Origin of the sequence: Clostridium sp. NSJ-49, from assembly GCF_014287725.1 — a bacterium.
In the GTDB taxonomy this organism is placed as follows: domain Bacteria; phylum Bacillota; class Clostridia; order Clostridiales; family Clostridiaceae; genus Clostridium; species Clostridium disporicum_B.
In genome coordinates this window covers 1-57,671 of record NZ_JACOOP010000020.1, presented here as the reverse complement: position 1 = coordinate 57,671, position 57,671 = coordinate 1, and the positions used below count along the sequence as shown (strand labels likewise).

Annotated in this window: 53 protein-coding genes, 1 tRNA gene and 1 riboswitch (1 of these 55 running past the window's edge); of the genes, 49 read left to right on the top strand and 5 right to left on the bottom strand. The window is 29.1% G+C overall.

Translation table 11 applies throughout. The features are described from left to right. Together H8S10_RS08960 and H8S10_RS08955 are read left to right on the top strand one after the other, a co-directional pair. Positions 1-519: the 3' portion of a nitroreductase family protein gene (locus H8S10_RS08960; RefSeq protein ID WP_186838626.1), read on the top strand. It extends 3 nt beyond the left edge of the window; 519 of the gene's 522 nt are visible here — the last part of the coding sequence; the start codon falls outside the window, past its left edge; the stop codon is at positions 517-519. Positions 520-713: 194 nt separating this feature from the next. After that, positions 714-788: transfer RNA gene (locus tag H8S10_RS08955), tRNA-Cys, on the top strand. Between the two features lie 218 nt (positions 789-1,006). Here the strand turns inward: H8S10_RS08955 and H8S10_RS08950 are convergent. Continuing rightward, positions 1,007-2,803, bottom strand: a complete 1,797-nt coding sequence (locus tag H8S10_RS08950; protein ID WP_186838625.1) for a peptidoglycan-binding protein — start codon at positions 2,801-2,803, stop codon at positions 1,007-1,009. A gap of 168 nt (positions 2,804-2,971) precedes the next feature. Here H8S10_RS08950 and fliB point away from each other — a divergent pair, with 168 nt between their 5' ends. The 4 genes from fliB (at position 2,972) to H8S10_RS08930 (ending at position 7,905) form a co-directional block, all read left to right on the top strand. Continuing rightward, positions 2,972-4,132 carry a flagellin lysine-N-methylase gene (gene fliB / locus H8S10_RS08945; protein ID WP_186838624.1) on the top strand — a complete coding sequence of 387 codons (1,161 nt, stop codon included), beginning with the start codon at positions 2,972-2,974 and terminating at the stop codon, positions 4,130-4,132. A gap of 378 nt (positions 4,133-4,510) precedes the next feature. Further along, entirely contained in the window at positions 4,511-6,073 is a 1,563-nt protein-coding gene (locus H8S10_RS08940; protein ID WP_186838623.1) for an AbgT family transporter, read from the top strand. A gap of 124 nt (positions 6,074-6,197) precedes the next feature. After that, the gene (locus H8S10_RS08935) at positions 6,198-6,806 is read left to right on the top strand and encodes a histidine phosphatase family protein (RefSeq protein WP_186838622.1); all 609 of its coding nucleotides are present in this window, start codon (positions 6,198-6,200) and stop codon (positions 6,804-6,806) included. Between the two features lie 109 nt (positions 6,807-6,915). Further along, positions 6,916-7,905 (top strand): aldo/keto reductase, encoded by a 990-nt coding sequence (locus H8S10_RS08930; protein ID WP_186838621.1) that lies wholly within the window; start codon positions 6,916-6,918, stop codon positions 7,903-7,905. A gap of 133 nt (positions 7,906-8,038) precedes the next feature. Here H8S10_RS08930 and H8S10_RS08925 read toward each other — a convergent pair whose 3' ends face one another. Next, the gene (locus tag H8S10_RS08925) at positions 8,039-8,260 is read right to left on the bottom strand and encodes a hypothetical protein (RefSeq protein WP_055263509.1); all 222 of its coding nucleotides are present in this window, start codon (positions 8,258-8,260) and stop codon (positions 8,039-8,041) included. 420 nt (positions 8,261-8,680) lie between these two features. On the opposite strand from H8S10_RS08925, the gene H8S10_RS08920 reads away from it, so the two are divergent. From H8S10_RS08920 to H8S10_RS08910, 3 genes are all read left to right on the top strand, one after another. Continuing rightward, positions 8,681-9,052 (top strand): metalloregulator ArsR/SmtB family transcription factor, encoded by a 372-nt coding sequence (locus H8S10_RS08920; RefSeq protein WP_055263511.1) that lies wholly within the window; start codon positions 8,681-8,683, stop codon positions 9,050-9,052. A gap of 47 nt (positions 9,053-9,099) precedes the next feature. Then, a complete protein-coding gene (locus tag H8S10_RS08915; RefSeq protein ID WP_186838620.1) occupies positions 9,100-9,768 on the top strand; it encodes a nitroreductase family protein in 669 nt (222 codons plus the stop codon). Positions 9,769-9,993: 225 nt separating this feature from the next. After that, complete coding sequence (locus H8S10_RS08910) at positions 9,994-10,866, top strand: LysR family transcriptional regulator (RefSeq protein WP_186838630.1); 873 nt, start codon at positions 9,994-9,996, stop codon at positions 10,864-10,866. Between the two features lie 165 nt (positions 10,867-11,031). Here the strand turns inward: H8S10_RS08910 and H8S10_RS08905 are convergent, their stop codons facing one another. Next, on the bottom strand, positions 11,032-11,631 hold the full coding sequence (locus tag H8S10_RS08905) for an ECF transporter S component (RefSeq protein WP_186838619.1): 600 nt from the start codon (positions 11,629-11,631) through the stop codon (positions 11,032-11,034). A 450-nt stretch (positions 11,632-12,081) separates the two neighbouring features. On the opposite strand from H8S10_RS08905, the gene H8S10_RS08900 reads away from it, so the two are divergent. The 13 genes from H8S10_RS08900 to H8S10_RS08840 all read left to right on the top strand — a co-directional run bounded on the left by H8S10_RS08900 (position 12,082) and on the right by H8S10_RS08840 (position 27,540). Next, a complete protein-coding gene (locus H8S10_RS08900; protein WP_186838618.1) occupies positions 12,082-13,080 on the top strand; it encodes a LacI family DNA-binding transcriptional regulator in 999 nt (332 codons plus the stop codon). A gap of 187 nt (positions 13,081-13,267) precedes the next feature. Then, positions 13,268-14,629 carry a sugar ABC transporter substrate-binding protein gene (locus H8S10_RS08895; RefSeq protein ID WP_186838617.1) on the top strand — a complete coding sequence of 454 codons (1,362 nt, stop codon included), beginning with the start codon at positions 13,268-13,270 and terminating at the stop codon, positions 14,627-14,629. Between the two features lie 60 nt (positions 14,630-14,689). Beyond that, positions 14,690-15,619 (top strand): sugar ABC transporter permease, encoded by a 930-nt coding sequence (locus H8S10_RS08890; protein WP_055263521.1) that lies wholly within the window; start codon positions 14,690-14,692, stop codon positions 15,617-15,619. Between the two features lie 11 nt (positions 15,620-15,630). Then, positions 15,631-16,503: a carbohydrate ABC transporter permease gene (locus H8S10_RS08885; RefSeq protein WP_186838616.1), complete on the top strand. Its 873-nt coding sequence runs from the start codon at positions 15,631-15,633 to the stop codon at positions 16,501-16,503. A gap of 103 nt (positions 16,504-16,606) precedes the next feature. Continuing rightward, the gene (locus H8S10_RS08880; protein ID WP_186838615.1) at positions 16,607-17,536 is read left to right on the top strand and encodes a dihydrodipicolinate synthase family protein; all 930 of its coding nucleotides are present in this window, start codon (positions 16,607-16,609) and stop codon (positions 17,534-17,536) included. Positions 17,537-17,572: 36 nt separating this feature from the next. Continuing rightward, a complete protein-coding gene (locus tag H8S10_RS08875) occupies positions 17,573-18,538 on the top strand; it encodes an alpha/beta fold hydrolase (protein ID WP_186838614.1) in 966 nt (321 codons plus the stop codon). Further along, positions 18,539-19,495 carry an acetylxylan esterase gene (locus H8S10_RS08870; protein ID WP_186838613.1) on the top strand — a complete coding sequence of 319 codons (957 nt, stop codon included), beginning with the start codon at positions 18,539-18,541 and terminating at the stop codon, positions 19,493-19,495. It begins immediately after the preceding gene. 46 nt (positions 19,496-19,541) lie between these two features. Further along, positions 19,542-20,234 (top strand): N-acetylmannosamine-6-phosphate 2-epimerase, encoded by a 693-nt coding sequence (locus H8S10_RS08865; protein ID WP_186838612.1) that lies wholly within the window; start codon positions 19,542-19,544, stop codon positions 20,232-20,234. A gap of 11 nt (positions 20,235-20,245) precedes the next feature. Beyond that, complete coding sequence (locus tag H8S10_RS08860; RefSeq protein WP_186838611.1) at positions 20,246-21,181, top strand: ROK family protein; 936 nt, start codon at positions 20,246-20,248, stop codon at positions 21,179-21,181. 428 nt (positions 21,182-21,609) lie between these two features. After that, on the top strand, positions 21,610-23,481 hold the full coding sequence (gene htpG / locus H8S10_RS08855; RefSeq protein ID WP_055263531.1) for a molecular chaperone HtpG: 1,872 nt from the start codon (positions 21,610-21,612) through the stop codon (positions 23,479-23,481). 157 nt (positions 23,482-23,638) lie between these two features. Beyond that, a complete protein-coding gene (locus H8S10_RS08850) occupies positions 23,639-24,193 on the top strand; it encodes a helix-turn-helix domain-containing protein (protein ID WP_186838610.1) in 555 nt (184 codons plus the stop codon). A gap of 404 nt (positions 24,194-24,597) precedes the next feature. Next, a complete protein-coding gene (locus tag H8S10_RS08845) occupies positions 24,598-25,941 on the top strand; it encodes a D-serine ammonia-lyase (protein WP_186838609.1) in 1,344 nt (447 codons plus the stop codon). 171 nt (positions 25,942-26,112) lie between these two features. Further along, positions 26,113-27,540 carry an amino acid permease gene (locus H8S10_RS08840; protein ID WP_186838608.1) on the top strand — a complete coding sequence of 476 codons (1,428 nt, stop codon included), beginning with the start codon at positions 26,113-26,115 and terminating at the stop codon, positions 27,538-27,540. Between the two features lie 251 nt (positions 27,541-27,791). On the opposite strand, the gene H8S10_RS08835 is transcribed toward H8S10_RS08840, so the two are convergent. Continuing rightward, positions 27,792-27,989: a hypothetical protein gene (locus H8S10_RS08835; protein WP_055263539.1), complete on the bottom strand. Its 198-nt coding sequence runs from the start codon at positions 27,987-27,989 to the stop codon at positions 27,792-27,794. A gap of 200 nt (positions 27,990-28,189) precedes the next feature. Between H8S10_RS08835 and H8S10_RS08830 the strand changes: the two genes are divergently transcribed. The 7 genes from H8S10_RS08830 (at position 28,190) to H8S10_RS08800 (ending at position 35,720) form a co-directional block, all read left to right on the top strand. Then, the gene (locus tag H8S10_RS08830) at positions 28,190-29,008 is read left to right on the top strand and encodes a RelA/SpoT domain-containing protein (RefSeq protein WP_186838607.1); all 819 of its coding nucleotides are present in this window, start codon (positions 28,190-28,192) and stop codon (positions 29,006-29,008) included. Positions 29,009-29,083: 75 nt separating this feature from the next. After that, a riboswitch (Lysine riboswitch) is annotated at positions 29,084-29,260 on the top strand. A 98-nt stretch (positions 29,261-29,358) separates the two neighbouring features. Next, positions 29,359-30,789 carry a putative basic amino acid antiporter YfcC gene (locus H8S10_RS08825; RefSeq protein ID WP_055263543.1) on the top strand — a complete coding sequence of 477 codons (1,431 nt, stop codon included), beginning with the start codon at positions 29,359-29,361 and terminating at the stop codon, positions 30,787-30,789. A gap of 13 nt (positions 30,790-30,802) precedes the next feature. After that, positions 30,803-31,936 carry a M20 family metallopeptidase gene (locus H8S10_RS08820; protein ID WP_186838606.1) on the top strand — a complete coding sequence of 378 codons (1,134 nt, stop codon included), beginning with the start codon at positions 30,803-30,805 and terminating at the stop codon, positions 31,934-31,936. Between the two features lie 310 nt (positions 31,937-32,246). Then, positions 32,247-32,825 (top strand): GNAT family N-acetyltransferase, encoded by a 579-nt coding sequence (locus H8S10_RS08815; RefSeq protein ID WP_186838605.1) that lies wholly within the window; start codon positions 32,247-32,249, stop codon positions 32,823-32,825. 236 nt (positions 32,826-33,061) lie between these two features. After that, the gene (locus tag H8S10_RS08810; protein ID WP_186838604.1) at positions 33,062-33,259 is read left to right on the top strand and encodes a hypothetical protein; all 198 of its coding nucleotides are present in this window, start codon (positions 33,062-33,064) and stop codon (positions 33,257-33,259) included. Positions 33,260-33,420: 161 nt separating this feature from the next. Then, a complete protein-coding gene (locus H8S10_RS08805) occupies positions 33,421-34,491 on the top strand; it encodes a hypothetical protein (protein WP_186838603.1) in 1,071 nt (356 codons plus the stop codon). Between the two features lie 8 nt (positions 34,492-34,499). After that, a complete protein-coding gene (locus H8S10_RS08800) occupies positions 34,500-35,720 on the top strand; it encodes an amidohydrolase family protein (RefSeq protein WP_186838602.1) in 1,221 nt (406 codons plus the stop codon). 122 nt (positions 35,721-35,842) lie between these two features. Here the strand turns inward: H8S10_RS08800 and H8S10_RS08795 are convergent, their stop codons facing one another. Next, positions 35,843-36,673 (bottom strand): serine hydrolase, encoded by an 831-nt coding sequence (locus tag H8S10_RS08795; RefSeq protein WP_186838601.1) that lies wholly within the window; start codon positions 36,671-36,673, stop codon positions 35,843-35,845. Positions 36,674-36,941: 268 nt separating this feature from the next. On the opposite strand from H8S10_RS08795, the gene H8S10_RS08790 reads away from it, so the two are divergent. The 20 genes from H8S10_RS08790 (at position 36,942) to H8S10_RS08695 (ending at position 57,133) form a co-directional block, all read left to right on the top strand. Further along, positions 36,942-38,216, top strand: coding sequence for a serine hydrolase domain-containing protein (locus H8S10_RS08790; RefSeq protein ID WP_186838600.1), 1,275 nt, complete (start codon positions 36,942-36,944; stop codon positions 38,214-38,216). Positions 38,217-38,356: 140 nt separating this feature from the next. Further along, positions 38,357-39,808 (top strand): MATE family efflux transporter, encoded by a 1,452-nt coding sequence (locus tag H8S10_RS08785; RefSeq protein ID WP_186838599.1) that lies wholly within the window; start codon positions 38,357-38,359, stop codon positions 39,806-39,808. A 140-nt stretch (positions 39,809-39,948) separates the two neighbouring features. Beyond that, positions 39,949-40,857, top strand: a complete 909-nt coding sequence (locus H8S10_RS08780; protein ID WP_186838598.1) for a Gfo/Idh/MocA family oxidoreductase — start codon at positions 39,949-39,951, stop codon at positions 40,855-40,857. Between the two features lie 207 nt (positions 40,858-41,064). Beyond that, positions 41,065-41,364 (top strand): ATP-dependent Clp protease adaptor ClpS, encoded by a 300-nt coding sequence (locus tag H8S10_RS08775; RefSeq protein ID WP_055262676.1) that lies wholly within the window; start codon positions 41,065-41,067, stop codon positions 41,362-41,364. A gap of 2 nt (positions 41,365-41,366) precedes the next feature. Then, positions 41,367-43,598, top strand: a complete 2,232-nt coding sequence (locus H8S10_RS08770) for an AAA family ATPase (protein ID WP_055262678.1) — start codon at positions 41,367-41,369, stop codon at positions 43,596-43,598. A gap of 410 nt (positions 43,599-44,008) precedes the next feature. After that, a complete protein-coding gene (locus H8S10_RS08765) occupies positions 44,009-45,211 on the top strand; it encodes an ammonium transporter (RefSeq protein ID WP_186838597.1) in 1,203 nt (400 codons plus the stop codon). 29 nt (positions 45,212-45,240) lie between these two features. Next, a complete protein-coding gene (locus H8S10_RS08760; RefSeq protein ID WP_055262682.1) occupies positions 45,241-45,753 on the top strand; it encodes an AmiS/UreI family transporter in 513 nt (170 codons plus the stop codon). Positions 45,754-46,093: 340 nt separating this feature from the next. Then, positions 46,094-46,396 (top strand): urease subunit gamma, encoded by a 303-nt coding sequence (locus tag H8S10_RS08755; RefSeq protein ID WP_055262684.1) that lies wholly within the window; start codon positions 46,094-46,096, stop codon positions 46,394-46,396. Positions 46,397-46,411: 15 nt separating this feature from the next. Next, on the top strand, positions 46,412-46,735 hold the full coding sequence (locus H8S10_RS08750) for an urease subunit beta (protein WP_032118340.1): 324 nt from the start codon (positions 46,412-46,414) through the stop codon (positions 46,733-46,735). Then, positions 46,735-48,450 (top strand): urease subunit alpha, encoded by a 1,716-nt coding sequence (ureC, locus tag H8S10_RS08745; RefSeq protein ID WP_186838596.1) that lies wholly within the window; start codon positions 46,735-46,737, stop codon positions 48,448-48,450. The genes H8S10_RS08750 and ureC overlap by 1 nt, the downstream gene beginning before the upstream one ends. A 21-nt stretch (positions 48,451-48,471) precedes the next feature. Continuing rightward, positions 48,472-48,705 carry a hypothetical protein gene (locus H8S10_RS08740; protein WP_051986857.1) on the top strand — a complete coding sequence of 78 codons (234 nt, stop codon included), beginning with the start codon at positions 48,472-48,474 and terminating at the stop codon, positions 48,703-48,705. A gap of 83 nt (positions 48,706-48,788) precedes the next feature. Continuing rightward, on the top strand, positions 48,789-49,400 hold the full coding sequence (gene ureG / locus H8S10_RS08735) for an urease accessory protein UreG (protein ID WP_172675723.1): 612 nt from the start codon (positions 48,789-48,791) through the stop codon (positions 49,398-49,400). Position 49,401: 1 nt separating this feature from the next. Then, the gene (locus H8S10_RS08730; RefSeq protein ID WP_231074062.1) at positions 49,402-50,247 is read left to right on the top strand and encodes an urease accessory protein UreD; all 846 of its coding nucleotides are present in this window, start codon (positions 49,402-49,404) and stop codon (positions 50,245-50,247) included. Positions 50,248-50,280: 33 nt separating this feature from the next. Beyond that, positions 50,281-50,736 (top strand): urease accessory protein UreE, encoded by a 456-nt coding sequence (locus H8S10_RS08725; protein ID WP_032118343.1) that lies wholly within the window; start codon positions 50,281-50,283, stop codon positions 50,734-50,736. A 1-nt stretch (position 50,737) separates the two neighbouring features. Then, a complete protein-coding gene (locus H8S10_RS08720) occupies positions 50,738-51,430 on the top strand; it encodes an urease accessory protein UreF (RefSeq protein WP_055262686.1) in 693 nt (230 codons plus the stop codon). A gap of 263 nt (positions 51,431-51,693) precedes the next feature. Next, the gene (locus H8S10_RS08715; RefSeq protein ID WP_055262688.1) at positions 51,694-52,677 is read left to right on the top strand and encodes an ABC transporter permease; all 984 of its coding nucleotides are present in this window, start codon (positions 51,694-51,696) and stop codon (positions 52,675-52,677) included. Continuing rightward, positions 52,664-53,566, top strand: a complete 903-nt coding sequence (locus tag H8S10_RS08710) for an ABC transporter permease (RefSeq protein ID WP_347707673.1) — start codon at positions 52,664-52,666, stop codon at positions 53,564-53,566. Before H8S10_RS08715 ends, H8S10_RS08710 begins: the two co-directional genes overlap by 14 nt. A 15-nt stretch (positions 53,567-53,581) precedes the next feature. Beyond that, on the top strand, positions 53,582-55,147 hold the full coding sequence (locus tag H8S10_RS08705; protein WP_186838595.1) for an ABC transporter substrate-binding protein: 1,566 nt from the start codon (positions 53,582-53,584) through the stop codon (positions 55,145-55,147). Between the two features lie 53 nt (positions 55,148-55,200). Then, complete coding sequence (locus tag H8S10_RS08700; protein ID WP_186838594.1) at positions 55,201-56,226, top strand: ABC transporter ATP-binding protein; 1,026 nt, start codon at positions 55,201-55,203, stop codon at positions 56,224-56,226. Then, positions 56,219-57,133: an ABC transporter ATP-binding protein gene (locus H8S10_RS08695; protein ID WP_186838593.1), complete on the top strand. Its 915-nt coding sequence runs from the start codon at positions 56,219-56,221 to the stop codon at positions 57,131-57,133. Before H8S10_RS08700 ends, H8S10_RS08695 begins: the two co-directional genes overlap by 8 nt. Positions 57,134-57,671: the final 538 nt, after the last annotated feature.

The following is a 57,671-nucleotide window of genomic DNA, read 5'->3' as shown; positions in this document are numbered from 1 at the left end:
ATTGAGTTATTAAAGACAAGAAGAAGTATAAGAAAATATGAAGACAGAGAAATAGAAAAAGAAAAGCTTGAAAGTATTCTTAAGGCTGGTCTTTTATCACCATCATCTAAAGGGAGAAAGCCGTGGGAGTTTCTAATTATAAAAGATAAAGAGAAGTTAGAAAAGTTGTCTACATCTAAGCCAGGAGGAAGCCTTTGGCTAGCAGATGCACCACTTGCTATAGTCGTTATGGCAAATAAAGAAATTACATCAGATGTTTGGATAGAGGATGCATCTATAGCAGCTACTTTTATGCAATTAGAGGCTCATAGTCTTGGACTTGGATCTTGTTGGTCACAAGTTAGAGAAAGAAATTATGATAATAATTTAAGTTCTGAAGATTATGTAAGAAAACTTTTAAATATACCAAATAAATATGGGATTTGTTGCATTATTTCTATAGGATATCCTGGTGAAAATAGACCATCTTATGAAGAAAAAGATATTGATTTTACAAAAGTTCATTATGAAGAAATTTAGAAAAGAATTATTATAGTTAGAAATAAAGAATTAAAAGTTAAGAGGTGAGGATTAAACTGCTATGCAGTTTCTCACTCAGTAACTCCATACTATTAACTGTTAACTTAAGTAAGTTGATTAATAATTATAAAAAACATAAAAAAAACTATTAACAAATTTAGATTTATATAGTATAATGTTAGTGTAATCGACATGGCGCTATAGCCAAGTGGTAAGGCAGAGGTCTGCAAAACCTTTATTCCCCAGTTCAAATCTGGGTGGCGCCTCCAAAAAAGACCTATGAATTTTATAATTGATAGGTCTTTTTTTTATTATACAAGTAAAAAAAGTAATGTATATTGATGTAATAAATTCTATGTATTAAGTGGCTATTATTAATTAATAGCCACTTTTATTTTATAACAGTCTATAAATTGAATAGAAATATAATTATTAATTTTATTATTTTACTTTTAGTTATTAGTTTAAAAAGAATAATCACCTATTGCTATTTGTTTATACTTGAATATACTGAATCTAGTTTTTCCCAAGTAAGAGGACCAACTAATCCATCTGGAATAAGTGAAAATTGACTTTGAAAAGCTATAACTGCAGCTGTAGTTAGAGGTCCAAATATTCCGTCTACACTTACGGAAGGAATAGAGGGATAAGTTTTGGAGATTGTAGATATCCAAGTTTGAATTGTTTTAACATTTTCTCCTCTAGCACCTTCTCCAATTACGTATCCAGGATAAGGAGTAGGAGTAGTAGGGATTAAATATGGTTCGACTGTTTTGTAAATTTCATAAAGCTTTCTCCAAGTAGCTTTTCCTACTATTCCATCAATATCTAAGCCAAATGTTTTTTGAAAAGCTTCAACAGCATTTTTTGTACCATTACCAAAAATACCATCAATTTTAAGTGGTGGGATAGTATCGTAAAATAAACCAATAGAGTTTAGGAAGTATTGAAGAATTTTAACTCCATCACCTTTAGAACCAATCTTCAGTATATAAGATGGAGGAGTAGGTTCGATAGGTAGTTTTTCACCTTCTGAATCTAATTCTGCAAGGTTTTTTACACCTACATAAATTTGAGAGATTTTATACCAGGTACCTTTGCCTACGATACCGTCTTGTGTCAAATTGAAAATTTTTTGGAATGTCTTCACTGCTTTCTCAGTTGTATCATTAAAATATCCATCAGTAGGTGATATAGGGATAGCAGGATAATTCTTTGCAATTCTATTTAATTGTGTTTGTATAGTCTTTACAGAGTTACCACTACTTCCAAGTTTTAAAGCTGTTCCAGGATAAGAACCATCAACTGCATCTACTACAGGAGCATTTCTAAGTTCAATATTATTACCATAATAGTAAGTTAATATTTTAAAAGGATAATATCCAGAGTTAGCTAAAGAAACAGTTCCCCATTGTGAAAGTCCATTACAGGTTACAGTAGTACCGTTACAATATTGTGCAAGAAGAGGTTCTAAAAAATCCGTTCTACTTATATAATCATCAAAAATATCATCTACAATTTTGCTAATATTATCAAAGATATCTCGACCATTAACAAAATAATGATCATAAGCTGTAGAATTAGTAATATCAAAGTTATAACCTCGACTCCTGTACCATTCAGTATATATACGATTTAGTGTAAAGGATATTTGAGCATATATATTTGAACGTATTGCATTTTCAGGCCAAGTTGGATATATTTCGCTTGAAGCAACATTTTTAATGTAACTAGTAAATGGAACAGTTACATTAGAAGCATTTGATGATGGTGTTCCTAAATGTACAGTAATATTAGCAGGAATAACAGGTTTTTTTAGCAAAAAAGAAGTAGAGTCGTTATTAGTATCAGAAACTTTAGAAGAAATATTAGAATTTTCCTCGGAATCAGGAAATTCATTTTCTTTTACTAAACCATGAGGTGGTATATCTACTATATCAAATTCATTTATTGATTTGCCTTTTGGAAGCATTGATACTGGTTGAATTGAAGTAACATCAGCAAAAATCTCAATGTTTTTTATTAAAACATTTCTAAATGTATCACTTACTATATACGCATCATAAGTTGTATATGGTATCACATTTGGATTAGGCTTCACTGAAAGTTCTTTATCCAATGTATACAAATCTATTATTTCGCTTTTACCACTATCATCAACTGAAAGTAAACCTTCGAAAACTGGAATGCCAGAAATAGAATCAATAATTAAAATTTTTGCATTTTTTACTGGATATGCTTCTTGACCAAAAAATAATTGAAATTGTAATTTTCCAATTGCCATAAATATCTCCTTAAAATCTATCACAATATTTATTTTATTTAATTAAATTAATTTGGTGTATTACATTTAATAAATGATTTTATAGTAGATGTTGATAAAATAAATAGATGGTGCTACCATAAATAATTGATAGTGAAAATGAATTTTAAAATAATGTGAGGTAAACAAATGAAAATAAGAGTTCCAGATTACTTTAATGATTTTAAATGTATAGCGTCAGAATGTGAAGACACTTGTTGCGCAGGATGGGGAATAGTTATTGATGAAGAAAGCTATAACCATTATATGAGTGTAGAAGGTGAATTTGGTGAAAGGTTAAGAAGTGAAATAGTAACTGAAGTAAGCGAAAATATATTTGTATTAAAAGGTGATAATTGTCCATTCCTAACGGAAAATAAAATGTGTGATATATATACTAATCTTGGAGAGGATAGTCTTTGTTATACTTGTAGACAATATCCAAGAGTTATGGAGGAGTTTGGAAGTTTAAGAGAAGTATGTTTATCTTTATCATGTCCTGAGGCTTGCAGAATTATTTTAAGAAGTGATAAAAAAGTAACTTTTACTCTTACAGAAAATGATGAAGAAGTTACAGGATATAATGATATCAATGCTATGCTATATATAAATCTTATGCAAAGTAGAAATATAGTTTTTAAGATTTTACAAAATAGAGATATTGATTTAAATAAAAGAATATCAATAGCTCTTAAGTTTACAAGTGAAATACAAGAGAAAATAGATTTAAATAATATTCAAGGGATAAAGGAAGTAATAGAAAAATATTCAGATAATAAATTTGTAGAAAGTATAGTTAATGATTTAGAATTATATAAAGGTAAAGAGAGTCTTAAGTATAATAATATAAATGAAATATTTAAAGTGTTTAAAGATTTAAAACATATAAATCCAAATGATCCATTAGGATTAGAGAATGCTTTAAGATATTTCTGGCAAAGTGAAGAAGATGAAGATATTTATTTAAGAAAGCATAGAGAGTTTAATAAATATTTTAATGATAAAATATTTAAGTTTGAAAATATATTGGTGTATTTTGTGTTTAGATATTTTATGAAAGCTGTTTTTGATTATGATGTATCAGCAAAAATAAAAACTGCAATAGTAAGTTATATTATGATAAAAGAATTATATTTAATTAGATGGATTGAAGAGGGTGGAAAACTTTCAGAAGAAGACCTAGTAGATATAGCCCATACTTATTCTAAAGATATTGAACATCTAGAAGAAAACATAGAAACATTAGCAGAGGTTTTTGAAACTAACAATGTTTTTGATGTTAATAATATTATTGTTACATTAATGAATTAAATTTGAAGAAGCTTTTTAAGAAAATTGTTAATAATAAAGTGTTAATTTAATTATTAAATTATTAATAAAATAGAATAATATTTTGAAAGTATCTATTGTTATAATAGGTACTTTTGTTATTTTGTTAAGTAATTATATTTAGGAATAAATATTTGTTATTATTATGTGCTATTGAGTATAAATATAATAAAACATAAAATGAAATTTGATAAATCAATTGAATTATATTGTTTACAATATTGATTTTATTAGTATATTGCAAGAAAAATAAATAAATTTGTAGAAAATTTAATAAAAGTGTTGATAAATTGTTAATCATATAGTAATATAATAACATATTCGCAATAATTTTATAAAAAATAACAAGGGGGATAAAAAATGGAACAAAGAAAAGAAGAAATATTAAAGACAGAAGAACCGAAAAAAGTTTCATTCATTGAAAAAATTGGTAAAAAGATACCGGATCCAGTAATAATATTCGCAATTTTTTATGTTGTTGTATTAGCTGTATCTTTCTTATTAGGTGGAAAAACGTTTGAAACTATGGCTGGGGATGGTAGTTATACTACCAATACAATTTTAAACATGTTAGAGCCTGAAAATGTTCAATGGATTTTCTCAAATGCTTTACTTAACAACTGGTTAGCATACGGTGGAGGAGTATTAGGTACAATACTAGTAGTTATGCTAGGAGTTGGTCTTGCAGAAGAATCAGGACTATTATCTACATTAATTAAAAAAGTAGGATTAAAAGTTTCAGATAAAATGCTTCCTATAGTTTTAGTTTTCTTAGGAATCATGAGTAGTATAGCTACAGATGCTGGTTATGTTATATTAATACCACTAGCAGGTTTATTATATGCAGGGTTAAAGAAAAACCCACTTATAGGTATGGCTGCTGCATTCGCAGGGGTTTCAGCTGGGTTCAGTGCTAACTTAATACCAGCTACACCAATTGATATAATCATTGGTAACAATGCTAAGATATTTGCAGAAGGACAAGGTGTTCCTTTCGTTAATGCTGCTGGACAAGCTTTAAATCCAGCTACAATGCACTATTACTTCGTAGTTGCTTCAACATTCTTACTTGCTGCTATTGGTGCTTTCGTTACTATAAAAATAGTTAAGCCAAGACTTGAAAAAGAAAGCTACATAATTCCAGAAGATATGAATTTAGATGACTTTACAGTTAAAAAAGAAGAAAATAAAGCTCTTAAATTTGCAGGTTTAGGTTTCTTAATAGCTGTATTATGTGTTGTAGGATTATACTTCGGACCTTTAAAGACATTTATTGCAGAAGATGGTTCAAAAGTAACTCCATTTATGGATAACATAATATTAATCATTACATTCTTATTCTTCTTACCAGGTGTTTTCTATGGTGCGAAGGTTGGTAAATTTAAGAATGCTAACGATGTAGTTAGAGGTATGTCTAAGCAAATGGGATCAATGGGATCAGTACTTGTTTTAACATTCTTCTCATATAACTTCCTAGCTTTATTAACAAAGAGTGGACTTGGAACTTATATTACTTACTTAGGTGGTAACCTACTTAAGGCAATGAACTTACAAAATGCTCCAATACTTTTAATAATTGGATTTATTATAATAACAGCAATCATCAACTTATTCGTTGGTGGATTAACTTCAAAATGGATGTTACTTGGACCAATATTCTTACCAATGTTATACCAAGTAAACTCAAACATGACACCAGAAGTAGTTGCTGCTGCTTACAGAGTTGCTGACTCATCAACTAATATAATAACACCATTAATGTCTTATGCTGGTATTATCTTAGTATTCATGAGAAAGTACAAGCCAGAATATACAATTGGTGATATGATTAGATTAATGATGCCTTACTCAGTAAGCTTCTTAGTAGGTTGGACAATCTTATTATTAGGATTCTTTGCATTCGGAATACCATTTGGATTCTAATATATAAATTATTAAAAACACTTTATAGTGAAGGCTATAAGGTGTTTTTTTATTAACTAAAAAATCATTGACTTAGAGTTAACTCCAAGTAATAAAATATAAACGTAAAGGGGGAAACGGAAAGATGAAAAAAGTATTTTATATGATGAGACATGGACAAACATTATTTAATTTAAGAAGAAAGATTCAAGGATGGTGTGATTCACCATTAACTGACTTTGGAATTGAACAAGCAAAGGCAGCTGGTGAGTATTTTAAGGAGATAGAACTAGATCATCTATATTGTTCAACAGCAGAAAGATGTTCAGATACATTAGAAATTGTAACAGATAATAGTATGCCATATACACGTTTAAAAGGATTAAAAGAAATGAACTTTGGAACTTTTGAAGGAGAAAGTGAAGATTTAAATCCTGATAGGGAGACATTTGAAACTTTTTTTACTAAATATGGTGGCGAATCAAGAGATATGTGTAGAGAAAGAGTTGTGAAGACTTGTCATGAAATTATGGAGAAAGAAGATCATAAGATTGTTTTGGCAGTTTCTCATGCAGGTGCATGCCTTAGATTTTTAGAACATTGCTATGATCCAAGTAATTTACCTAGAAATGCTTTTTCTAACTGTGCAATATTTAAATATGAATATGAAGATGGGAAATTTACCTTTGTAGAAGTTATTCAAAGAATTCCTGAAACAAAATTAAATTTAGGCATAGTTATAGATAACTTATAAGCATTAGACATCTGTTTCGATAAATAATAAAATTAATATGAAAAAGTAAGCTATAACTTTGAATGATAAGAAAAAAGTAGTAGTGAAGATATAACTTTGGGAGGATATTATGGAATATATTAAATTAGGTAATTCGGACTTAAATGTGTCACGAATCTGTCTTGGGTGTATGAGTTTTGGAGATTCAAATAAGGGAATTCATTCTTGGACATTAGATGAAGAAAAATCTACAGAGATTATAAAAAAGGCTCTGGATGAAGGAATTAATTTCTTTGATACTGCTATAGCTTATCAAAATGGTACAAGCGAAAAGTACCTTGGACGAGCTTTAAAAAAGCTAACTAAACGTGAAGATGTTGTAATAGCTACAAAATTTCTTCCAAGAACTCAAAAGGAAATAGATAGTAATGTTACTGTTAAAGAACATATTAATAACATGTTAAATCAAAGTCTAAGTAATCTTGAAACAGATTATATTGATTTATATATTTGTCATATGTGGGATTATACTGCACCTATAGAAGAAACTATGGAAGCATTAAATGAGCAAATAGAACAAGGTAAAATACGTTATATTGGTATCTCTAACTGTTTTGCATGGCAATTAGAAAAGGCAAATTCTATTGCGGAGAAAAATGGATGGAGTAAATTTATTTCTATTCAAAATCATTATAATTTATTATTTAGAGAAGAAGAGCGTGAAATGGTTCCTTGCTGTAAAGATGGGAATATAGCGATGACTCCATATAGTCCTCTAGCTTCAGGTAGATTAGTTAGAGATTGGTCAGAAACTACAAAGCGTTTAGAAGAAGATTCATTTGCTAAAAGTAAATATGATTTAACGGCTAATCAAGATAGAATTATCGTTGAGCGTGTTGCTGAAATAGCTGAAAAAAGAGGTATGACAAGAATTCAAGTAGCTTTAGGGTGGTTACTATCAAAGACTTCAGCACCTGTAGTTGGAGCAACAAAAATCTCTCATATTGAAGATGCAGTAAAAGCTATTCCTATAAGATTAACAGAAGAGGAAATAGAATACTTAGAAGAGCCATACATTCCTCATAAATTAGTTGGTGTTATGGCGCAAAATAATAAATAGTTATTTTAGGTACACTAATACAAAGAAATGCCTTCCATAGAATTATTATATCTATGGAAGGCATATTTATGTTTAAATAAGGTGAAGACATCACTATAACTTATTTAATATTTATAACTAGGATGAGTATAATTTATGCTTTATGGTTAGACATTATATTTTTTACTTCATCTATAAATTCTGGTTTTATTAATTCTAACATTCTTGGAATAAAGCTCATCATATACTCTTTATTAAAAGACCCATCATTCTGCTTAGCAAAGCTTTCACTTAATAATTCTTTTGCTTTCTCTTGATTTTCTGATGATACTCTTTCCATTATAAAGTTAAAAAATCTTTCTTGTCCATTATTCATTGTACTTATCTCCTTAAACTATATTTTAATGATATTTTTATTAAGTAGATTATATTATATACATAATATTTAAATTAAACAACTTATATAGGGTTTTATAAGTAAGAGCATAGGCATAAATGATATTGACAGTAGTAGACATTTATAGAACTTTAATCAACCAAATCTATGGTCTTGATTTTCTTTACCATTGAACTATAAAACAATAATTGTGATACAATGGTTTAAAAGATTGAACTAATAGAAAAATATTATAAAGAATTGAAGAGAGTTATCATAATTAAAAATCAGATAAAAATAAAATGATAAAGACACTTCAGTGGGTTAGAGATATGCCATACAAAGAAGGTTGTATAAATGTTTTAGCAAATCATGATCCAGATATAAAACCGCAGATAATTGAGCTATAGGAGATGTTTTATGAAAGAGTGTAAATTTCAAAAAAGCTTAAATATTATAACAAGAGAATTTAAAGAGTGTAAAAAAGTTCTTTTAGCTATCGGGGATGATACAAGGCAAGCTATTATCATTGCTCTTTTAGAAAGTGATTGCAATGGTATTCGTGTAGGAGAAATCACAAAGAAAACACATTTATCAAGACCAGCAGTATCACATCATTTAAAAATATTAAAAGAATCAGGGATTATTAATATGCGTAGAGAAGGAACAAAAAATTATTATTATATGGATGCAAATAAAAGACAATGGGAAAAAGTATCATCTTTAGTTAATCATATTTATGATGTGGTAAAAGAATTTGAACCGATTGATAAAAGACAGGTTGATGAGTAATGATTTGGATAAATACATTTAAATAGAAAGTTGAGGAGATTGATATTATGGAAATTTTTGAAGCAATGAAAAAAAGACATTCAGTACGTAGCTATACTTCAGAAAAAATTGATACTAATGTAGCAAAGGAACTTAAATTATATATTGATGAATGCAATAAAGAAAGTGGGATGAATATTCAGCTATGCTTAAATGAACCAAATGCATTTAATAGCTTTATGGCACATTATGGTTCATTCAAAAATGTAAATAACTATATAGCTATAGTTGGGAAAAAAGGAAAAGACTTTGAGGAGAAATGTGGATACTGGGGAGAAAAAATTGTATTAAAAGCTACTCAGTTAGGACTTTCTACATGTTGGGTTGCTATGACTTATAGCAAAGGGAAAGCTAAATATAATATAGAAAAAGGGGAAAAACTTAGTTGCGTAATATCTTTAGGATATGGCGAAAGTGAAGGAGTACCACATAAAAATAAATCTATAGAATCGCTTTGTACAGTAGATAGAGAAATGCCAGAGTGGTTTAAGAAAGGAATGGAGGCCGCATTGCTTGCTCCTACTGCTATGAACCAACAAAAATTTCATTTTACATTAGAGGGAAATACAGTAACGGCAAAGGCTGGTATGGGTTTTTATACTAAGTTGGATTTAGGGATTGTAAAGTGCCATTTTGAAATTGGAGCAAAAGGTGAAGATTGGAAATGGAAAGATTAGGGGTATATAATTTATCATAAAAATAAAAAGGACAAAGACTAACAATAAATTTGCTAGACTTTGTTCTTTTTTTATAAATATACATAGCATAAATGTTTTTTAGGCATATATAATCATTAATTATAAGTATTAGACATGGAAGATTATTTTAGTTATTATATAATTAAGAAATATGATATAAGTTTAATTTAGATAAATGGAAAAGATATAAAGGGGATTACGATGATGGAACTAAGAGTTCTTAGATATTTTTTAACTGTTGCAAGTGAAGATAGTATAACAAATGCTGCTAATATTTTACATATAACCCAACCAACTTTAAGTAGGCAGTTGATGCAACTAGAGGAAGAGCTAGGTGTTCAATTATTCGTGCGTGGTAAAAAGGCTATAACGTTAACTGAAGCAGGGATGTTATTACGAAGTAGAGCAGAAGAGATTGTTGATTTAGCAAATAGGACTGAAAAAGAGTTCTTAAATCAGAAGAATTTTCTTTCAGGAGAAATATTTATTGGAGCTGGTGAAACAAGTGGAATGAAGGAGTTAGCAAGAATTATTAAAAGCTTTAATAAAGAATATCCTCAAGTTAAATATGATTTGCATAGTGGAAATGCTGATGATATTAAAGAGAAAATTGATAAAGGGTTAATTGATATTGGATTATTAACTGAACCTGTAGATATTGGTAAGTATGAGTTTGTAAGATTAAAGGAAAAAGATAATTGGGGAGTTGCTATGAGAAAAGATGATCCTCTTTCTAGTAAGGAATACATTACGCCAAGAGATTTAAAGAATAAATCAATTGTATGTTCTAAAAGAATATCTATTCAAAATGAATTGGCTAATTGGTTTGGAAATGATTTCGAAAGTGGTAACATTATAGCTACATTCAATTTAATTAATAATGCCATAGCCATTGTAGAATCGAATATTGGATATGCTATATGTTTAGAAAGTCTTGTAAGTGATAGAAGTAATATTTGTTTTAAAAGCTTTTATCCAAGATTAGAAACAGGCTCAGTTTTGGTATGGAAAAAGAATCAAATTTTTTCAACAGCAACAAAAATGTTTATAGAAGAGATTAAAAAGGAGTTTAAATAAGGTTTATTATATAATTCATTTATAGGATATATAGTACAAATTAATATGGTGTTTTATTTATATAAAAAGTTCCTCTATGATTAACAAAATATTAACTAGAGGAACTTTTTGTTTTGTATTTAAGTTTTATATTAAATTAGAAATATATATTTCATATATAACTTTTTATTGTCTTTTAATTTTTAACACACCCATTACAACAGGTACTGCGATTAATGCAGAAGCAATAGCCTCTAATAGACCGTTTGAAGTAGCAACTCCAAATAATGTAGCTCCCACCACATTTGGTGAAATGTTAATTGCTTTTGCATACTCTTCTAAATATAGAATATAAGTTAATCCAAGTACTCCTACAGTGTTGGTAAAAGTTGCTAAAATAGCAGAAATACCAATAGAAATTTTAGGCTTTTTTAAAGTTTTTACTAAGAATTTATAAACGTAGTAGGCTACTAATCCGATTAAAATTCTTGGTACTAAAGCTATTAATGGATTTAGAAATAAAAATGATGTGACATTTGGTGCTGTAAGAGCTTGATACATTGAAAATAAACCAAACATTAAACCTACAGAAGCTCCAACTATTGGACCTTCTAAAATTGCACCAATAATTACAGGTAAATGCATAATAGTTAGGCTGAATGCTGGCAATCTTATAAATCCAAGACCAGACACTCCTAGAAAAATAGAAATAGAAGAAAGCATAGCGATAATAACTAACTTTCTTATCTTTGTTTGAGATCTTCCCATCCCGCTTGTTTTTAACATTTTGACTCCTCCGTTCTTACTCCATAATGGATATAATTCGGCAAAAAAATAACATTTTGCTTAGTTCAGTTTCTTAAAAGAATACCGACTTTGATATTTTAACATGTCTATTTAATTAAGTAAATTAAATTATATTAAAATTAATACAATTTTATAGGAAATATAAGGGGAATAATTATTGGGTATAAAGTTTGAATTACTATACTAAAATCAACAAAAACTTGTTTGTAGGAGAGTAGTATAAAATATTGTAATAAGTAAGAGAGTGATTCAAAAACTATATGAACTTAAAACAAACAATGATGTTTTATGAGATAAGTTATAAAAATTTGGTGAATAATAACTGAAAATAGCTTAATTTGATGAGTTAAAGTTAGTGTTAGAGGATTGAATTGTAAACATTTACCTATTAGAATTAATCTATAGACATATAAAAGGGATGAGTCATGAATGGTAAAACAAGAAGATATAGCAAGAATTTTAAATGTATCAAGAACAACTGTAGCAAGAGCATTAAATGGAAAAGGAAACATTAAACCGGAAACTAAGAAAAGAATACTAGATTTATGTGAAGAACTTGGATATGTTAAGAATCCTATTAGTACAAGCCTTGCTTTAAAAAATGAAAAGAATATTTATGCATTTATTATTAAAGGACGGAATAATTATTATACAGAAACTATTAAAAGGGGATTAAGAGCAGCATATAAAGATATGAGTATGTATAAACTTAATTTATTTATTGTTGAGACTCATATAGATTTTCCAGAGGAGCAGGTAGAAAGAGTAAAAAAAGTAATAAGGCAAAAGCAAGTAGATGGAATAATAATTACTCCTCTTTTGAAGGAAAAGATAAAAAAAATAAAAATTGATAATCCTGATATTAGTTTTATAGCTTTAGATTTGCCTTTAGATAGGGGAACAATAAGTATTTATTCAAATTATAACAAGTTAGGTAGAATACTAGGAAATCTATTATTAAATTCCTTAGAAAAAGGTGATAAGGTTCTATTGATTGAAACAGATGATGACATGATTTCAGCTAAAGATAGTTTTGAGGGCGTATATCAGAAATTATTAGAAGAAAGAAAGAATGATATTATTGGTCCTATTTTTATAAGTGATTTAGAAAATAATATTCCAGAGGTTATAAATAAATATTTAACTAAAGATATTAGAGCAGTTTATGCTAGTAGATTTTTAGAAAGTATGATTGAATATATCTTTGAAAAAGAGGAGTATGAGTTAAAGATAGTGACAATTGGATTATCAGATAAGATAAAGAAATTTATTAAAGAAGATAAGGTTAAGGCTTCTATAACACCAGATTACTTTGAAATGAGTCATACTGCGATAAATATGATGTTTGAGTGTATATATAGAGGAGTTAAACCAGAGAAAATTAAAAATGAAAACGAATTTAAAATAATTGTAAAAGAAAATTTATAAAACTATAAGTTAAATGAAGTAATAATAGAAGTTTATTAGTGGAAAGTTGCATGAATAAAATGTTCGCGTGAAAATGTTCACGCGACTATTTATAGAAGTATGTTAGTAGGAATAAAACTTATGAGTTTAAGTTGGATATTAATAAAACATTAATATATATATTTAAGTGTAGAGGGGAGAATTTATTATGAAAAAATTAAAGCTATTAACATCTTTATGTTTAGCTGCAACTTTAACTATTACTTCTTTAGCAGGATGTAGTTCAAGTAATTCGTCAACTGGAGAAGAATCAAATGATTCAAGTAATAGCACTGAGGCTACTACTGAGGTAACAGATATCACAGAGATAACTTGGTGGGCATTCCCTAATTTTGCAACTATCGATGATGAGGTTGGAAAATATGAAAAACAAATAATATCAGATTTCGAAGCTAAAAATCCAGACGTTAAAGTAAATTTGGAAATGATATCTTTCAATGGGGGAGGAGAAAAAATAACAGCAGCAATTGCATCAAATTCAGCACCAGATATACTTTATGATGCACCAGGAAGAATAATCGATTACGGAAGACAAGATGTTTTAGCTGACGTAGATGATATGATTAAGGCGCTTAATGGTGATGTATCAGAAGAAATTTTACAAGGATGTAGAGTTGATGATACATACTATATGTATCCATTTAATACAACAGCTTTTGTAATGGCTGCAAATAAGACAATGTTTGAAGAAGCAGGTTTATTAGATTTACTTCCATTAGAGAAAGAAGATAGACTTTGGACAATTGAAGAATTTGAAGCTGCGCTTAGAGGTATAAAAGAAGCTAATCCAGATATAATTCCAGTTTCATTCTTTAGTAAGAGTACTGCTGGTGACCAAGGTACAAGAGCTTTCCTTGCTAATATTTTTGGAGGAAGCATTTTTAATGATGATTTAAGTGAATATACTTTAAATTCACCTGAAATGGTTGAAGCTTTAGAGTGGGTAAATAAGTGTATTGATGAAGGATTAATAGGAGCTGGATCTGAAGGATTAACTTCAAGTGATGCTATTGATTCATTTGTTCAAGGTAAATCAGCATTTACAATTCTTTATTCAACAGGTTTAAAGGCTAATAATGCAGAGTCAAAGCTTGGTGATTTTGAAGATGTATTATTACCAATACCTTCACCTGAAGGAGAGTTAGGATTAGAATTCTTAATTGGTGGTTATTGCGTATTTGATAATCAAGATGATGCTAAAATAGAAGCTTCTAAGAGATTTATTGATTTTGCTTGTAACGATGAAGAGTGGCAAGTTAAAAATATAAAAGCTACAGGAACTTTCTCAGTTAGAGATTCTGTAAAGGATTTATATGATGATGAAGAGATGAAGGCTGCTGAAGCATTTGGAAAATACTTAGCACCTTACTATAATACAGTACCAGGTTTCGCAGAAATGAGAACATTCTGGTTCCCATCACTTCAAGAAATAACATTAAAACAAACACCAATACAAGAAGCATTAGATAAATTAAATGAAAATGCAAATAGTACATTAAATAATAATTAATTAGTTGAGAAAAGGGAAGGGGTATAACCCCTTCCTAAAATATAAGGGGGGATTTATTAAATGGATATTAATACTTCTACAAATAAAGAGAAAGTAAAGATAAAATATAATAAGTTTAATAAATTGGCAGTGAAGGAATGGATAGCAGCGTACATATTTTTGCTACCAGCTTTGGCTTTTTTCGTAATATTTGTCGTTATTCCTATGGGAGAAGGAATAATAATGAGTTTTATGAATTACACATTAAGAAAAAAAGAATGGATTGGGCTTGGAAATTATATAAAGATATTTAATGACCCAGTTTTTAAGAAATCATTAGTAAATACATTAGTTTTAGTATTAGGAAATGTACCATGTGTTTTAATATTCTCACTTTTTGTTGCTACTACAGTATACAAGAGGTCTTCTAAAATGAGGTCATTTTTTAGATCAGTGTTTTATCTTCCAGCTATAGCTTCAGTAGTTAGTATTACAGTTGTATGGGGATGGATTTTACATCCTAATTATGGAATATTAAATTATATAATCGAACAATTCGGAGGAACTCCACAGTTATGGCTTTCTAATCCTACTATAGCAAAATGGGCAATTCTTATTATTCTTGTAACCTTATCTGTTGGACAACCTATAGTTCTTTATATGGCTTCTTTAGGTAATATCCCAAAAGATTACTTAGAGGCAGCGGAGATAGATGGAGCCAATTCAAGACAAGTCTTTTGGAATATTACTTGGCCAATGTTAAAGCCAACAAGTCTATATATATTTATTATTACAACAATTAACTCATTCCAATGTTTCTCATTAATCCAGTTATTAACAGCTGGAGGACCAAACTATTCAACAACAACAATTATGTATCAAGTATATGAAAAATCATTTACATTAGGTCAATTTGGTTTGGCATCTTCAATGGGAATGGTTCTAGCAGTTATAGTAATTTTAATATCAATTATACAATACAAATTCTTAGGATCAGGAATTGATTATTAGGAGGATTTTATATGTTAATGAATAAAAAGAAAAAAAAGAAAACCGAAGAGCTTTATGATACAAGAACTAAGTGGACTCCAGGGAATATTGCATCATTTATAATATTATGCATGTTAACTATTATATTTATTTTCCCATTTTATTGGATAATAACAGGTTCATTTAAAGATCAAGCTGCTACTATTGCAGTACCGCCACAGTGGTTTCCAGCAGATTTTACGCTTAAGAATTGGATTTCATTAGCAAAGCAGCCATTAGTGAGATGGACATTTAACAGCTTTTTTATAGCTATTTCTACTACAGTGTTAGTCTGTGTGACATCAACACTAGCGGGATATGTTTTAGCTAAAAAGAGATTTCCAGGAAGACATCTTATATTCTGGGCTTTAATTGCAGCTATGGCTCTACCTAAGCAAGTAATTATGGTACCATTATTTAATTTACTGACAAAGTTGGATTTGATTAATACGTATAGAGGATTAATTCTTCCAGCAGTAGGATGGCCATTTGGTATTTTTCTTATGAAACAATTTAGTGAAACAATTCCTTCAGAGCTTATAGAAGCCTCAAGAATAGATGGATGTACTCAATTAGGAACATTTAGGAATGTAGTAATTCCTATAGTTAAACCTGGAATTGGAGCGCTTGCCATATTTACTTTCATAACTTCATGGAATGATTATTTTATGCAATTAATTTTAATAAGAAGTACAGATATGCAAACGCTTCCTTTAGGTATAGCGTTGATGCAGGCTGAGTTTACTACAAATTATGGTTTGATGATGGCTGGTGCAGCAATAGCATCAATTCCAATGATAATAATATTCTTAATATGCCAAAAATCATTTACACAAGGTATTACAGTTGGTGCTGTAAAAGGATAAGTAGAGAAAAAAGTTTATAGTAGAAATTCTAAATGTTTTAAAAATAGAAATTGATCTAGAATATAAGATTTGGTTAAAAATCAATTTAAGGAGATTGCTTATAATGAATAAGTTTGATATTAAGGATTTTAAAGGCGTAATACCAGCAGTTTTAACTGTATTTGATAAAGATGAAAATATTGATGAATTAGGTATGAGACAATTAGTTTCATATCTGATAGGAAAAGGTGTTGATGGTTTATATTTAACAGGCTCTACAGGTGAAGGTTTCACAATGAGTAGTGAAGAGAGAAAAAGAGTTGTAGAAATTGTTATCGATGAAACAAAGGGAAGAGTACCTGTTGTAGTTCATGTAGGTGCAATTGGTACAAAGCTTTCAATAGACTTAGCTAAACATGCAGAAGAAGTAGGAGCAACTGGAATATCAAGCGTTCCTCCGTTTTATTGGAAATTTAATGAAAATCAAATAGTAAAATATTATGAAGATATAGCTAATTCATGTAGTTTACCAATGATAGTTTACAATGTACCATTAGTAGGACTTTTAGGTATGAATGCAATAAAACGTTTAGCGCAAATTGAAAATGTTAAAGGTATTAAATATACAGCACTAAGCCACTATGAAATAACTCAAATAAAAGATGAGATAGGGGATGATTTCCTAGTTTATTCTGGTTGTGATGAAATGTCTATGTCGGGGTTATTAGCAGGTGCTGATGGGATAATAGGGTCTTTTTACAATATAATGCCAGAGTTATTTATAAATATATATAATTCTATAAAAGAAAATAATATTGAAAGAGCACAGCTTTTACAACGTCAAGCTGTTGAGATAATTATGTATTCACTTAAATTACCATCTTTTTATGCAGGTATGAAAGCTGTATTAAGATGGAGAGGAATAAATGCAGGCTATTGTCGTAGACCTTTTGAAAATTTAACAGAAGAAGCAGAAAATGAATTTAAAGAAGGTTATATAAAGCTTAGAGATACGTATAAGATTACAGGGGTAGAATTTTTAGATGAGCTTTAGAGCTAAATTGAGGTTTATTTTTAGTAGGAGGGAAAAATGCCTATAGTAGATATGCCTTTAGAAAGGTTAAGAGAATATAAAGGGACTAATACTTTACCAAGGGATTTTAGTGAGTTTTGGAATGAGCGTATTAATGAAGTTAAAAATCATCCATTAAAGTATAAAATAACAGAAAGTGAAATAAGAGGCTTTGAGGGATGTGAGTTTTTAGAGTTATGGTTTAAAGGTATCGATGGGGGGAAGGTGTATGCAAAATACATTAGACCTAAAACGGATGAAGATGTACCGTTGATTTTACAGTTTCATGGGTATCCAGGTGCAAGCAGAGGGTGGTTTGAACAATTATCTTTTGTTGGAATGGGCTGTGCTATTATTGCGATGGACTGTCCTGGACAAGGAGGAAATGGAGATAGCTTTACTAATATGAAAGGTACTACAGTTAGTGGCCATATTGTAGCCGGATTAGATGGAGATATCTGTAACATGTATTATGTAAAGTTATTTCAAAATGCATCTATATTATGTAGAATTGTCAAAGAGCTTAATGGAATAGACAAAGAAAGGATATATGCAAATGGAGCTAGTCAAGGAGCTGGAATTGCTTTAGTTTGTGCAGCACTTAATCCAATAATAAAGAAATGTGCGGCACTTTATCCTTTTTTATCTGATTATAAGAGAGTCTGGGATATGGATTTAGACATGATAGCTTATGAAGGATTAAGGTATTATTCTAGGTGGTTTAACTCAATGAATGATAAAGAAGATGAAATGTTTACGAAGCTAGGATATATAGATGTGCATAATTTTGCAGATATGATTAATTGTGAAGTTCTATTTGGTACAGGATTAATGGATAATGTATGTCCACCATCTACACAATTTGCTATCTATAATAATATAGGTTCAAAAAAGAAACATATAATATTTCCTGATTATACTCATGAAGAAATAGGCGAATTTGATGATATGTTAATAGATTTTTTCTTAAAGGAGGATGATTAAGTGCCTGCTTTAGATATGAATATAAAAGATATGGAAAAGTATTTAGGACAAACTATAAAACCTAAAGACTTTGATTTATTTTGGAAAAAACAAAAAGATTTAGCCGATAATTTAGAGTTAGATTATACAATAACAAAGAAGAATTTTAATAATAAGAATGCAAATTATTATGAAATAAAATTTAGAGGTATTGATAGTGCAAATATTTATGCTAAGTATATAAGACCTAATACAGAGGAAAAAGTGCCTACTGTATTAGAGTTCCATGATTATAAGAAAGCAAGCAGAAGCTGGCATCATCTTACTAGATATATAGGAGTTAATTATTCAGTAGTAGCTATGGATTGTAGAGGTCAAGGTGGAAAAAGCGAAGATTTAGGAAATATAAAAGGGTCTACTGTATGTGGAAATTTAATTAATGGATTAGATGACGTAAAAGAAAATATGTATTATTGCAAAGTTTATTTAGATGCTTATATATTATCAAGGATAGTGGAAGAGTTAGAATCAACTGATAAAAGTAGGATGATAGCATTTGGAAAAGGACAAGGTGCTGCTATAGCTTTAGTTGTAAGTAGCTTGAATAAAAATATAAAGAAATGCTCTATGCAGTATCCTTTTTTATGTGATTTTAAGAGAGTATATGATATGGATTTAGATGTAGATGCCTATGAAGGTCTTAGATACTATTTTAGATGGTTTGACCCTATGCACCTAAGGGAAAAAGAAGTATTTGAAAAGTTAGGATATATCGATATTGTGAATTTTGCAAATAAATTAAATTGTGAAATACTTATGGGAACAGCTTTGTTAGATACAATCTGTCCTCCAAGTACACAATATGCTGTATATAATAATTTAAACTGCGATAAAAAGCATATTATATTTCCTAAATATGATCACGAATTAAATAACTTCTTTGAAAATGAAAACTTAAAGTTTATAAGATTTCTATAAGAGAAATATAAGAGAGTTTTAAAATGCTATGGATGGAGGGAGTATTATGGGGAAGGAAGAAATATTAAATATATTGAGAGGTAGATTAATAGTATCATGCCAAGCATTGCCTGGTGAGCCATTATATTTAGAGAATGATACTATTATACCATTGATGGCAAGAGCAGCAAAGCAGGCAGGAGCTTGTGCTATAAGAACTAATGGAGTGAGAGATGTTATTGCGATAAAAGAAGAAACAAATTTACCGGTGATAGGATTAATAAAGAAGTCTTATGATGGGTATGAACAATATATAACCTTTACTATGGATGAAGTAGACCAGCTTGTTGAAGCAGGAGCGGATATAATAGCACTTGACTGTACATTAAGAAAGAGAAAAGATGGCAGAACAGTAGAGGAATTTATAAAAGCTATAAAAGAAAAATATCCTAGAGTATTGTTAATGGCGGATATATCAAACTTAGAAGAAGGTATTAACGCTTGGAAAGCAGGAGTAGATATGGTTGGAACTACTTTAAGTGGATATACAAGCTATACTACTAAGCTTGATGGACCAGATTATGAGTTAGTAGAAAATCTTGTGAATTCTATAAAAATTCCTGTAATTGCAGAAGGAAGAATTCATTATCCAGAACAAGCTAAGAAAATGCTTGAATTAGGAGCTACATCAGTAGTTGTTGGTGGAGCTATTACTAGACCTTTAGAAATAACAAATAGATTTATAAAAGCTATAAGTTAGAAGGTGGAAATATGTATTTAGGAATAGATATAGGTGGAACTGCTGTTAAGATTGGAATGGTAACAGAAGAGGGAAAAATACTCTTAAGTAATAGTTATGATGTAGCTTTTGATAGTTATGAAACTCCAATATTTGATACAGTAAAAAAGTCTATAGAAATATTTATAAGAGAAAATTATATTGATATGAAGTCTATAGAAGGCATAGGAGTCTCTGCAACTGGACAAGTTAATAGTAATACAGGTACCATAATTGGTGTAGGGGGAAATATAAAAAACTGGTGTGGTACAGAGATAAAAAAAGAGTTAGAAGAGATATATAATATAAAGACAACTGTTGTAAATGATGCTAACTGTATGGTTATAGGTGAACAATGGGTAGGAAAAGGCAGAGGTTATAAAAATATTGTAGGAGTTACTATAGGCACAGGGGTTGGAGGAGGAATTATTGTAGACTCTAATATACTTCTTGGTAGTATAGGAATTGCAGGTGAACTAGGTCATTTTTCTATAAATTCAGAAGGAAAAAAGTGTACTTGTGGTAATATAGGATGTTATGAACAATATGCTTCTACAACGGCTTTAATAAAAATAGTTAGAGATAAATTTGAAGAGTTAGATATTCTTTCATTTAAAAAAGAAGATTTAAATGGAAAGGTTATTTTTGAAGAAGTATCAAGAGGAAATAAAAAGCTTCAAGAAATATTAGATGAATGGATTATTAATATTGGAAAAGGATTAGTAAGTTTAGTTCATATATTTAATCCTGAAATTATTATAATTGGCGGAGGGGTCAGTAAACAAGAAGAACTTTTTATAAAACCTTTAAGAAAATATGTATTAGAAAATGTGATGAAGAGGTTTGGAGAAAATTTAAGAGTAGAAGCTGCAGAACTAGGTAATAATGCAGGATTAGTGGGAGCTGTATACTATAATATTCAGCAATAAATGCAATATAAATGCATGTAAAGATTTGTTATTTTTAAGAATATCTTATATATTTAATATAAAGTAGAAAAGATAATTTTATAGCTCATAGTTATAGACAAAGAGGAAGGTAGTTTATAATTATGGCTATATTTTTTATCTATCAATATTAAATATAAATTTATATTACTGTTCATAGGATATAAAATCTTTATGGTAAATGTAGGTTAGTTAAAGTAAAAATAGGAGCTTATTAATTACATGTATAATTCTTAGCTTTTTGATGTTAATTTTAAGAAATAAATAAATACGACTTTTTTTGAGAAAATACTGTCAAATTAGATAGATTGACAATAAATTGAAAAAATGATATAACATAAATTGTGATTAGCACTCAGCTAAGTAGAGTGCTAATAAAAATATCTTTACAGTAGAAGGGGAGATTTAAATTGGAAAAGAAGCAATTTAAAGCAGAATCAAAGAGATTATTAGATATTGTTATTAACTCTATTTATACACATAGAGAGATATTTTTAAGAGAGTTAATATCGAATGCAAGTGATGCTATTGATAAAATTTATTATAAAAGTTTAAGTGACAGTTCGCTTACATTTAATAAAGAAGATTATTTTATTAAAATAACACAAGATAAAGAAGCTAAGACATTAACAATATCTGATACAGGTATTGGTATGACAAAAGAAGACTTAGAAGAAAACTTAGGAACTATAGCAAAAAGTGGATCTCTTAAGTTTAAAGAAGAAAATGAAATAAAAGATGGGTATGATATAATTGGTCAATTCGGTGTAGGATTCTACTCAGCATTCTTAGTTGCAGATAAAGTTACTGTAATAACAAAAGCTTTTGGAAGTGATAAAGCTTATAAATGGGAATCAGAAGGCGTTGATGGATATTCAATAGAAGATGCTACAAAAGATTCATATGGTACAGATATAATATTACATCTTAAAGAAAACACTGAAGATGAAAATTTTGATGAATACTTAAATGAATATAGAATAAAATCATTAATCAAGAAGTATTCTGACTTTATAAGATATCCAATTAAGTTAGACGTAACTAAGTCAAAGCTTAAAGAAGGTTCAGAAAGTGATTATGAAGAGTATAAAGAAGAAGAAACTGTAAATAGTATGGTTCCAATCTGGAGAAGAAACAAATCTGAGCTTACAGACGAAGATTACAACAACTTCTATATGGAAAAAAGATTTGGTTTTGATAAACCATTAAAACATATCCATATAAGTGTTGATGGTATGGTAAGCTATAATTCAATTCTTTATATTCCAGAAAACTTACCATTTAACTATTACACTAAAGACTATGAAAAGGGCTTAGAGCTTTATTCAAATGGTGTATTAATAATGGAGAAATGTGGAGACCTTTTACCAGATTACTTTGGATTTGTTAAAGGTATTGTAGATTCACAAGATTTATCTCTTAATATCTCAAGAGAATTATTACAACATGATAGACAATTAAAGCGTATTGCTAAGAACATAAATAATAAAATTAAAAATGAATTAGAAAATATGCTTAAAAATGATAGAGAGTCTTATGATAAGTTCTATAAGACATTTGGAAGACAATTAAAATTTGGTGTTTATGAGGAATTCGGTGCTAATAAGGAAACTCTACAAGATTTAATAATGTTCTATTCTTCAAAAGAAAAGAAGATGGTTACTTTAGCTGAATACGTAGAAAGAATGCCAGAAGATCAAAAATACATCTACTATGCAGTTGGGGAATCAAATGAAAGAATTGAAAAGCTTCCACAAACTGAATTAGTTAAGGATAAAGGATATGAAATTCTTTACTTTACTGAAGAAGTCGATGAATTTGCTATAAAAATGCTTATGAACTATAAAGAAAAAGAATTTAAGTCAGTTTCAAGTGGTGATTTAGGTATAGAGGCAGATGAAAAAGATGAAGCTATAAGTGAAGAAAACAAAGATTTATTTGAATCAATGAGAGAAGCTTTAAATGGTAAGGTTAAATCAGTTAAAGTTTCTAAGAGATTAAAGAACCACCCTGTATGTTTATCATCAGAAGGGGAAATTTCAATTGAAATGGAAAAGGTTCTAAATTCAATGCCAAACAATGAAGGTGTAAAAGCAGATAAGGTTTTAGAAATAAATCCAAATCATGAAGTATTTAACTCACTAAAAGAAAGTTTTGAAAATGATAAAGACAAGTTTGCATTATACACAAATATTCTATACAACCAAGCTTTATTAGTAGAAGGCTTAAGCATAGAAGACCCAGTAGACTTTGCAAATAATATTTGTAAGTTAATGAAGTAATAGAAATTAAGTTTAAAAAAACATAGAATAGCCTGATAAGTAAATTTACTTATCAGGTTATTTTTTATTATTCAATATCTATCTACTACTCCAGATGCTACAAAATAGAAAGTTAGTATGTTATAATATATAAAAATATAAAGATAGAGGTAGTAATATGGAAGAGTTAAACATAGGTAAAAAAATTCAAGATTTTAGAAATGCAAGAAATACAAGTGTAAGAGAGTTATCAAAGAAATCAGGAATTACAGCCTCTATGTTAAGTCAGATAGAACGTGGTCTTGTAAATCCATCAATAAATACATTAAGGGCTATAGCTAATACTCTAGATGTTCCATTATTTTATTTTTTTAAGGAAGACTCAGAAAAAGAAGAGTTAGTTGTAAGAAAAAATAATAGGAAAACTATAGGATTTCCTAATCAAAGTGATGTAAGATATGATTTATTAGTTCCAAATACTTTAGGGTCAATAGAGTTTTGTATGATGGAAATTCCAAATAACAGTAAATCTGTAGAGAAAGCAGAAAGTCATAAAGGTGAAGAGGTAGCATATGTAATTGAAGGAAGAGTAGATATAATTGTAGCGGGTATAAGATATTCTTTAGATGAAGGAGATAGTATTCGTATTCCTCCAATGACAGATCATAAGTGGGAAAATATAGATACAAAACTTGCAAAAGTAATATTTGCAGTAACACCACCAAGCTTTTAATTTATTACAAGGTGTTAAGTATAGTTTAACTAGAAGTCGGTTAAAACTTGATAAATATTAAAAAAAGGGGCTGTTAAGCTCCTTTTTATTTTTTCTATAGTTGTTTAATAAAAAGCATTAACTGATGATAGATACTTAGGTTGATAAAGGTAAATAATCAGTTAAGGTTAAAAATGATAGTGTTAAGTATTAATTAATTTTTTTAGCGATATATATTTACAAAAAACATATTTACTGTTAATATTAACTTGAAATTGTTAAGTATAACTTAACAGAATTGTTGTTGCAACGACTTGTAGTACAATATTGGAAATTATAGTGGTGTTTACCGTTCATTTAATCTTAAGTAGGTGGATAAATGTTCTTACGGGAATACTTTAAATTTTAGTAGAAGAGGTAATGTAATGATTTTAGATAGAGCAATGTCAGATTGGATAAGAGAGTTCCCAATAATCAAGGATTTAATAGAATTAAAAGAAACAGTATTCATTAATCCAAACAAAATAGAAGCAGAAAAAGCAATTGAACAATGCAGATTTTCAATGGATGATATAGCAGACGTAGCAAAGCGTTGGGAAAGGTTTGCCCCGTACCTTGCTATAGCTTTTTCAGATACAAAAGCTTTAAATGGAATAATTGAATCTCCAATAGTAAAAATAAGTAATATGCATAAATACTTAAATGAAGAGTCAGGTGAAGAAATTCAAGGAGACATATATTTAAAATGCGATAGCAAATTACCAATATCAGGATCGATAAAGGCTAGGGGAGGAATTTATGAGGTTCTTCATTTTGCTGAGTCACTTGCTATAGAAAAAGGAATGTTAGAATTAGAGGATGATTACAGCATATTAGCAGAAGATAGATTTAAAGAATTATTTTCTAAGTACAGCATAGCTGTAGGATCAACTGGTAATTTAGGATTATCTATTGGAATTATGGCTGCAAAATTAGGATTTAAAGCTACAGTTCATATGTCTGCTGATGCAAAGAAATGGAAGAAAGATATGCTGAGAAGCAAAGGTGTTACTGTAGTTGAATATAAAGATGACTATAGTAAAGCTGTATCTGAAGGACGTAAACAAGCTGAAGCAGATGAATACTGTTATTTTGTAGATGATGAAAATTCTAAAACGCTATTTTTAGGATATTCGGTAGCAGCACTTCGTTTAAAGAAGCAATTTGAAGAGCTTGGAATAAAAGTAGACAAAGAACATCCGCTATTTGTATACTTGCCATGTGGAGTTGGAGGAGGACCTGGTGGGGTTGCTTTTGGTATTAAAGAAGTATTTGGAGATAATGCGCATTGCTTCTTTGCAGAGCCTACTCACTCACCATGCATGATATTAGGACTTTCCACAGGCTATCATGATAAGATATGTGTTCAAGATTTTAATATTGATAATAAAACTGATGCTGATGGGTTAGCAGTAGGAAGAGCATCAAGTTTTGTAGGAAACATTATGGAACCGTTTATTAGCGGTAGTTACACTATTACAGATGAAAGAATGTATAAATATTTATATAAGACAATAGATTTAGAAAATATTAGACTAGAGCCAAGTGCTTTAGCTGGTATGCTAGGTCCATATAATATTGAAATTTCACCTAAAGGTAAGGATTATATTAAAAAAGAAGGAATAAAAAACATGAAAAATGCAACACATATAGTTTGGGCAACAGGTGGAAATATGGTTCCAGAGGATATAATGGAAGAGTACTATAATAAAGGTAAGAATATAAAATAGAAATTTATTTATAAGCAGGTCAAAAAGAAATTTTTTGACTTGCTTTTATTTTATGTAGCGTTTAATTTTTTATAAAAAATATAGAAAATTATACTTTTTATGATAAAAAAGTGGTAAAATAGTTAGGGCTAAAGATTAGCTAAAGTTTTTTACAAAAGAGGGGGTCATAATATGACTGAAAACAACAATAAGAAGATTATGTGGTATAGTCTTGCGTTAATGGCATTCTCTGGAGTTTGGGGATTTGGTAACGTAATTAACGGATTCTCAGAGTATAATGGACTGCAAGCAATAGTAGCATGGATTATTATCTTTGCTATATATTTTGTACCATATGCGTTAATGGTTGGAGAACTAGGTTCTGCATTTAAAAGCCATGGGGGAGGAGTTAGCTCATGGGTTGGAGAAACTATAAATCCTAAAATTGCTTACTTTGCAGGATGGACATACTGGATTGTCCATATGCCATACTTATCACAAAAGCCAAATAGCTTTATGATAGCATCAAGCTGGGCTATTTTCCAAGATGGTAGAATTAGTCAAATGAATCCGGTATTACTACAAGTTAGCTGTTTAATTGTCTTTATAGTTGCATTATATATTGCAGGTAAAGGAATTAATCCATTAAAGAAATTATCAGCTTTAGCAGGTTCATCAATGTTTATAATGTCAATGCTATTCATTTTATTAATGTTAGCAGCGCCTGCTATTACAAATGTACAATTAAATCAAATTGATTGGTCATGGAGTACATTTATGCCTAAATTTGATGGTGCATTCTTTACAAGTCTTTCAATTTTAGTATTTGCAGTTGGTGGATGTGAAAAAATATCACCATATGTAAATCAAATGAAGGATCCAGCTAAAGGATTCTCAAGAGGAATGATAGCTCTTGCAGTAATGGTTGCTGTAACTGCAATACTTGGAACTATATCATTAGGATTAATGATAGATTCAAACAATATTCCAAAAGACTTAATGACAAATGGAGCATACTATGCATTCCAAAAACTAGGTGAATACTATAAACTAGGAAATCTATTTGTAATTCTTTATGCTATTACAAATATGATAGGTCAATTTGCTGTTTTAATAATATCAATAGACGCACCTTTACGTATGTTACTTAACAGTGGTGATAGAAAGTATATCCCAGAAAAATTATTTGCTAAAAATGAAAATGGAGCATATGTAAATGGACATAAGCTAATATTTGTAATTGTATCAATACTTATAATAGTTCCAGCAATGGGAATTGGAAGTGTTGATGAATTAGTAAGATGGCTTGTTAAGTTAAATGCAGTATGTATGCCACTAAGATATTTATGGGTATTTGTTGCATATATTGCATTAAAGAAAGCTGGAGATAAGTTCGAAAGAGAATATTATTTCGTAAAAAATAAAACTCTTGGAATAATAATAGGAATATGGTGTTTTGCATTCACTGCATTTGCTTGTATAGGTGGTATGTATTCAGAGGACAAGTTCCAATTAATATTAAACATAGTAACACCATTTATATTAATATTATTAGGATTTATCCTACCACAGTTTGCTAAGAAAAATAAGAATACTAACAGTTTAAAAGAAACTGCTTAATATTTTACCCTAAAGGCTTTTGTACAACCTTTAGGGTTTTTTATATGTTTAAAACTAGATTATAATATTTAAGAAAGGATATACGAGAGAAGTTTAGGGTTAGGGCTTCAAGGCTTCCAAGACATTTTACTATAAAAACTACTTTTGAATAGCATGGAAGTATTAAAGATTTAGAGGATAATATTGAAGTTTTTTGAATAGAAGAAAAGCAGTATTTTGAAATGAATTATTAGGACCATAAAAATATATAATTAGTGTAAGCTTAAATTATATAAATGAATCATTAAAGTTACTAATCCCATCAAACCAAACATTACAAATATAGCTAATTTATATATATCTTTAATTCTTTTATTTTTAATTTCTTGAAATTTAACGACATCTTCATAAGTCATATTTCTTAAAGTTATTTTGTAATTATTTGCCTTTTTCAAGCGAAGAGTATACATTTGTAAAATTACCTCCATATGTTGTAAATAAAAATACAATATAAGCTTAACATATTTTACATAAAAAGGAAATGGTAAATTTGTTTTAAACAAAATGAGCTTTAGATTTAAAAGATTAACATAATATGAAATGAAACATGTATTATAATATGATAAAATACAATTGTTGATTTAATGCTTAGCATTAGGGAGGTATAAGAATGAATAGGTTACATAAAGAAATTTATTTAAAGAAATATCCTTATGTAGAAGAGTATATAGATAGAAATAATATAGATTTTGAAGAATTAGAGAAAGTGTATGACGACTTTGTAAAATACCAAAGTTCATATGAAACTCAAGCAGATTTTATTGCAAATATATTACGTTCAAATGAGAATATACATTCTGTTAAATCAAGAATAAAAAATCCTGAAAGACTTATTGAAAAGATAATAAGAAAAACAGAAGATAGAAAAATAAAAAATGGAAAAGATTTTTATTTTAATGTAGATAATTATAAAAATGAGATAACAGATTTAATAGGAATAAGAGTTTTACATATATTTAAGGACCAATGGAAAGATATACACGATTTTATAGTAAACACATGGAAGGTTATTGAAATAACTGCAAATATAAGAGATGGAGACGATAGATTAATATTTGATGATTTAGGGATAGAGGTAAGATCAAGGCAATCTGGATATAGGTCAGTACATTACTTAGTAGAATGTTATCCAACAAATCAAAAGGTTATTGCTGAAATTCAAGTAAGAACTATATTTGAAGAGGGGTATGGGGAAATAGACCATAGACTTAGATATTCACATCATGAAATTCCAGAGATATTAAAATCTAATCTTTTACTTTTTAATAGAATAGTGGGAAGTGCTGATGAAATGGCTTCATTAATAAACATGTTAAATAATAATCTTGGAGATAAAGAAAATTACTATGAAAATAAGTTAAGGGAAAAAGATGAAGAGATACAAAGATTAAATGAAGAGTTGGAAAAGTATAAAACTAGGATTTATTAGTATAAATTAGAGGTTTATAAAAAACTTGCATTATTAAGTCGAACAATGTATAATTATACATAGATAATTTAATAAAAATAAGATAGAGGTTGCGATATTTAATAGTAGCTTTGCAATAAGATTAAGCACGAGTGCAAAGTGAAAGGAGGTGTCGCCGAAACGAATAACTGAGGCTTTAAGGTTATTTCGTTGGGGTTATGTAGAATATGCATAACACTGTCATAACGTCTGTTATGATGAGCTATCACTAAAGTTAATTTTAGATAAGGTATTAGTACTGAATTTATTAGAGTCTTAAGTGATAAGCTTAAGGCTCTTTTTTAATACTTATAAAAAACGGGGGGATGAAAATGTTAAATTTACAAAAGAAACAGAATAATTCTGATGATGTCATGAAAAAAGAAATTAAAATGCCACATACTTTAGTAATAATTTTTGGAATTATACTTTTAGTGGCAGTAGCTACTTACTTTGTTCCAGGAGGAGCGTATGAAAGGGTTGTAAATGAAGCAGGTAGGACTGTAGTAGTAGATGGAACATTCAGTTATATTGAAAGTAATCCACAAGGTTTATTTGCAATTTTACAAGCACCTTTTGAAGGTATAATAAGTGCAGCAGAAATAATTGCATTTTTATTTATAGTAGGTGGAGCAATAAATGTTGTATCAAGAACTAAAGCTATAGATCTTGGTATAGTTAAATTAGTTGATAAACTAAAAGGTAGAGAAATATTAATAATACCTATACTTACATTTATATTCTCAATTGGTGGAGCTGTTTTTGGTATGTCAGAGGAAGCTATACCATTTATAACATTATTACTTCCGCTTATGCTAGCATTAGGATATGACAGTATATTAACTGTGGCCGTTACATATCTTGCATGTATATTAGGATTTTCAACAGCAATGTTAAACCCATTTACAGTACATATAGCACAAAATATTGCAGGTGTAGAGGTAGGTTCTGGTGTTGGATTCCGTACTATAGCATGGTGCATTACTACAACTGTGGGAATAATACTATTAATGCTATACGCAAAGAAAATTAAAAAAGATCCAACTAAGAGTTTAGTGTATGAATCAGATAAAAAGAAAAAAGAAAAGTTAGATTTAAATGTAAATAGTCATGAAGAATTTACAATAAAACATAAAGTTATATTATCTCTTTTAGCAGTATCTATTGGTGTTATTGTATGGGGAGTATTAGCAAAAGGATTCTATATTTCAGAAATTGCAGCTGTATTCTTAGCAATGGGATTAATTTCAGGTATAATTGGAAGATTATCAGTTAATGATATGGCAGATGCATTTATAGAAGGTGCAAAAGGAATGATTGGTGCAGCTGTAATAATAGGTTGTGCTAAAGGAATAGTAATATTAGCAGAAAATGCTCAAATAATAGATACAGTGTTATTTGGATTAGTTGGTCTTATTGGAAAGCTTCCATCATTAATAGCTGCATATTTAATGTACATAGTTCAAATGATAGTAAACTTCTTCATAATCTCAGGTTCAGGACAAGCAGCTGTAACTATGCCGCTTTTAGCACCACTTGGAGATTTGGTTGGAGTTCAAAGACAATTATCAGTTTTAATATTCCAATTAGGTGATGGATTCTCAAATGCAATCTTCCCAACATCAGGAATATTAATAGCTTCATTAGGATTAGCTGGTGTTCCATATTCTAAATGGCTTAAATGGATACTTCCAATACAAGCAGTAATGTTCACATTAAGCATAGGATTTATTACTGTTGCAATGATGATAAATTGGGCATAAGGAGATAAAGTAAATGAAAGAGATTTTATTTCAAGAAGGTACTAAAATAAAAGAGAGATTATGTGAAATAAGTGATTATATATATGAAAACCCAGAGTTAGGAAATGAAGAGTATAAAGCAGTAGAAGTTTTAACAAAACTTTTAAAGGAACATAATTTTTCAGTTGAAGAAAAATATTTAGATATGGATACTGCATTTAAGGCAACTTTTGATAGCGGTAAACCAGGACTAACTGTTGGTTATTTATGTGAGTATGATGCACTACCTGGAATAGGACATGGATGTGGACATAATATGATTGGTACAATATCAGCAGGTGCAGGTATTGCTTTAAGTAAAATAATAGACCAAGTTGGAGGAAAAATAATAGTTTATGGAACTCCGGCAGAAGAAACGAATGGTGCAAAAGTAATTATGGTTGAAAAAGGAGCTTTTGATGAGCTTGATTGTGCAATGATGGTTCATCCAAATGATAAGACTTATGCTAGTGGTACAAGTAGTGCTCTTTATCCAATTCAATTTACTTTCAAAGGAAAAACAGCTCATGCAGCTTCTTGTCCAGAACAAGGTATAAATGCATTAAATGCAGTAATACAATTGTTTAATGGTATTGATGCTTTAAGACAACATGTAACTAAAGACGTATTAATGCATGGAATTATTACTGAAGGTGGAGTTGCAGCAAATATAGTTCCAGAAAGAGCAGTGGCTCAATTCTATATAAGAGCAGCAAAAAAAGCTACAGTTACTGAAGTTTTAGAAAAGGTTAAGAATATTGCAAGAGGAGCAGCATTAATGACTGGCTGTGAACTTGAAATGGATAGATATGAGCTTCCTTATGATGATTTAAATACTAATGAAGTTTTATCAGAAGCTTTCAATGAAAACCTAAGAAGTCTAGGTATCACAGAAATTCATGCACCTAAGACTGGTGGAGGATCAAGCGACATAGGTAATGTAAGCTATGTTACACCAACTATACATCCTTATATTTCAATTTCTAATTGTGAAATAAGAGGACATAGTAGAGAACTTGCAAAAGCAACTACAGAATCTTTAGGTCATGAAAGACTATTAACAGCAGTTTTAGCATTAGCTTATACTGGGTATGATGTTTTAACTAAAAAAGTAATATTAAATAAATAATAAAAAAGTAAAAAGGAGCAATTGCTCCTTTTTTGCTTTTCTATATAATACTTAGAGTGTATTTAAAGTTGTTATATATAGGTTTATGAAATAGATTTGTAATTTGTGATAGCATAAAATTATATATCTATTGTTATACTTATAAAATTAGTAAATTTAAATGGAGTTGATATAATGCTATATGTTCACCGGTTTGGAATAATTAAGAGTATAGAATACTATAATGAAAATGAGTTTAATTAATAGAAAGAAAAATTTCAGTTAATAAATTATATTTTAGTTAAGATAAGAATTTAGATTGGAGAGGAACATGGCAGTAAGATTAGCAACTATTAATGATAGCACAGAGATATTGAAAGTTTATAAGCAATATATTGACACTGCAATTACATTTGAATATGAACTTCCAAATAAAGAAGAGTTTAAAGAAAGGGTTAAAGAAATTATTACACTATATCCTTATTTAGTTTATGAAGAAGAGGGTAAAATTATCGCTTATGCTTACGCCAATAGATATAAAGAAAGAGCAGCATATCAATGGGGTGCTGAACTATCAATTTATATTGATGCTAATTATACATCAAAGGGTATTGGTAAAATTCTTTGTTTAAAGCTTATAGAGTTGTTAAAGATTCAAGGAGTAAGAACGATATATGGATGTGTAACATTGCCAAATGATAAAAGTGAAAAGTTACAGATTAGCTTAGGTTTTAAAAAAATTGGAATATATCATAATGCTGGTTATAAATGTGGTAAATGGAGAGATGTTGCTTGGTTTGAAAAATCAATTGCAATTTATGATGAGAATCCAAAGGAGTTTATTCCTATAACTAAAATACCAGAATATAAAATTTTGAAGATATTAGAATTAGACCACTTTAATAATTAATATTTATCTAGTTGAGAATAATATTTAAAAGGAGACAAATACCATAGTCCTGTTGCTGGCTATCTTTATAGAATTACTTTTAAAATAGATAAAGGCCAATGGGAAATAGAAAAAATAGAAAGCTTAGGAGTTGCTTAATTACTGGATTTAATAAGTTAAAATAAGTAATATAACTATAGCAATAATTAGCTAAATGTATTATTATTAATAGTAATAGTACTTAGGAGGAGAATTTAATGGGGAAAGGTAAAAACAAAGGAAGAGTTAGTTCTAAAAGTAAAGGTAAAAATGAAAAAAGTAGTGCAATAAGCTTTTTAGCTCTTTGTATGATAATAGGTCTTTTGCTTGGAGCTATCTATAATCAAGTAATTATCGGCGTATGTTTAGGAACTCTTGTTGGAGTAATAATAGACGCTAGAAATAAGAAAAAATAATTTAATAAATTTAATAAAAGTAACATCTATTTTATAGGTAGATGTTGTTTATTTTTTTGTAAAAGTAAAAATAGTGAGATAGTATTAGCATAAAAATAAGTAACTGTTTACAGGAGATATTTATAGTATATATTAAGGATTAAATTATATAGGGGAGAAAGATGAGTCAGATTAAATCAACTAGAAGCAAATGGAAGGCGATAGAAGTGGTTGGATTATTTTTAGTAATCTTATCTTTTATTGTTCTACTAGTATCTCCAGATTCTTTATCTGGACTTTTTGATAGTATTACAAAACAAGTATTTCCTATAGTAGTTGATGTGTTTTTGCTTAGTGAAGTTGGTGTAGCTATAATTATTAGTGTAATTGTAGGTAGGATTTTAGAGAGGTTAGGGTTTACTGATGCTTTAATAAGAATTTTTATTCCTATAATGAAGTTCTTTAAAATCAATCCATCTGTTATTATTCCAAGTGTTTATAATGTTTTAGGGGATATTAATGCAGCTGGAGCTATTGCAGGGCCTGTATTAGTTAAAGCTAAAGCTACAAAGGGAGAACAAAAAATTGCTATTGCAACTATGATACAATCTCCACAATCCTTTGCTACATTAGTCTTAGGATTAGTAGTGTTGACAAAATTTAATATAAAAGCTTTACCATTAGTTATTGTAGCGGTATTTTTACCAATAATATTAGTTCCACTTATTTTGTCTAAAACAGTATATAGAGATACTAAAGCTGTAGACTTAGAAGAATTACCAAGATTTACTCCAGAAACTAAGTTTTTAGATACACTATTTAGCTCTGCAAAAGAGGGAGCTTATCTTTTATTCTTAGTAATAATTCCAGCAGTTGCAGCGGTATTTACTATGATTGGTATATTAGATTACTTTGGTATTTGGGCTATAATATCTAATGCTATGACTACATGCTTACAATGGTTAAAAATTGAACCTGCAACAGGTATAGTTTCGATTCTAGCAAGTCCAACATTAGCTATGGCTCAATTAGCTGAGATGAGTAATGTAGCACCAGCACTTATTGTAGGTGGATTTGTTCTTGCCAATTCAGGATTCCCGTTATCAGTATTGTTCGGACAAATACCTGTAACATGGAAAGAACATTCAGATTTAAATGAAAAAGAAGCTTTATATGCAGCTTTACTAGGTGCAGCTATTAGATTAGTTAGTTGTTTAATTATAGCTTTAGTTTTGACACCATTTATAATTTGAAGGTAAATATGAGTAGAGAATATATTATAAAAGCGAAGAAAATAGTAACGGTTGGTAAAGATAAAACCATAATTAATGGAGCAATGGTAATTAAGGAAGATAAAATAATTGATATAGGTAAAGAAAAAGTTATAATTAGTAAATATAAGGGGCTAGATATAGAAGATTTAGGAAATCTAGTTATTACACCTTCATTAATAGATTGTCATACACATCTTTTAGAATATGCTCCATCAACAGTTTATCCAGTAACAAGCGAGACTTATAATATAGCTCAAAAAGCTTTAGTTTTAAAATCTCTAATGGCAGGGGTAACCACTTTTGGAGAGCAAATTTGTGGCTCACCAATGACTTTATTATCAGTAGAAGACTTTAAAAAATTAGCAAAGGATTTACCAGTAAATATAGTGTTCTCCTGTAATAGCATAACTATTGGCTTTGAAGAGTTAGTAAACTTTACAGCTGTTACAGGAAATAATTCAGTAGATAAAGACAAGCTTATAGAAGATAAAATAATTAATAGTTTAATAGAGAAAAGTGATTATCCTGGAGAAAATATATTTATAAACGCAACTCCAGCAAATTTAACAGAAGATATTGTCCCAAGAGCTGGAGAAGTTATTTATACACAAGAAGAGTTAGAAAATATAGTACAAGTATTTCATAGTAAAGGTAAAAGAATTGGATGCCATGTAGCAGGAAAAGATGCTATAGAAATGGCTATAAAAGCAAATTTTGATGTCATTCATCATGGCCATGGAATTACCGACGATGAGATAAATGAAGTTAGTAAAAATAAAATATCAATAGTTGCTACACCTTTAGGAGGTACTCACTTAAAACCAAATTCACCTGAAGATATTTTAAAATTGATTCAAAATAATATATTAGTTGCTATTGCCACAGATGCGTATTTACCACCATATGAAGGTGTATCGTGGCTAAATTTTAATGATAAAGAAGCAAAGGGTTCACCTGAGTTAATGATAATTTCAAAGCCAGTGATTGATAAATTAATAGGTAGTGGATATGATGAAAATGAAGCTTTATCATTGATTACTTTAAATGCAGCTAAGGTATTAGGAATAGAAGAGAAAATTGGCTCTTTAGAAATAGGAAAAGACGCAGATTTCATTGTTAGTAGTGGAATTCCTGTAGTTGAATTTAGTGATGCTTCTAATATAAAAAGAGTTTATTTAAAAGGGAAATGTTTAATTAATAGAATATAGCCTTAAATAGGTTATATATTTTAAATGCTATAGTAAAATATAGGTTAATAAAATATTGATATTTGTAAGGAACCATGTTTACCAATTTACTATAAGTAAAATAGTAGCACATGGTTCCTATTTTAATTAAAAGAGATAGAAGTGAAAATCTTTTTATTATAAATATATGAATCATATATAATTTTAGAGATTTCACTAATTATCTTAATTTCTTTTTCATTATCTAAACCTTCAGTAAGAATAGTGAGTATATAATCTCCATAGGCTGTAAATACTATTGCTGCATCATTTTCTATATAATCTAACTCACCAGTTTTATGTGCAATCTTTATTTTCGATGGTAACTTACTAGGAATCTTACTATTATTTCTGCAATTAGTCATAGTACTTAATATTAAGTTATCATAGTGTTCATTAATACATGTATTTTTATATAATTGTTCTAAAACAGTTGCTAAATCATAGGCACAAGTGTAGTTGTCAAAACCATTTTTTATTGCATTAAAGTCCATCATCTTTCTATTTAAAAAAGAATTATTTATGGAAAGTTTCTTTATCATTACATTTATATTATCCATACCTAAGATGTTTATAAGAATATTTGTAGCGGTATTATCACTTTCTGTCATCATTAGATAAATAAGTTTTCCTATAGATATCTCTAGATTTTTTGAATATTTAGATATAATGCCAGATCCACCTACCTTCATATTATCCTCTATGAGAATTACATCATCTTCAAAAATAATTCCTTTATTTATTTGATTATAAGCTTCTATTGCTATAAAAATCTTTATTGTACTAGCAGATGGAAAACTTAGTATTTCAGAACCTTTAGAATGATAATGCCATGAAATAGTTTCTGATGAGCTTAAATCTTTAAAGATTATAGAGTAATTAAAATCATATTTAGATAGAATATTAGATACTGTTTTGTAAAGTAGCTTAGTCATATATAAGTTTCCTCCATAGAAAATTAAATTTTAAATGACTTTATAGTTATATTTTACCAAATATATTTAAATGAGTATAGAATGAAGACATTGATAATATAAATAAGAGAGAATATCACATATAGATTTTTAGATGAATTAATTGTGAAATATATTTAAAAAAAATATATTTACTATGGAATTAACGAATAATTTGTTATAAAATTGTTAAGGACACAATTTATTTTTTATAAAAGACAAAAATACTACAGACCTATGCGGGGGAATTATGAAAAAAAGATATGTTTTATTAGTAATAGGACTTACTATAAGTTCAATTTTAACTTTAACTGCTTGCAGTAGTGAAAAAACTGTAACTGATGCACAGATTAATATTATTAGAGAGGGTGTAGCAGAGCAAGAAGAAAAAAGTGATAATAATGTTGCTGAAGAATCAGTTGAAGAACGAAATATTGAACAATATAAAGTTGAACAATATAGATTTGAAAGTGAACCAGTAGAAACAGAATATAAAGATGTAGATAAAATTGTTGAAGCTGGATATGAAAATGTAGAAGAATTTTTAGACCAGGAAGCTGCAATAAGGGAGTTTCAAGGGGTAGCACTTGTAGCAGTAGGTGATGAAATAAAATTTGCTAAGGCATATGGATATGCTGATACAAATAGAGAAAATACATTAACAACTCGTTTTGCTATTGCATCTAATACTAAGCAGTTTACAGCAGCTGCAATAATGCAATTAGTGGAGCAAAATAAAGTTGATTTAGATGAAACTATAGATAAGTATTTCCCAGATTATGAATATGGGTCTATAATTACAGTAAGAGAATTACTACAGATGAGATCTGGAATTCCTGATTATTTAAATGAAGCAGAAGTTTTTATGAGGTCAGAAGAAAGTTTAAGTATTTTAAATGATTATAGAAATAATACGTATTTTGATAAGTATGTTGAAGATGCAAGATGGTCAAAGGAATTAATTTTAAAAGACTTAAATTTATCTGATTTATATTTCCAACCAGGAGGAGCTTATGATTACTGTAATACTAATTACTATCTTCTTGGACTTATTATTGAACAAGCAAGTGGTTTATCTTATGAAGAGTATATAAATAAAAATTTATTTGAGCCAGCTGGAATGGTGACAAGCAGTATGAAAGCAGAAGAGTCAGATGCAAAAGGGCATGGAAGTGCTGAGTCAGGAGTAATTAAGGCAAATCCAGAGTTTACTTATGCAGCAGGTAACATTTATTCAAATATTTTTGATATGTTCCGTTGGATGAGAGCATTCCATAAAGGAAACATTGTATCAGATCAGTCTTATAATCAAATGGTTACAGCTGTTGATGGATATGGTTTTGGACTTTTTGTTAATGATGGTATCATAAGACATAGTGGAATAATAGATGGATTTAATTCAAATACTGAATATGATATTTTGAATGATATTACTATAATAGTAATGGAAAACTCTGATGCAACTACAGGGCTTTTAGATGCAAAGTATGATACAAGTATGATACGTGGATTAATTGTAAAATAACTGGACCTTCAAGGTGCTAAAAACACTTACAGTAAATGTAGGTGTTTTTTTATACCATAAAAATTGGACCTATTTGGAAGTTAGTGATATAATGTTAATAGTTTGTAAAAAAACCATTAATTAAAGGGGATGTATAATAAATGAACAACAATGGGGAAGAGGTCATTAATAGTATAGAAGATAGAGAGCTATTAATAGATAAGGTATTTTCAATCAAAAATATAATAAATAACTTACAGGTTATTGATGAAATTCCTAAAACAAAGACTCTTGTTAGAAAAGCTATAAAGGTAGCTTGGCCATCTACAGTGGAATCGTTTTTAGTTGCTATGGTATCTTTTATAGATACTATTATGGTTTCAACTTTAGGTTCATATGCTATAGCTGCAGTAGGACTTACAACCCAGCCAAAATTTTTATGTTTAACTCTATTTATATCATTAAATATTGCTGTAAGTTCAGTTGTAGCAAGGAGAAAAGGTGAAGGTGATAGAAAAAGAGCGAATAACACATTATTTCAAGCTTTAATAATTACAGTTGGACTATCAATTATAATAAGTGCATTGGCAATAATTTTTGCAGAGCCATTTTTAAGATTTGCAGGAAGTCAAAGTGATACTCATGGATTTTCTGTAATATACTTTAGAATTATAATGGGTGGTCTTATTTTTAATGTAGTTAGTTTAGTTATTAATGCAGCACAAAGAGGTTGTGGTAATACGAAAATAGCAATGAGAACAAACTTAGCATCTAATCTTGTAAATGTAGTATTTAATTATTTATTAATTGGAGGAAAGTTTGGATTTCCAGCTTTAGGGGTAGCAGGAGCAGCAATTGCAACAGTGCTAGGGACTATGGTGGCATTTTTTATGTCTATCTATTCAATTAGTCATTCAGATGGATTTTTAAATATAAAATCTTTTAAAAAGAACTTTAATATAGATAAAAATTCACTTAAGAGTTTATTTTCAGTAGGTTCCTCTTCTTTTGTGGAACAAATATTTATGAGAACAGGATTTTTATTATATAGTTTAATAATTGCTAATTTAGGGACAAGCGCCTTTGCTGCACATCAAATTGGAATGAATATAATAAATATCTCATTCTCTTTAGGTGATGGTTTAGCTGTGGCAGGTGTTGCTCTTATTGGACAAAATTTAGGTAAGAAAAGACCAGACCTAGCTAAGATATACGGAAGTATTTGTAGAAGAATGGGGCTTATAGCTTCTATAATGATTTCAATTATATATGCCATATTAGGAAAAGATATATTCAGATTATTTACAAATGATCCTGATGTTTTAAAATACAGTGCTAATATAATGAGCCTAGTAATAGTTATAGTAATATTCCAGATTGCTCATGCCATATATGGAGGATGCTTAAGAGGTGCAGGAGATACTAAGTATACTGCAATTGTATCGCTTATAAGTATTACGTTTATAAGACCTTCTGTTGGATGGTTACTGACTTATCCACTTTCAATGGGACTAATGGGAGCTTGGTTTGGAATATTAACAGACCAAATTGTTAGATTTTATCTAACAAGTCGTAGATTTAAAAGCGGTAAATGGACTGAGATAAAAATATAAAATAAACCTTATTATCTTTAAAGTTGTAGCGTATATAGATATTTTGAAGATATAGGCAAAATGTGATAGTATTAAGCTGAACAATATTAAGAATATAGCTTTTATTAATATTGATATAAGGTAGAGAGGAAGAGGATGGAATGAGAATAGGGATAATTGGAATAGGTGATATATGTAAGAAAGCATACTTACCAGTTTTAACAGCTAGAGGTGATATTGAATTAGTTTTATGTACTAGAAATACTAAAACTATTGATGAAATAAAATCAAAATATAGAATAAATGAAGCTTATACAAATATAGAGGATTTAATTAAATCAGGAATTGATGGAGTAATGGTACATTCATCAACAGATTCACATTTTAAAATATGTAAAACGCTTTTAGAAAATAAAATACCAGTCTATGTTGATAAACCAATAAGCTATGATTATAAAGAAGCTGAGGAGCTTTATGAATTATCAAAGAAAAATAACACAAAAATAATGGTTGGCTTTAATAGAAGATATGTTCCAAAGGTGAAAGAATTAAAGGAACTTGGAAATCCAGATATTATTATAATGGAAAAGAACAGAGTGAATTTACCAGGTGAAACAAGGGTATTTGTATTTGATGATTTTATACATGTAGTAGATACAGTAAGATTCTTAATGGGTGCAGATTATACTGATATGTCAGTTAAGTATAAAAAAGACTCTAGGGGATTAATAAATGTAGTGTTGACATTAACTAATGAAAATACAACTGCTATCGCTATTATGAATAGAGATAATGGAGCAGTAGAGGAAACAATAGAATATATGGCATCAGGTAAAAAAGCTGTAGTAACTTCTTTAGTAAAGACAACTAAATTTGAAAATAATAAAATTTCAACTGAAGAGTTTGGAGATTGGACACCAACACTTTATAAAAGAGGATTTGAAAATATAATAGAAGAATTTATAGGATTCATAAAAGAGAAGAATAATAGTAATAAATATATTGAAGATGCACTTAAAACTCATAAAATATGTGAAGATATAGTAAATTATATAGAAAATAAATCATAATTTATATATAAATTATAAAAAGGTCTAGCTTTTCATGAAGATAAGCTAGGCTTTTTAAGTTAAGCTTAGTAGTGTTATTGCTGCGTTATATTAAAGAATAAAAAATGGAAATATAAAGAGATAAAAGGATTAAGTCATTGATATTATTACTTTTCATTAATATAATTAACAATATAAAATAAATACTATGGGATATGGAGGTAGCTTATGGAACCAAAGATAGTAACAAGAGAGAAAAGCAAAGTTAAAGTTAAAAAGCCTAAACATTATAAAGTAATAATGCATAATGATGATTTTACTACAATGGAATTTGTAGTTTATATATTAACAGATGTTTTTAGAAAAGATATGTTAGAAGCTGAAAAGATAATGATGGATGTTCATACGAAGGGAAGAGGTGTTGTTGGAATATATCCTTATGATATAGCTGTGACAAAGGCTTCTTTAAGTATGGCGAAGGCTAAGGAAGAAGGATTTCCATTTAAGGTAACTGTAGAGGAGGAATAATAATGGAGGTAAGTAGAGAGTTAAATGATATTATAATTGAAGCTTTTAATTATGGTAAGAAAAATGGTGATTTATTTATTACTGCAGAGCATTTATTATATGCACTTACTTTTAACGAAAGTTTTATTGATGCTGTAAAAAATTGCGAAGGTAATTTAGAGGGATTAAGAAGCAATTTAGAAGAATATATAAATGAGTACGTTGATAAAGGTAATGATGATATACCTCATGAAAGCTATAGTTTTCAGGAAGTGCTTATAAAAGCCAGTGAACAGGTTATATATTCTCAAAGAGATGTAATTAACTTAGAACATTTAGTAGCTGCTTTTTATGCTTTAGAAGAAAGTTATTGTCATTATTACTTAATAGAAAATGGTATTGAAAAAACTGATGTTTTATATAGTTTAGCACATAGAAGTGATGAAGAGAGTATAGATAGCATCGAAGAGTTAAATCACGAAGATAATGACTATGAAGAAGTAAGTAATAAAGATGAGAAAAAGAAATCCATAATAGATAAGCTTACTATTAATTTAACAGAATTAGCAAAGAATGATGATGAGATATTAGTAGGAAGAGAAGATATAATAGAAAGAACTATTCAAATTCTTTGTAGAAAGAGTAAAAATAATCCACTTCATATTGGAGAGCCTGGAGTTGGAAAGACTGCTATTACTTTAGGGTTAGCTAGACTCATTAATGAAGGAAAAGTCCCAGAGAAATTAAAGGATTCTGTGGTCTTATCTTTAGATTTAGGTTCACTTGTTGCAGGAACTAAGTATAGAGGAGATTTTGAAGAGAAGATTAAAAAGGTTCTGAATGAAATAAAAACTTTAAAAAATCCAATAGTTTATATAGATGAGATTCATAATTTAGTTGGTGCAGGAGCTTTAGGGGGAGGATCTTTAGATGCATCAAACCTTTTAAAACCTTATCTTATAGATGGTAGCATTATGTTTATTGGTGCAACAACTTATGAAGAATATAAAAAATACTTCCAAAAGGATAAAGGTTTAAGTAGAAGATTCCAAGTAGTAGAAGTTAAAGAGCCTTCAGAGAGTGAATGTATAGAAATTTTAAATGGTGTTAAAGAAACTTATGAAAATTATCATAAGGTTAAATATACAGATGATGCATTAAAGGCTGCTGTAACATTAAGCCATAAATACATAAACGATAAATTCTTACCAGATAAAGCTATAGACTTAATAGATGAAGCTGGAGCTTTTGTTAATTTAAATAGTAAGGATAGCGAAAGAACTATTGATGAAAAAATTATAGAAGATGTAATTTCAAAGATTTGTCATATTCCTAAAAAGACTGTTGAGAAAGATGAGATAAATTCACTTAAAAATTTAGAAGATGACTTAAAGAAAAATATCTTTGGACAGGATACAGCTATAGAAGAGGTAGTAAGAACTATAAAAATGTCTAGAGCAGGCTTAACAGAAGCAGATAAGCCAGTTGCATCACTTCTTTTTGTAGGACCAACAGGAGTAGGTAAGACAGAGATAGCTAGAACATTAAGTAATAGCTTAGGTATTAAGCTTATAAGATTTGATATGAGTGAATATCAAGAAAAGCACGCAGCATCAAAGCTTATAGGAGCGCCTCCTGGATATGTAGGATATGAGGAAGGCGGTCTTTTAACAGACGAGATTAAGAAGAATCCTCATTGTGTTCTATTACTAGATGAAATAGAAAAAGCACATATAGATATATTGAATGTTTTACTTCAGGTTATGGATTATGCTACATTAAGTGATAATCAAGGAAGAAAAGCAGATTTTAGAAATGTTATTATAATAATGACTTCAAATGCAGGTGCTAAGGATATAGGTAAATCATTAGTTGGTTTTGGAGCAAGAGAAATAAAAGGTACTGCAATAATGGAAGAGGTTAAAAAAGTCTTTACTCCTGAATTTAGAAATAGACTTGATAAAATAGTCGTATTTAATCATATAGATATGGCTATTGCAAAGAATATAGTATTAAGAGAGCTTGAAAAGTTTAAGAAACAACTGTTAGATAAAAATATCAATATAGATTTTACAGAAGAAGCAATACTTAAAATTGCAGAGAGAGGTACTTCAAGAGAGTTTGGAGCGAGAGAAATAAAGAGAATTATAAACTCAGATGTAAAACCATTATTAGTTGATGAAATTCTTTTTGGAAGCTTAAGTAAAGGTGGAATATGTACCGTTAAAGTTGAAGATAACCAATTTAAAATTTAATATAAGTTAATTTTTGACTATAAATTTATTTATTAAAAATATAGTTAAATAAAGTAATAAAGCTGCCTCAAAATTTCAAATGAGGCAGTTTTATTTTTAAAATTATTGTATACAAATTAGTTGTGTTAAGTTATGGGATAAATTACTTATAATTATATAATAGGTAAGAAAAGTAATATATCAGTTAAGGTATTGACAGGAAATATTGGAATTATAAAACAGATACATAATTGAATAACATAAATATTTTTCCAATAATAAAAGATGATTAAAAAAAATTATCAGAAAATAATGAAAATTAAATTTATTCTAACTTAATTAAGAAATATTGACAAGATTCGATTTTATTTGCTATACTCGTCATTGTGCATTTTTAGAATGTAAAAATTATATATTAAAGGAGGAGTCTTATGATTAATAACGGGGATGTAGCATTTATAATTTTATCTACTATACTAGTTTTAATTATGGTACCAGGTTTAGCATTTTTCTACGGTGGATTAGTTGAAAGAAAAAATGCATTAACAATCATGTTCCAAATTTTCATTGCAATAGGAGTTGTATCATTGTTATGGATATTTGGTGGATTTAGTTTAGTATTTGGTAAAGATATTGGAGGAGTTATCGGTAATCCGCTTCAATATTTTGCATTTAAGGATGTTACCTTTGCTGTAAACTCTACTTATAGTAATAATATACCATTTATTATGTTCTTTATGTATCAATTAATGTTTGCAATAATAACAGCACCATTAATGACAGGAGCATTTGCTAACAGATTAACTATAAGTGGATGGATAAAAGTATTAATTCCTTGGATGATACTTATATACTTCCCAGTAGCTCACTGGGTATGGGGTGGCGGATTCTTAGCTAAGATGGGATTCGTAGACTTCGCTGGAGGAGCAGTAATTCACATTACATCAGGATTTGGATGTTTAGGTGCATTACTTGTACTAGGTAAAAGAAAGTACAAAAATGAAAAAGGTCCATTCAATTTAGGATTAGTTGCAATAGGTGGAGCTCTATTATTATTTGGATGGTTCGGATTTAATGCAGGTGGAACTTTAGCAGCAGCAGAAACAGCAGCAATAGTTTTCACAAATACAGGAGTTGCAGCAGCAACAGGAATGATAGTTTGGTTAATACTTTATGCTATGCATAGTAAAAGAGCATCTTTCTTTGAGATGATAGTAGGTGCAGTTGCAGGATTAGCAACAGTTACACCAGCATCAGGATATATTGACCCAATAGGAGCAGTTATTATAGGTGCAATAGCAGCTGTAGTATGTTTCTTCTGTGTAGAATTTGAAAGAAAGAAATGGGACGATGCACTTGATGTTTGGGGAGTTCACGGAATGGGTGGATTTATAGGTACACTATTAGTAGGAGTGCTTGCAAACCCAAGAGTAAATGGAATATCAGCTGGATTAAAGCAATTCTCTATACAATTAATAGGTTGCTTAATAATTATTGTTTATTCAGTTGTGATGACTTACATAATATTTAAAGTTGTAGATAAGATAAAATCTATAAAAGTAAGTGATGAAGTACAATTAAAAGGATTAGACCAAGAATTCTTTAAAGAAAATTATGAAACAAAATACGAGTAAAAATTAAAAAAAGAAAGAAGATGTAAATTATGTTAGGTGTAGTTTTATTATACGTTGGAGTAGTTCTTATACTTAATGGTATAGCAAGACTTTGTAAGATCGATGAAAAATCTATGGCAGTATTTAATGTATTCACTGGAGTATTATCATTTATATTAAATATAGTAGCAGTAATACAAGGGAATTATTTTGCGGCAGGAACAGGTCTATTATTTGGATTTACATATCTGTTTATTGCAGCAAGATGCCTATTTAACCTAGATGGTAGATTATATGGCTGGTACTGTTTATTTGTAGCAATAAATACTATTCCATTAGCATTTATTGATCCAACAACATTAAAATTTATAGACTTCACTGTAGGAAATATATATTGGGTTATTATATGGCTTTTATGGGGCTTATTATGGTTAACTGGATTTATAGAATTAGTAATGAAGAAAGATTTAGGGAAATTTGTTGGATACTTATCAGTTATTGATGGTATTTTCACAGCTTGGATTCCAGGATTCTTATTATTAATTAATATGTTTCCTAAATAAATTTTAAAAGAGATTGTTACAAAATGATTTTTTCGGATCATTTTGTAGTGATCTTTTTTTATTTTAGTATTATTACTTGAAAACGATATAATAATTTCATTAAAAAAGATGAAAAATACATAAAAATACATGAAAAAATTACCCAAAAATGTGGAAAAATAAAGAAAAATTAAAAAATTTATAAGAGGTAAACTTTTTCATATGATAAATATTTAATATATAATCTTTAAAAATAAAAAAGTGTTAAAAGTGTAAATTTGAATGATAAATAAAAAAGGTGTATAAAAAAAAGGTCGCAAAAAATTGTGATATTTAAATTATAATGAGGGAGGATACAGCTATGAGATTATCAATGAAGGAACAAGAAAAATTAATGATAGTTGTAGCGGCAGATGTTGCTAGAAGAAGACTAGCAAAAGGAATTAAGTTAAATTATCCAGAATCTGTAGCACTTATTACAGACGAAATAATGGAAGGTGCTAGAGAAGGAAAGTCTGTAGAACTTCTTATGAATGAAGGTAGACAAGTCCTGACAAGAGAGCAAGTTATGGAAGGAATACCAGAAATGATTCATACTATACAAGTTGAATGTACATTCCCAGATGGTACAAAGCTTGTAACAGTACATGATCCTATTCAATAAGTGGAGGTTTAAATTATGATACCAGGAGAATACATATTAGCTGAAGAGCCAATAAAATATAATGAAGGATTTGAAGCAATCGAATTAAAAGTTATAAATAGAGGTGACAGACCAGTTCAAATAGGTTCTCATTTTCATTTCTATGAAGTAAATAATGCATTAGAGTTTGATAGAGAAACTGCATATGGAAAGAGATTAGATATACCAGCAGGTACTGCTGTAAGATTTGAACCAGGTGATGAAAAAATCGTTAATTTAATAGATATAGCTGGAAAGAGAAAAGTTTACGGTTTATGTAATAAAGTTGATGGATTCCTAGCTAAAGGAGGTAGAAAATAATGGCTTTTGAAATAGACAGAAAACATTATTCTGATTTATTTGGACCAACTACAGGAGATAGTATTAGACTTGCAGATACAGATTTATTCTTAAAGATCGAAAAAGACTACACAGTTTATGGTGATGAAAGTAAATTCGGTGGTGGAAAATCTTTAAGAGATGGTATGGGTCAAAACTCAATAGAAACAAGAAAAAATCCAAAGGTTGTTGACTTAATAATCACAGGAGCTACTGTTTTAGATTATACAGGAGTATATAAAGCTGATATCGGTATTAAAGATGGAAAGATCGTTGCAATAGGTAAAGGTGGAAATCCTGATGGAATGGATAATGTAGATTTCATAGTAGGAGTTAGTACTGAAGCTTTAGCAGGGGAAGGATGTATCTTAACTGCTGGAGGAATTGATACTCACGTTCACTTTATTAGCCCAGATTTAGTAGACTCAGCTTTACATGGAGGAATTACTACTGTAATCGGTGGTGGGACAGGCCCTAACGATGGAACAAACGCAACTACTTGTACTCCAGGTGAATGGCATATTCATAGAATATTAGAATCTTTTGATTCACTTCCAATAAACGTAGGTATTCTTGGAAAAGGTAGCGGAGCTAACGTTGAAGTTAATGCAGAACAAATAAGAGCTGGTGCTTGTGGATTAAAGATTCATGAAGACTGGGGTGCAACTAGATCAGCAATTGACTACGCTTTAAGAACAGCTGATGAGTATGATGTACAAGTTGCTATACATACAGATACTTTAAATGAAGGTGGATTCGTTGAAGACACTATAAAAGCAATAGGTGGAAGAGTTATTCATACATTCCATACAGAAGGTGCTGGTGGGGGACATGCTCCTGACATATTAAAGATGGCATCACATCCAAATGTATTACCAGCGTCAACTAACCCAACAAAACCTTATACAGTTAATACTGTAGCTGAACATTTAGACATGCTTATGGTTTGTCACCACTTAGATAACAAAGTTCCAGAAGATATAGCTTTTGCTGATTCAAGAATTAGAAAGCAAACAATTGCTGCAGAAGATATACTTCACGATATGGGTGTATTCAGTATCATGAGTTCAGACACAATGGCTATGGGAAGAATTGGAGAAGTTGTTTCTAGAACATGGCAAACTGCTTCTAAGATGAAGAATCAAAGAGGTCCTCTAGCAAGTGATTCAGAATATGACGATAATAACAGACTTAGAAGATACGTTGCAAAATATACAATAAACCCAGCTATAGCACACGGAATATCTGATTATGTTGGATCTGTAGAAATTGGTAAGATGGCGGATTTAGTTTTATGGGAACCTGCTTTCTTTGGAGTTAAGCCTAAGGTAGTAATTAAAGGTGGAATGATTAACCTTTCAGTTATGGGAGAATCAAATGCTTCAATTCCAACATGTCAACCAGAGATGTTAAGAAAGATGTTTGGTGCACATGGAAAAGCTGTAGGACAAACTACTGCTGCATTCGTATCAAAATATGCTTTTGAAGATGACATAAAAGGAAAATTAGGTTTAGAAAAACAAGTATTACCTGTAAGTGGTATTAGAAATTTAACTAAGAAAGATATGAAACTTAATGATGCTATGCCTGAGTTAGAAGTAGATCCACAAACTTATGACGTTACAGTTGATGGAGAACTTATAACTTGTGAGCCAGCAGAGACATTACCAATGGCTCAAAGATACTTCTTATTCTAAGATATATTTATGGAGAGAAAAATGGCTTTATATAAGGTTTTTGTTGTAACTGCTGATACTATGGCAGAAATGGGTAAGATAGCTCATTCATTAGGGAATAGACATCTTCCAGCTCAATTTCAAGATGGTAAAATGCTATTACAATATGATGAAAGAATAGAAGAAATATTAAAATCAGCTCATATCGAATATAAGCTAGATGAAGTTAGTTTAGAAGTAGCTTTTAGGGATATTGATTCTGATCATATACACTAAAAAAATTTCCTAAGGATAGGTTATATTTATCCTTAGGAGATTTTAGATTATTTTTAACTAATTATAGTAAAGGAGATTTTATTATGAGACCAGTAGTAATAGGGGTTGGAGGTCCTGTAGGTGCAGGAAAAACTCTTTTAATTGAAAGAGTAACAAGACAGATGGCAAAAGATTATGAATTAGCTGTAATAACTAATGACATATATACAAAAGAAGATGCAAAATTCATGGTTGAAAATTCAGTATTAGAAGAAGGTAGAATTATTGGAGTAGAAACAGGAGGATGTCCTCATACAGCAATAAGAGAAGATGCTTCAATGAATTTTGCAGCTATAGAAGAATTAAAAAATAAATTTACTAATTTAGACATAATATTTGTTGAAAGCGGCGGAGATAATTTAGCAGCTACATTTAGTCCAGATTTAGTTGATTTTTCAATGTACATAATAGACGTTGCTCAAGGTGAAAAGATACCTAGAAAAGCAGGACAAGGTATGATTAAGAGTGATTTATTTGTTATAAATAAAATAGATTTAGCACCATATGTTGGAGCAAATTTAGATGTTATGAGAGAAGATACATTAACATTTAGAGGAGAAAAGGACTTTATATTCACTAACTTAAAAACAGATGAGGGAATAGAAACTATTATTAAGTGGATAAAAGAAAAATGTTTATTAGAAGGAATTTGTTAATATGATTAACGATATGAATAATAAAATAGCTGGTAATTCAAAGTTAGTTTTAGAGAATAAACCTAATGGTACGGTTGCAACTACATCTCATTTTGTAGGAGCATCTAAGGTTTCACCAGCAATATTTTTAGGTAGAGAAAAGACACCTTGCTATTTTTTACTTCACTTAGGTGGAGGATATGTTGAAGGTGAAGTATATAAAAATTCAATAGAAGTAAAAAAAGATGCTAAAGCGATAATAACAACACAAGCACCAACTAAGGTGTATAAATGTGAAAAAAATAGAGAACCAGCTTGTCAAGAAACTATTATAAAAATGGAAGAGAACTCAGTTTTAGAATATATTTCTGACAGCGTTATTTTGTACAAAAATGCTATGTATAATCAAGATACTACAATATACATGGATAAAAAAGCTACTCTTATTTATACAGATGGAATAACATCAGGTTGGTCACCGGATGGATCTAAATTCCAATATGATTCTGTAAAGATGAGAAATAAGATTTATGTAGATAATAAACTTTTATTGTTAGATAATTTACAATTAAGTCCAAGAGAATATGATGTAACTGAACTTGGGATATTAGAAGGTTATATTAATTTTGGCACAATGGTAGTTATAAATGAAAATATGAATGAAAATTATGTTGAAAAAGCAAGAGAGATTATCGATGCTTTAAATTTAGATATAAAATATGGTGTTTCCATATTAGAAGAGCATGGCATTATAATAAGAATTTTAGGAAATTTAACTCAAGAAATTCAAAAGGCAATAGATGCAGTGCACTATTATCTTAGAGAAGAATTATTTGGTTTAAAACCAATAAATATACGTAAGTATTAATAAAATATTAAGTTAAATAAGGAGGTTCTTTCTATGCTTTTTGAAAAGATATTAGGAAATTTAGATGAATTAGAAAGTACAGATGGGTATCATTTAGAAAAAATATATATAGATAGTGATGATTTAGTTAAAAGAATAATAAGAGTTAAATCAGATCATAACCATGAACATGGAATATCATTAGATAGAGGTATGAAATTAAGAGATGGAGATATATTATTTAATGATGGTCATAATTTAGTTATAGTAAAAGTTAAAAGCGAAGATGTTTTAGTTATTAAACCTAAGGATATAACTGAAATGGCATATATTGCACATAAATTAGGAAATAAACATCTACCTGCACATTTTGAAGATGATGTTATGATAGTTCAATATGATTATTTAGTTGAGGATGAATTAAGGAAAGATAACATCAATTATTCAAGAGAAGATAGAAGAGTAAAAAACGCTTTTACACATGTTAATTTTATGGAGCATAAGCATTAGTATGGATAAGAGTTTAAAAATGTTACAGATATTACAATTATGTGATTCTAACTTTCCTATAGGATCATTTAACCATTCTTACGGAATGGAAACATATTTAAGAAATAATGTTATAGATGATGCTAAAAGTTTTAGTAAGTGGGTAGATTTATTTTTAAAGCATCAATTTATAACATCTGATGGATTAGCAATAAGAATGTTATATGAAGCATTAGAAAATGGTGATGTGGATAAGGTCTGGGAAATTGATAACTTATTAATAGCACAAACTGTTGCAAAAGAAACTAGAAATGCTGCCAAATTAGTTGCTAGTAGAATGATAAAGATATATTTAGATCTATATGAAATAGAAAACTTAAAAATATATGCTAAAAAAATTGCTTCTAAAGAAGTATATGGACATCCAGCAATAGTATTTGGATTATTAATGCATGATCTAGAAATGTCAAAAGAAGAAGCTATTAAGTTACATATGTACAGTACTGTTTCAACTATAATACAAAATGCTGTTAGAGCAATACCATTAGGTCAAAAAGATGGTCAACTTTTAGTTAAAGAATACTCAGAAAAATTTAATCACTACTATAAACTAATAGAAGAACTTGATTTTGATTCATTTGGAGCTAACACTCCTGGAATTGAGCTGTCACAGATAAATCATGAAACGTTAGTGTTTAGATTATTTATGTCTTAATATTATTGAAATAAATAATAAGCTAAATAAAAAATATTAAGATAAAAATTTATTCTAAAAAATAAATTTAAAGATTAGTATTTATTAAATAAACTCTGCGTAAATGTACGTGGGGTTTGTTTTTTTAATAAATTGAATTATTTTACTAAGCTTAGTACATGAAGAGTTTCTATTAAATAGATAGGATAAATAATAATTTGGTATTGAATGACTATAATGTAAATGAGGACCTTAGAGACAATATAATATTTAAGGAGTAAAAAATGATAAAAGTTGTATTAAGAAAAATATTTCAGTGTATTATTGCTATTTTTATATTATCTTTAGTTGTATTTTACATTTCAAGATTATCTCCAGGTGACCCACTTAAAGCTTATCATGGAAATGCCGTTGAAAGAATGAGTATGGAAGAAAAAGAAAAGGCTAGAGATAGATTAGGGCTTAATGAACCTATATATATTCAATATGGAAAATGGCTTAAAAACGTTGCAAAAGGCGATTTTGGAATTTCATATAAGTATAAGCGTGATGTTACGTCAGTTATAAAGGATGTATATAAAAACACCATTATTTTAGGTGGATTAGCTTACATATTAACATTTGTAGGAGCTTTAATTATAGGAATATTTTGTGCCATACACGAAGATAAACTTATTGATAAGATAATAATGACAATTGGAAATATAACATCGAGTATACCATCATTTTGGATAGCATTAATATTAATTTTAATATTTGGCGTAAATTTAGGCATTTTACCAACTAGTGGAGCATATTCCATTGGGAATGAAAGTGATATAGCTGATAGAATGATACATTTAATATTACCATTAGTAGTTTTAGTAATAGGGCATTTGTGGTATTACGGATATATGGTAAGAAATAAGATTTTAGAAGAGATGAGAGAGGACTATGTATTATTAGCAAAGGTAAAAGGTCTAACAAAAAGACAAGTCGTTTATAGACATTGTTTACGAAATATTATGCCCTCATTTATAACTATTATGGCAATTTCAGTACCACATATTTTAGCAGGAACATATGTAATTGAGCAGGTTTTTTCTTATCCAGGGATAGGAACTCTTATATTTGAGAGTGCTAAATATCATGATTATAATATGCTTATGGTTTTATCTCTTATAACAGGTATTATTGTATTGATATCAAATATGATAGCTCAAATTATAAATATAAAGATAGACCCGAGAATGAATTATCAGGGAGGCGAAACTTTTGAACCTTCATAGCAATAATTTCAAAATAGTTAAAGATAAAAGCAAGTATATTAAAGAAGAGAAAGTAAATAAAAATTCATTTACTATAAAAGACAAGAGTCACTACTTATCAATAATAATATTATTGATAATAATAATTGCTTGTTTAAGCTCTTCATTAATAATGAATCATGATCCGAAGTTTATGGATTTAGCTAATAGTAATGTACCTCCAAATAAAACATTTTATTTTGGCACAGATTCTATGGGAAGAGATATATTTTCAAATATTTGGTATGGAGGAAGAGTATCGTTATTTATAGGAATTTTTTCAACTATAATTTCAACAGTTATTGGAGTGGTATATGGAAGTATTAGTGGTATGGCTGCTCCTTGGATAGATAATTTAATGATGAAAGCTATAGAAATATTATTAAGTATTCCTTCTATTTTGTTAATAATTTTTATGCAATCAATAGTAGGGGATAGTACACCAATATCTATGTCCATTGTTATAGGAATTGTTAGTTGGATAAGTATTGCAAAAGTTGTAAGAAGTGAAGTTAGACAAATAAGAAATAGTGAATATATATTATCAGCTAAAATAATGGGAGGACGATTTTTCTATATATTGAGACGACATTTAGCACCTAATTTTATGGCATCAATAATGTTTATGGTAGTAAGCAATATTGCATCAGCAATTGCAACAGAATCCACGCTTAGCTTTTTAGGGATTGGTTTACCATTAGATATTATATCTTGGGGAAGCATGTTATCACTAGCTCAAAATGCATTACTATCTAATGTTTGGTGGGTAATTTTATTTCCAGGATTGTTTCTAATTGTAACCCTTATTTGTATAGCTAATATAGGTAATTATTTAAGAAAGAAAAATATTAAAAAGTATAATAATCTGTAAAGGAGATAGGTTTAGATGTTAAAAAAAGTTAAAGTGACAGTTTTATTATTATCCATATCTTTACTGATAGGTTGCGGAAGTAAAATAGAGGATAATGCAAGTGAAAATATGAATAATGATACAGCTAAAGAAAAAGTATTAGTATATGGAAGTGGAGATTATACCAGTATAAATCCAGCACTTTTTGAACATGGGGAAATTAATTCACTTTTATTTAATGGATTAACAGCTCATGATAAAGATAATAACATTATTCCAGCATTAGCTAAAAGTTGGAATTATGATGAAGCAACTTTAACTTACACATTTCATTTAAGAGATGACGTTAAATGGCACGATGGAGAGCCATTTACAGCTGAAGATGTTAAGTTTACTTATGATACAATTAATAATCCAGATAATGGTTCAGAAATAGCAACAAATTATGAAGATATAACAAATATTGAAATAGTAGATGACTACACAGTTAAAATAACCTTAAAAAATAAGAATGTTGCAATGTTAGATTATTTATCTGTAGGTATAATTCCTAAGCATATATTAGAAGGCCAAGATATAATGACAAGTGATTTTAATAGACATCCTATTGGGACAGGACCATATAAATTTGCTAATTGGGATGAAGGCCAGGGGATTACATTAGTAAAAAATGAAGATTATTTTAGAAAACCTCCTAATATAGATAAAATCATATTTAAGATAGTTAATGATACAAAGGCAAGAGTAATGCAATTAAAGTCTGGAGAATTAGATTTAGCTCAAGTAACTCCAAAAGATATTGAAACATTTAAAAATGATGATAGTTTCGTAGTAGATATAATGAAAACCTCAGATTATAGAGGTATAATGTATAATTTTAATTATCCATTATTTAAAGAAAATAGAGAACTACCAAATGCTTTAAGCTATGCAATTGATAGAGAAGCCATAGTAGATAATATTTTATTAGGATATGGTGATGCTGCTTACTCTCCGCTTCAAATGGGAATATATAATAATTCTGAAATGGAGAAGTTTGAGTATAATCCAGAAAAAGCTAAGCAATTATTAGAAGAGGCTGGATGGAAGCTTGGAAGTGATGGAATATATAGCAAGAATGGAACAAAATTAAGCTTTGAACTAGTTTGCATGGAAGGTGACCAAGAAAGAATTGATATGGCAAACTTTGCAGCCCAAGAGTTAAAACAAATAGGAGTAGATGTAAGGGTAACTGTAAAATCTGATATTGATTGGGAAAACCAAGCCGCATTTTTAATTGGATGGGGAAGTCCATTTGACCCAGATGACCATACATATAAGGTGTTTTCAACTAATGGAGGTGCTAATTACAATTCATATTCCAATGAAAAGATAGATGAACTACTTACTAAAGCTAGACAAACGGATGTTTATGAAGAAAGACTAGAATATTACAAAGAGTTCCAAGAGGAAATGACACAAGATCTTCCTTATACATTTTTAGCATATATTGATTCTATTTATGTAGCTAAAAATAATTTAGAAGGAATAACTAAAGAAACAGTTTTAGGACACCATGGAGTAGGAATATTCTGGAATGTTGAGGATTGGGATTTAAAATAAGAAGATATATTATATAGTTATCAATATTAATAAATAATAGGAGATTATTTATAATGGATACAGTGCTTGAAGTTAAAAATTTGAAAGTGAATTTTAAAACTAAATGTGGCGAAGTTAAAGCGGTAAGAGATGTATCATTTGATTTGAAAAAAGGAGAAATCTTGACAATTGTAGGAGAGTCAGGATGCGGAAAATCAGTTTTATGTAGAAGTATACTAAAATTATTACCTGAAAATGGATATGTAAAAAGTGGTCATATATTATTAAATGGCAATAATATATGTAATCTTACTGATAAGATGATGTCAAAGATAAGAGGTAAGGAAATATCTATGATTTTTCAAGACCCAATGACATCATTGAATCCTACTATGTCTATAGGAAAACAAATATCAGAAGCTGTTAGAGTTCATAATAAGGTTACTAGGAAAGAAGCTAAGAAACGAGCTATAGAATTAATAGATTTTGTGGGAATAGATGAAGCAGAAAGTAGATATAACCAATATCCATATGAATTTTCAGGTGGAATGAGACAACGTATAGCCATTGCTATAGCATTAGCATGTAATCCTAAAGTTTTAATAGCAGATGAGCCTACGACAGCGTTAGATTCTATAATGCAGAATAAAATATTAGATTTAATAAAATCAATACAGATGAAAACTAATATTTCAATAATATTTATTACCCATGATATGGAAGTGGTAAATAGAATTTCAGATAGAATTGCTGTAATGTATGCAGGTAAAATAGTTGAAATAGGTAAAAAAGAAGAGATATTTTTAAATGCTGTTCATCCATACACAATAGGATTAATGTCATCTATAGCCGCTTTTAATATGGACAAAGAATATCTACCGACTATAGAAGGAATGCCACCAAGCCTCTTAAACCCACCAAAGGGAGATGCTTTTGCATTAAGAAATAAGAATCCATTAGTAATAGATTTTTTAGAAGAACCACCAATGTTTAAAGTTAGTGAAAGTCATTATGCTGCAACATGGTTACTACATCCAAAAGCAGCTATAGCAAGAGAGGAAATTAGAGCTAAAGAGGAGAAGTTAGATATTAATGAATAAAGAAAAACTTTTAGAGATAAAAAATCTTAAGCAATACTTTACCTTAAATAATAATAAAATCATAAAGGCTATAGATGACGTTTCACTTGATATTTATAAAGGTGAGTTTTTAGGATTAATAGGGGAATCAGGCTCAGGTAAATCTACATTAGGAAAAAGTATAGTAGGTATTAATAAAATAACTGGTGGAGAGATTAAATATGATGGTATCACTATTAGTGATAAAAAATCAAAAAGAATTAAGAGGGAAATAATAAGTAAAAAGATACAATTTATTTTTCAAGATTCTACATCCTGTTTAAATTCTAGAATGACAGTTAAAGATATTATTGAAGAGCCAATGAAACTTCAAAAGCTGTATAAAAGTAAAAAGGAGAGAGAAAAAGTAGTATATGACTTACTCGATGTTGTAGGATTAGATAGAAGTAGTATAAATAAGTATCCATACGACCTTTCAGGAGGACAAAGACAAAGAGTTGGTATAGCTAGAGCTATTTCAACAAAGCCAGAATTTATTATAGCAGATGAACCTATTGCATCACTTGATGTATCAATGCAAGCACAAATAATAAACTTATTTAAGAAAATTAAAAAAAATAATAATTTAACCTTCCTTTTTATATCTCATGATTTATCTATGGTTAGATATATTAGTGATAGAATAGCGGTGATTTATAAGGGGAAAATAGTAGAGGTTGCATCTACTGATGAATTATATTCTAACCCAATACATCCTTATACTAAAATGTTGATAGCAGCTAATTTACAAGAAGATAATTCTAGTAATAAGAAAGATGGATTTAAAAATAAAGATTACGATATAAAATATAATGAAAATTACAATGAAGATGCAAAGTGGATAGAAGTTAGTAAAGAACACTTTGTTTTGATTGATAAGCTTATTTAAATATAAGGCTATGTTTTAAATAAGCGTTGATAATGGAAAATATAAAAGTTAACCAATTGTGATATGCTCCCATTATAGAACAGTTTTATTATTTTAACTGTATACTATAATGGGAGCATATTATTTATATTTTACAATTAGAAGAAGATAAGGTTGGTTTTGAATAATTAAAGGAAATGCTAAAAAAATAGAGGGATAGAATAAGTAGCTAAAAGAACAAGTGAAACTTAATTATAATGTAGAATATGGAAGAAATTGTGATATAATATGGTTATAAAGGTGAAAATTTAAAGAATTTACATATTGAATAATAGATTATATATTTGGTTAGAGATGAGCATAATTGATCTTTTAAAAAGTGAATATTAATTAGAGATGAAAAAATAGGAAAATTAGGATTATTAGTAATAAAGTGACCTAAAAAAGGGCAGACTATCCCTATGAGGATAATAAAATGTAAAATATTAGGTTGTTAAAGAGCTAACTAGCTCGTTTAAGCTTGCTTAGAGAACAAATCTTATCTTCCTTTTTATTAACA

Bases quoted from the DNA above. Each gene is read 5' to 3' on its own strand.
- H8S10_RS08810 (WP_186838604.1), top strand. From the start codon at position 33,062: ATGGGGAAAGGTAAAAACAAAGGAAGAGTTAGTTCTAAAAGTAAAGGT.
- H8S10_RS08705 (WP_186838595.1), top strand. From the start codon at position 53,582: ATGTTAAAAAAAGTTAAAGTGACAGTTTTATTATTATCCATATCTTTA.
- H8S10_RS08730 (WP_231074062.1), top strand. From the start codon at position 49,402: ATGATTAACGATATGAATAATAAAATAGCTGGTAATTCAAAGTTAGTT.
- H8S10_RS08830 (WP_186838607.1), top strand. From the start codon at position 28,190: ATGAATAGGTTACATAAAGAAATTTATTTAAAGAAATATCCTTATGTA.
- H8S10_RS08740 (WP_051986857.1), top strand. From the start codon at position 48,472: ATGGCTTTATATAAGGTTTTTGTTGTAACTGCTGATACTATGGCAGAA.
- H8S10_RS08915 (WP_186838620.1), top strand. From the start codon at position 9,100: ATGGAAATTTTTGAAGCAATGAAAAAAAGACATTCAGTACGTAGCTAT.
- H8S10_RS08785 (WP_186838599.1), top strand. From the start codon at position 38,357: ATGAACAACAATGGGGAAGAGGTCATTAATAGTATAGAAGATAGAGAG.
- H8S10_RS08895 (WP_186838617.1), top strand. From the start codon at position 13,268: ATGAAAAAATTAAAGCTATTAACATCTTTATGTTTAGCTGCAACTTTA.
- fliB (WP_186838624.1), top strand. From the start codon at position 2,972: ATGAAAATAAGAGTTCCAGATTACTTTAATGATTTTAAATGTATAGCG.
- H8S10_RS08815 (WP_186838605.1), top strand. From the start codon at position 32,247: ATGGCAGTAAGATTAGCAACTATTAATGATAGCACAGAGATATTGAAA.
- H8S10_RS08940 (WP_186838623.1), top strand. From the start codon at position 4,511: ATGGAACAAAGAAAAGAAGAAATATTAAAGACAGAAGAACCGAAAAAA.
- H8S10_RS08795 (WP_186838601.1), bottom strand. From the start codon at position 36,673: ATGACTAAGCTACTTTACAAAACAGTATCTAATATTCTATCTAAATAT.
- ureC (WP_186838596.1), top strand. From the start codon at position 46,735: ATGGCTTTTGAAATAGACAGAAAACATTATTCTGATTTATTTGGACCA.
- H8S10_RS08910 (WP_186838630.1), top strand. From the start codon at position 9,994: ATGGAACTAAGAGTTCTTAGATATTTTTTAACTGTTGCAAGTGAAGAT.
- H8S10_RS08715 (WP_055262688.1), top strand. From the start codon at position 51,694: ATGATAAAAGTTGTATTAAGAAAAATATTTCAGTGTATTATTGCTATT.
- H8S10_RS08890 (WP_055263521.1), top strand. From the start codon at position 14,690: ATGGATATTAATACTTCTACAAATAAAGAGAAAGTAAAGATAAAATAT.
- H8S10_RS08950 (WP_186838625.1), bottom strand. From the start codon at position 2,803: ATGGCAATTGGAAAATTACAATTTCAATTATTTTTTGGTCAAGAAGCA.
- H8S10_RS08840 (WP_186838608.1), top strand. From the start codon at position 26,113: ATGACTGAAAACAACAATAAGAAGATTATGTGGTATAGTCTTGCGTTA.
- H8S10_RS08750 (WP_032118340.1), top strand. From the start codon at position 46,412: ATGATACCAGGAGAATACATATTAGCTGAAGAGCCAATAAAATATAAT.
- H8S10_RS08725 (WP_032118343.1), top strand. From the start codon at position 50,281: ATGCTTTTTGAAAAGATATTAGGAAATTTAGATGAATTAGAAAGTACA.
- H8S10_RS08765 (WP_186838597.1), top strand. From the start codon at position 44,009: ATGATTAATAACGGGGATGTAGCATTTATAATTTTATCTACTATACTA.
- H8S10_RS08755 (WP_055262684.1), top strand. From the start codon at position 46,094: ATGAGATTATCAATGAAGGAACAAGAAAAATTAATGATAGTTGTAGCG.
- H8S10_RS08820 (WP_186838606.1), top strand. From the start codon at position 30,803: ATGAAAGAGATTTTATTTCAAGAAGGTACTAAAATAAAAGAGAGATTA.
- H8S10_RS08875 (WP_186838614.1), top strand. From the start codon at position 17,573: ATGCCTATAGTAGATATGCCTTTAGAAAGGTTAAGAGAATATAAAGGG.
- H8S10_RS08920 (WP_055263511.1), top strand. From the start codon at position 8,681: ATGAAAGAGTGTAAATTTCAAAAAAGCTTAAATATTATAACAAGAGAA.
- H8S10_RS08695 (WP_186838593.1), top strand. From the start codon at position 56,219: ATGAATAAAGAAAAACTTTTAGAGATAAAAAATCTTAAGCAATACTTT.
- H8S10_RS08905 (WP_186838619.1), bottom strand. From the start codon at position 11,631: ATGTTAAAAACAAGCGGGATGGGAAGATCTCAAACAAAGATAAGAAAG.
- H8S10_RS08880 (WP_186838615.1), top strand. From the start codon at position 16,607: ATGAATAAGTTTGATATTAAGGATTTTAAAGGCGTAATACCAGCAGTT.
- H8S10_RS08780 (WP_186838598.1), top strand. From the start codon at position 39,949: ATGAGAATAGGGATAATTGGAATAGGTGATATATGTAAGAAAGCATAC.
- H8S10_RS08805 (WP_186838603.1), top strand. From the start codon at position 33,421: ATGAGTCAGATTAAATCAACTAGAAGCAAATGGAAGGCGATAGAAGTG.
- H8S10_RS08770 (WP_055262678.1), top strand. From the start codon at position 41,367: ATGGAGGTAAGTAGAGAGTTAAATGATATTATAATTGAAGCTTTTAAT.
- H8S10_RS08825 (WP_055263543.1), top strand. From the start codon at position 29,359: ATGTTAAATTTACAAAAGAAACAGAATAATTCTGATGATGTCATGAAA.
- H8S10_RS08845 (WP_186838609.1), top strand. From the start codon at position 24,598: ATGATTTTAGATAGAGCAATGTCAGATTGGATAAGAGAGTTCCCAATA.
- ureG (WP_172675723.1), top strand. From the start codon at position 48,789: ATGAGACCAGTAGTAATAGGGGTTGGAGGTCCTGTAGGTGCAGGAAAA.
- H8S10_RS08935 (WP_186838622.1), top strand. From the start codon at position 6,198: ATGAAAAAAGTATTTTATATGATGAGACATGGACAAACATTATTTAAT.
- H8S10_RS08720 (WP_055262686.1), top strand. From the start codon at position 50,738: ATGGATAAGAGTTTAAAAATGTTACAGATATTACAATTATGTGATTCT.
- H8S10_RS08835 (WP_055263539.1), bottom strand. From the start codon at position 27,989: ATGTATACTCTTCGCTTGAAAAAGGCAAATAATTACAAAATAACTTTA.
- H8S10_RS08865 (WP_186838612.1), top strand. From the start codon at position 19,542: ATGGGGAAGGAAGAAATATTAAATATATTGAGAGGTAGATTAATAGTA.
- H8S10_RS08800 (WP_186838602.1), top strand. From the start codon at position 34,500: ATGAGTAGAGAATATATTATAAAAGCGAAGAAAATAGTAACGGTTGGT.
- H8S10_RS08850 (WP_186838610.1), top strand. From the start codon at position 23,639: ATGGAAGAGTTAAACATAGGTAAAAAAATTCAAGATTTTAGAAATGCA.
- H8S10_RS08900 (WP_186838618.1), top strand. From the start codon at position 12,082: ATGGTAAAACAAGAAGATATAGCAAGAATTTTAAATGTATCAAGAACA.
- H8S10_RS08860 (WP_186838611.1), top strand. From the start codon at position 20,246: ATGTATTTAGGAATAGATATAGGTGGAACTGCTGTTAAGATTGGAATG.
- H8S10_RS08760 (WP_055262682.1), top strand. From the start codon at position 45,241: ATGTTAGGTGTAGTTTTATTATACGTTGGAGTAGTTCTTATACTTAAT.
- H8S10_RS08930 (WP_186838621.1), top strand. From the start codon at position 6,916: ATGGAATATATTAAATTAGGTAATTCGGACTTAAATGTGTCACGAATC.
- H8S10_RS08925 (WP_055263509.1), bottom strand. From the start codon at position 8,260: ATGAATAATGGACAAGAAAGATTTTTTAACTTTATAATGGAAAGAGTA.
- H8S10_RS08885 (WP_186838616.1), top strand. From the start codon at position 15,631: ATGTTAATGAATAAAAAGAAAAAAAAGAAAACCGAAGAGCTTTATGAT.
- H8S10_RS08775 (WP_055262676.1), top strand. From the start codon at position 41,065: ATGGAACCAAAGATAGTAACAAGAGAGAAAAGCAAAGTTAAAGTTAAA.
- H8S10_RS08790 (WP_186838600.1), top strand. From the start codon at position 36,942: ATGAAAAAAAGATATGTTTTATTAGTAATAGGACTTACTATAAGTTCA.
- H8S10_RS08700 (WP_186838594.1), top strand. From the start codon at position 55,201: ATGGATACAGTGCTTGAAGTTAAAAATTTGAAAGTGAATTTTAAAACT.